This window comes from Deltaproteobacteria bacterium (genome assembly GCA_016208165.1).
Classification (GTDB): domain Bacteria; phylum Desulfobacterota; class Desulfarculia; order JACQYL01; family JACQYL01; genus JACQYL01.
On sequence record JACQYL010000123.1, the window covers coordinates 57672 to 115342 of the forward strand.

44 protein-coding genes and 1 tRNA gene (2 of these 45 cut by a window edge) are annotated in these 57671 nt (G+C 55.4%); 12 read left to right on the forward strand and 33 right to left on the reverse strand.

All coding sequences use genetic code 11. From position 1 onward, the window contains the following. Together HY788_22275 and HY788_22280 are read right to left on the reverse strand one after the other, a co-directional pair. A protein-coding gene (locus HY788_22275) for a sigma-54-dependent Fis family transcriptional regulator (protein MBI4776872.1) crosses the window boundary here: on the reverse strand, positions 1-1208 show its 5' portion. It extends 196 nt beyond the left edge of the window; the window shows 1208 of its 1404 coding nt (coding positions 1-1208); it begins with the start codon at positions 1206-1208; its stop codon lies off the left edge, out of view. Next, positions 1205-3031, reverse strand: coding sequence for a sensor histidine kinase (locus tag HY788_22280; GenBank protein ID MBI4776873.1), 1827 nt, complete (start codon positions 3029-3031; stop codon positions 1205-1207). Before HY788_22280 ends, HY788_22275 begins: the two co-directional genes overlap by 4 nt. Before the next feature lie 306 nt (positions 3032-3337). Between HY788_22280 and HY788_22285 the strand changes: the two genes are divergently transcribed. Together HY788_22285 and HY788_22290 are read left to right on the forward strand one after the other, a co-directional pair. Further along, the gene (locus HY788_22285) at positions 3338-5203 is read left to right on the forward strand and encodes a TonB-dependent receptor (protein ID MBI4776874.1); all 1866 of its coding nucleotides are present in this window, start codon (positions 3338-3340) and stop codon (positions 5201-5203) included. 167 nt (positions 5204-5370) lie between these two features. Beyond that, the gene (locus tag HY788_22290) at positions 5371-8013 is read left to right on the forward strand and encodes a hypothetical protein (GenBank protein MBI4776875.1); all 2643 of its coding nucleotides are present in this window, start codon (positions 5371-5373) and stop codon (positions 8011-8013) included. A gap of 362 nt (positions 8014-8375) precedes the next feature. On the opposite strand, the gene HY788_22295 is transcribed toward HY788_22290, so the two are convergent. Continuing rightward, positions 8376-9899 (reverse strand): AMP-binding protein, encoded by a 1524-nt coding sequence (locus HY788_22295; GenBank protein MBI4776876.1) that lies wholly within the window; start codon positions 9897-9899, stop codon positions 8376-8378. Positions 9900-10375: 476 nt separating this feature from the next. Between HY788_22295 and HY788_22300 the strand changes: the two genes are divergently transcribed. Next, on the forward strand, positions 10376-10996 hold the full coding sequence (locus HY788_22300; GenBank protein ID MBI4776877.1) for an HAD family phosphatase: 621 nt from the start codon (positions 10376-10378) through the stop codon (positions 10994-10996). A gap of 46 nt (positions 10997-11042) precedes the next feature. Here HY788_22300 and HY788_22305 read toward each other — a convergent pair whose 3' ends face one another. The 5 genes from HY788_22305 to HY788_22325 all read right to left on the reverse strand — a co-directional run bounded on the left by HY788_22305 (position 11043) and on the right by HY788_22325 (position 16100). Further along, the gene (locus HY788_22305; GenBank protein ID MBI4776878.1) at positions 11043-12071 is read right to left on the reverse strand and encodes an NAD-dependent epimerase; all 1029 of its coding nucleotides are present in this window, start codon (positions 12069-12071) and stop codon (positions 11043-11045) included. Between the two features lie 42 nt (positions 12072-12113). Then, positions 12114-12905 carry an EF2563 family selenium-dependent molybdenum hydroxylase system protein gene (locus HY788_22310; protein MBI4776879.1) on the reverse strand — a complete coding sequence of 264 codons (792 nt, stop codon included), beginning with the start codon at positions 12903-12905 and terminating at the stop codon, positions 12114-12116. A gap of 17 nt (positions 12906-12922) precedes the next feature. Further along, positions 12923-14116 (reverse strand): VWA domain-containing protein, encoded by a 1194-nt coding sequence (locus HY788_22315; protein ID MBI4776880.1) that lies wholly within the window; start codon positions 14114-14116, stop codon positions 12923-12925. 63 nt (positions 14117-14179) lie between these two features. After that, positions 14180-15076: a MoxR family ATPase gene (locus HY788_22320; GenBank protein ID MBI4776881.1), complete on the reverse strand. Its 897-nt coding sequence runs from the start codon at positions 15074-15076 to the stop codon at positions 14180-14182. A 4-nt stretch (positions 15077-15080) separates the two neighbouring features. Then, positions 15081-16100 carry a molybdopterin-binding protein gene (locus HY788_22325; protein ID MBI4776882.1) on the reverse strand — a complete coding sequence of 340 codons (1020 nt, stop codon included), beginning with the start codon at positions 16098-16100 and terminating at the stop codon, positions 15081-15083. Positions 16101-16494: 394 nt separating this feature from the next. Between HY788_22325 and HY788_22330 the strand changes: the two genes are divergently transcribed. Both HY788_22330 and HY788_22335 read left to right on the forward strand, forming a co-directional pair. Then, positions 16495-16571 (forward strand) — tRNA-Pro (locus HY788_22330). Positions 16572-17006: 435 nt separating this feature from the next. Then, positions 17007-17984 (forward strand): hypothetical protein, encoded by a 978-nt coding sequence (locus tag HY788_22335; protein MBI4776883.1) that lies wholly within the window; start codon positions 17007-17009, stop codon positions 17982-17984. 169 nt (positions 17985-18153) lie between these two features. Here HY788_22335 and HY788_22340 read toward each other — a convergent pair whose 3' ends face one another. Further along, entirely contained in the window at positions 18154-20751 is a 2598-nt protein-coding gene (locus HY788_22340; GenBank protein ID MBI4776884.1) for a VWA domain-containing protein, read from the reverse strand. Positions 20752-20839: 88 nt separating this feature from the next. Beyond that, on the reverse strand, positions 20840-21778 hold the full coding sequence (locus HY788_22345; GenBank protein MBI4776885.1) for a zinc ABC transporter substrate-binding protein: 939 nt from the start codon (positions 21776-21778) through the stop codon (positions 20840-20842). A 317-nt stretch (positions 21779-22095) separates the two neighbouring features. Between HY788_22345 and HY788_22350 the strand changes: the two genes are divergently transcribed. Beyond that, positions 22096-23778, forward strand: a complete 1683-nt coding sequence (locus HY788_22350; GenBank protein ID MBI4776886.1) for a radical SAM protein — start codon at positions 22096-22098, stop codon at positions 23776-23778. A gap of 145 nt (positions 23779-23923) precedes the next feature. On the opposite strand, the gene HY788_22355 is transcribed toward HY788_22350, so the two are convergent. Both HY788_22355 and HY788_22360 read right to left on the reverse strand, forming a co-directional pair. Then, positions 23924-24352, reverse strand: a complete 429-nt coding sequence (locus HY788_22355) for a hypothetical protein (protein MBI4776887.1) — start codon at positions 24350-24352, stop codon at positions 23924-23926. Between the two features lie 15 nt (positions 24353-24367). Further along, entirely contained in the window at positions 24368-25462 is a 1095-nt protein-coding gene (locus HY788_22360; GenBank protein ID MBI4776888.1) for a sulfite exporter TauE/SafE family protein, read from the reverse strand. 183 nt (positions 25463-25645) lie between these two features. On the opposite strand from HY788_22360, the gene HY788_22365 reads away from it, so the two are divergent. Then, positions 25646-27973, forward strand: a complete 2328-nt coding sequence (locus tag HY788_22365) for a PAS domain-containing protein (protein ID MBI4776889.1) — start codon at positions 25646-25648, stop codon at positions 27971-27973. On the opposite strand, the gene HY788_22370 is transcribed toward HY788_22365, so the two are convergent. Next, positions 27940-28158, reverse strand: coding sequence for a hypothetical protein (locus tag HY788_22370; protein ID MBI4776890.1), 219 nt, complete (start codon positions 28156-28158; stop codon positions 27940-27942). The two genes, HY788_22365 and HY788_22370, sit on opposite strands and share 34 nt — an antisense overlap. Before the next feature lie 575 nt (positions 28159-28733). Here HY788_22370 and HY788_22375 point away from each other — a divergent pair. Further along, entirely contained in the window at positions 28734-29549 is an 816-nt protein-coding gene (locus HY788_22375) for a response regulator (protein ID MBI4776891.1), read from the forward strand. 200 nt (positions 29550-29749) lie between these two features. On the opposite strand, the gene HY788_22380 is transcribed toward HY788_22375, so the two are convergent. From HY788_22380 to hypA, 7 genes are all read right to left on the reverse strand, one after another. Further along, positions 29750-29944, reverse strand: a complete 195-nt coding sequence (locus HY788_22380; protein ID MBI4776892.1) for a hypothetical protein — start codon at positions 29942-29944, stop codon at positions 29750-29752. Positions 29945-30042: 98 nt separating this feature from the next. After that, positions 30043-31203 (reverse strand): LPS export ABC transporter permease LptF, encoded by a 1161-nt coding sequence (lptF, locus tag HY788_22385; GenBank protein ID MBI4776893.1) that lies wholly within the window; start codon positions 31201-31203, stop codon positions 30043-30045. Between the two features lie 210 nt (positions 31204-31413). Next, complete coding sequence (gene hypE / locus HY788_22390; protein ID MBI4776894.1) at positions 31414-32418, reverse strand: hydrogenase expression/formation protein HypE; 1005 nt, start codon at positions 32416-32418, stop codon at positions 31414-31416. 43 nt (positions 32419-32461) lie between these two features. Further along, positions 32462-33544 (reverse strand): hydrogenase formation protein HypD, encoded by a 1083-nt coding sequence (gene hypD / locus HY788_22395; protein MBI4776895.1) that lies wholly within the window; start codon positions 33542-33544, stop codon positions 32462-32464. A gap of 34 nt (positions 33545-33578) precedes the next feature. Further along, complete coding sequence (gene hypF, locus HY788_22400) at positions 33579-35855, reverse strand: carbamoyltransferase HypF (protein ID MBI4776896.1); 2277 nt, start codon at positions 35853-35855, stop codon at positions 33579-33581. Positions 35856-35875: 20 nt separating this feature from the next. Beyond that, on the reverse strand, positions 35876-36538 hold the full coding sequence (gene hypB / locus HY788_22405) for a hydrogenase nickel incorporation protein HypB (protein MBI4776897.1): 663 nt from the start codon (positions 36536-36538) through the stop codon (positions 35876-35878). Between the two features lie 148 nt (positions 36539-36686). After that, positions 36687-37034 (reverse strand): hydrogenase maturation nickel metallochaperone HypA, encoded by a 348-nt coding sequence (hypA, locus tag HY788_22410; GenBank protein MBI4776898.1) that lies wholly within the window; start codon positions 37032-37034, stop codon positions 36687-36689. A gap of 461 nt (positions 37035-37495) precedes the next feature. Between hypA and HY788_22415 the strand changes: the two genes are divergently transcribed. Further along, positions 37496-39205, forward strand: a complete 1710-nt coding sequence (locus HY788_22415) for a VCBS repeat-containing protein (GenBank protein ID MBI4776899.1) — start codon at positions 37496-37498, stop codon at positions 39203-39205. A 748-nt stretch (positions 39206-39953) separates the two neighbouring features. Here HY788_22415 and HY788_22420 read toward each other — a convergent pair. The 13 genes from HY788_22420 to plsY form a co-directional block, all read right to left on the reverse strand. Then, the gene (locus HY788_22420; protein ID MBI4776900.1) at positions 39954-41102 is read right to left on the reverse strand and encodes a hypothetical protein; all 1149 of its coding nucleotides are present in this window, start codon (positions 41100-41102) and stop codon (positions 39954-39956) included. 244 nt (positions 41103-41346) lie between these two features. Further along, positions 41347-41928, reverse strand: coding sequence for a hypothetical protein (locus tag HY788_22425; GenBank protein MBI4776901.1), 582 nt, complete (start codon positions 41926-41928; stop codon positions 41347-41349). A gap of 98 nt (positions 41929-42026) precedes the next feature. After that, positions 42027-43175, reverse strand: coding sequence for a sulfite exporter TauE/SafE family protein (locus tag HY788_22430; protein ID MBI4776902.1), 1149 nt, complete (start codon positions 43173-43175; stop codon positions 42027-42029). Positions 43176-43384: 209 nt separating this feature from the next. After that, positions 43385-44266: an Mrp/NBP35 family ATP-binding protein gene (locus HY788_22435; protein ID MBI4776903.1), complete on the reverse strand. Its 882-nt coding sequence runs from the start codon at positions 44264-44266 to the stop codon at positions 43385-43387. A gap of 44 nt (positions 44267-44310) precedes the next feature. Then, complete coding sequence (locus HY788_22440; GenBank protein MBI4776904.1) at positions 44311-45456, reverse strand: radical SAM protein; 1146 nt, start codon at positions 45454-45456, stop codon at positions 44311-44313. 60 nt (positions 45457-45516) lie between these two features. After that, positions 45517-46635, reverse strand: coding sequence for a hypothetical protein (locus tag HY788_22445; GenBank protein MBI4776905.1), 1119 nt, complete (start codon positions 46633-46635; stop codon positions 45517-45519). Further along, complete coding sequence (gene gcvH, locus HY788_22450; GenBank protein ID MBI4776906.1) at positions 46632-47072, reverse strand: glycine cleavage system protein GcvH; 441 nt, start codon at positions 47070-47072, stop codon at positions 46632-46634. The genes HY788_22445 and gcvH overlap by 4 nt, the downstream gene beginning before the upstream one ends. Positions 47073-47261: 189 nt before the next feature. After that, positions 47262-47522 carry a hypothetical protein gene (locus HY788_22455; protein ID MBI4776907.1) on the reverse strand — a complete coding sequence of 87 codons (261 nt, stop codon included), beginning with the start codon at positions 47520-47522 and terminating at the stop codon, positions 47262-47264. 405 nt (positions 47523-47927) lie between these two features. Continuing rightward, positions 47928-50723 (reverse strand): CoB--CoM heterodisulfide reductase iron-sulfur subunit A family protein, encoded by a 2796-nt coding sequence (locus tag HY788_22460; GenBank protein MBI4776908.1) that lies wholly within the window; start codon positions 50721-50723, stop codon positions 47928-47930. A 77-nt stretch (positions 50724-50800) separates the two neighbouring features. After that, positions 50801-51673, reverse strand: coding sequence for a CoB--CoM heterodisulfide reductase iron-sulfur subunit B family protein (locus HY788_22465; protein MBI4776909.1), 873 nt, complete (start codon positions 51671-51673; stop codon positions 50801-50803). A gap of 51 nt (positions 51674-51724) precedes the next feature. Further along, entirely contained in the window at positions 51725-52198 is a 474-nt protein-coding gene (locus HY788_22470) for a 4Fe-4S dicluster domain-containing protein (protein MBI4776910.1), read from the reverse strand. A 114-nt stretch (positions 52199-52312) separates the two neighbouring features. Further along, positions 52313-52843: an O-acetyl-ADP-ribose deacetylase gene (locus HY788_22475; GenBank protein MBI4776911.1), complete on the reverse strand. Its 531-nt coding sequence runs from the start codon at positions 52841-52843 to the stop codon at positions 52313-52315. Positions 52844-52897: 54 nt separating this feature from the next. Further along, complete coding sequence (gene plsY / locus HY788_22480; protein ID MBI4776912.1) at positions 52898-53533, reverse strand: glycerol-3-phosphate 1-O-acyltransferase PlsY; 636 nt, start codon at positions 53531-53533, stop codon at positions 52898-52900. A gap of 464 nt (positions 53534-53997) precedes the next feature. Here plsY and HY788_22485 point away from each other — a divergent pair, with 464 nt between their 5' ends. The 3 genes from HY788_22485 to HY788_22495 all read left to right on the forward strand — a co-directional run. Next, a complete protein-coding gene (locus HY788_22485) occupies positions 53998-54144 on the forward strand; it encodes a hypothetical protein (protein ID MBI4776913.1) in 147 nt (48 codons plus the stop codon). Between the two features lie 1110 nt (positions 54145-55254). Next, positions 55255-57420, forward strand: coding sequence for an HDOD domain-containing protein (locus tag HY788_22490; GenBank protein ID MBI4776914.1), 2166 nt, complete (start codon positions 55255-55257; stop codon positions 57418-57420). Between the two features lie 23 nt (positions 57421-57443). Continuing rightward, a protein-coding gene (locus HY788_22495; protein MBI4776915.1) for a response regulator crosses the window boundary here: on the forward strand, positions 57444-57671 show its 5' end (the start). The gene runs 1740 nt beyond the window's last position; 228 of the gene's 1968 nt are visible here — the first part of the coding sequence; its start codon is at positions 57444-57446; its stop codon lies off the right edge, out of view.

Genomic DNA, 57671 nt, shown 5'->3' on the forward strand with positions numbered 1-57671 from the left:
TCCGCATCATCCAGTCCGATAGGAATGTGCCGAGCGATGTCTGGGCTTCGAAGCATTTTGCCCTGACACGAAACGCTGGCGCGGAGCACCACGTTTCTCAATTCCCGGACATTTCCGGGCCAATGGTAGGAGTGGAGAAGGTCCTCCGCTTGAGAAGTGATGCCTTCCACTTCGATTCCTGTCTCCATTCTCAACTGTCTGCAGAAGAAGCGGGCCAAAATGCTGATGTCTTCTTTTCTCTTGCGCAGCGGATCAAGGTGTATCGTATAAATATTGATCCTGTGATAGAGATCCCGCCGAAACGCACCGTTTTCGATCGCCTTCATCAAGTCCATGTTGGTGGCGGTTACGAGCCGGAAATCGGAACGAAAACGCTCGCTCCCTCCGACTCGTTGGTACGTCTTTTCTTCCAAGACCCTCAGAAGTTTCGTCTGTAAGGCGGGCGACGCATCACCGATTTCGTCGAGAAACAGCGTGCCGCCGTTCACCGTTTCAAAGTAGCCCTGACTTCTCGTGGCGGCGCCGGTATATGCACCTTTTTCATGTCCGAAAAGAGCGGTTTCCAGCAGCGTTTCGGGTAGTTCTGCGCTGTTTACGGTCAGGAAGACGCCTTCCCTGCGTGGACTGAGATCATGGATGGCGCGGGCCACCAATCCTTTACCGGTTCCGGTTTCCCCCGTAATCAGCAGGTCGATTTCATACTTGGCCACTTCTCTGATGGCCGCTTTCACCTCTTGGACATTTTCCGAGATTCCCAGAATTTCCGCGGGTACTTGCTTTTCTAATGACTTCTCTTTCCTCAGACGTTCCAGTTCCCGCTCTTGCCACATTTTGATGATGCCTTGCCTGAGCGTTTGCCAGAACAGTTCCTGATCTTTTCTGATCGGCTTTTCGAAGTAGTGGTAGGCGCCCTCTTTTAAGGCTTCAACCGCTCCTTCCGTACTGCCGTACTGGGTGATGATAATCACGGGCAGACGCGGATCGTGGTCCTGAACGATTCGAAATAGGTCCAACCCGCTCATTTCCGGCATGGTGATATCCGTTATCACGGCGTCCCATTCTTCCTGCGACAGCAGGTTGATGGCCCGGAGCGGCGAGGAGCAGGTAGTGAAAGTGAAACCGCTGGACTTGCCCAACTGCGACATAATGTCGAGGAATTCTTCGTTGTCATCAACCAGTAGGATCTTCGATGTCGAAAAATCTTTCAAGAGGTCCTCGCTTCCCGTTCGATCGTTTCTTCCCTGACTTTTGGAATCTCCGGTTCGAGTGTGCGCTTTTTCCCCTGTGAACGCCAGAGCGGAAACGTTAACACAAAGTGAGCCCCACCGCCATCTTCCACACAGTTGACTTCTCCTTCGTGGGCCTGAACGACGGATCGGACGATACTCAGTCCGAGGCCGGTCCCTTTCCCCCGTTTGGTGGTGAAAAATGGATCGAATATGGTTTGGTGCATTTCTTTCGCAATGCCCGGACCGGAGTCAAGGAAATCCACAACGAGTCTGTGGTCCCAAGCTCGAGCGGAAATATGAATGGTCCCTCCCTCCGACATGGCGTCCAACGAGTTATGGATCAAGTTGTTAAACACGTGCTCCAACAACCCGGGGTCCGCCCAAATAGCCGGAAGATCGGACTCGACCTCGAGCTCCGCAGTCACACCGTATTTTTCCAGCACAAGCCGATTCTGCTCAACAATGGAGGAGAGAAAGCTTTGAACCGGCAATATTTCAGGGTGAATGAATTTGGACCTGGAAAATCTCGAGAAGTCGCGGCAGATCTGATCGATGCGCTCCACATTCTGCTCGATAGCCTGAAAAAAGGCCTGGCCCGACCCGGAAATACCTTGGTTCCGATGAAGGTCCAGCAACATGGAGATATTGCTCAAACGATTTCCTATTTCATGGTTCACTTTGCTTGCCGCTTCTCCCATGGCGGCCAGATTTTGGAGCCTGGCCTTCTCCTCGACAGCTTTTAACTCCCGCTCAATATGATCCAGGAGATTGGATCGCATCAAGTCGAAATCCCAGGCGAGTCTCCCCACCTCGTCATGACTCGTTGCGTTGACTTTTTGTGAAAAATCTCCCCGGGAAATGGCGATCGCGGATTCGTGGAGGCTTCGGATGGGTTTCAAGAATCGGCGCGCCGCGTACATGCCCACTACGGTGCAAAGCCAGATCATGAACGCCCCGATCAGGATGCTTTCCATGTAGAGTTCGGCTTTTTGCGCGAACAACCTCGAATATACCCCGCGCACAACAAACACCCATCCCGTCTCGGGGTAGAATCGCATGTGAATGAGGTTCTCCTCGCCCTGGATTTCCTCCTCCCAGCGGTTCCTTTGTCCTTTACCGACATGGCTGAGGTAGTACGCATAAGGCACATGGGAGGCCTCGAAGGTATTTTGCACGAGATTGGTGGCAACCACCATGCCCTTGGATTCAATCAGCTCCAGAATGATTCCTGGAAGACCGACCATGGACGTGAACATTTGATAGAAATAGCGTGCGTCCAATTCGAGGAACAGGATCCGTTCCACACGCTGTCTGAAGTGTACGGGAACCGTAGCGTACATGAGGGGGAATCCTTCTTCGTCCCTCAGGATACTGGTCAGACAGGGTCCGGAGAATATTCGATCACCGAATTCCAGACGTCGATATTTATCCATAACCTCGGACTTGCGGGTGGTGCTCGAGAGGCCGACCTGTCCGTCTCTTTCGATCAATGAGGCGAATCGAACATACGGCAGGTCGTCCCTGATCCCGAGAAGAGTCACTTTCTGCTGCAGCTCTCCGGGTTTTCCCAACTCTATGGAGGTCGCAATCAATTCCAGGGTGTCTCCCAACTGGTCCAGGAAGAATTGTATCCTGCTTCCCATGTCCTCGGACAGATATTCGCAGAAGCTCCCTGCCTGCGATCGGCTGAATTGCCGGCTGATTTCCGTCAGAAACAGGGTAGTGAGGGCAACGCCGATGATGGAGGTAGGGATCAGGAAGCCAAGAAGCTTGAAGAACAATTTCTTTTGGAAAAAAAGCATATTTTCTTCTACCGCACCGGCCGGGATAATAGCTACGGTCTTTTCATGAAGCTACATTGAGTACTCGATAATGTCTTTAAATTATACTATCTTAAGAGGAAACAGTATCAAGTCAAGCGGTTTGGCCGTCAGGCGTTTGTGATGTTCGAGCGTCCGACTTCGGGCCGCCGGAAGCTGCGACGGTCCCGGCCATGACGCAACGAACGGCGCCTGCAACTTCCCTCCGGGCCTTCGTTTCCGAACGAACCGGATTGCGATTGAAAAGGATTCTCATTTCTCCATGGCTGCATCCGGAGAGAGCGTCGTATGATCCATATTCGAGGTGAACGTTTCGGCAGGGCCATGGTTGCCATTTCCCTGTTCATACTCGGTCTGGTCCCGCCACCCGCTTCCGCGCAGGAGTTCTCCGTTTTCAACTCGGAAACCGGTTACTCCCTGGAACCCATTGTTGTCACTGCAACCCGGAGCGAACTTGGGTTGGATCGGGCTGCCGCGAATATTTCCGTGGTTACCAGGGATGAGTTCGAACTGACCCCCGTGAGAGATCTGGCTGAAGCCCTGCGTCTTGTTCCGGGACTGTTCGTGGACTTCAACGGGGGCCTGGGCAGCCTTGCCACGGCGTCGATCCATGGTTCCGAAGCCCGGCAGGTTACCATCTACATCGATGGTATCAAAGTGAACCAGTTGGCAAACCCCATAGCCGATCTTTCGCAATTCCCCCTGAACATCGTCGATCATGTGGAAATATACAAGGGGGCCGCTTCCTCCGCCTGGGGCTCGGCCTTGGGAGGCGTGATCAACATTATAACGCGGCCTCCCGCGGGCGGGAAGATCCTCGAAACGGAGACTCAACTGATCGCGGGTAGTGACGAAACCGTCATTGGAGGGGTTGGTTTGAGCGGCTCTCCGGGCTCATGGGGATATCGGGTTTCGGGAAACCATGCCGAAACCGACGGATTCATAGACCACGGTGAGGCGAAGCGCAATAACGCGTATGTCAACGTCCGGAAGCGATTCTCGGATGCGGTCGAAGCGTCTCTTACAGCCAATTATCTGCAAGGAGCCTTCGATAATCCGCTGCCCCAGCTGGAGTCGTTTTATGAACGCGTCGATTCCCGTCGCTTTTACCAGACCGCGCAAGTCCGGGTTGTACCGATCGATCCTTTGGAATTGAGCCTTTCGGCATGGAATCAAAGGTACGTCAACTTTTCGAACTACCATTATATGGATGAAGGTACGACCCAGAAAGCTTACCATTACGTTGAAAACACGTATGGCAGCTCTTTCCGGTCCTCTTACCATTGGAACGACGAGCATCAGTCGACGCTTGGCTGGGACGGCGAATGGGGTGGGTACAGCTTCAGCACCATCGGCGATGACCTGGATTCGCGAAATATGGCTGCTTACGCCAACGACGTGGTGTCTTTTGGTTCCATGACCGTTAACGCCGGATTGCGGTATGACGATAACTCGGAATTCGGGTCCCAGTTGAATCCGTCGGGCGGGGTTGTATACCGTATTGCTTTTTGGCGCACGAGGTTACGCACGCAAGTAGCCAGGGGTTTCAGCGCACCTCCTCTGATCTGGCTAAACGATCCCATGCGGGGAAATCCGGATTTGAAGCCTGAAACGGGTGTGGACATCGAAGCGGGATTCGATACCTTCCCAGTGAATGGGTTGCAGGTAAAAGTGAACGGCTTTTTGGCCGAAGTGGATGACCTGATGGTGTTCAACTTCGAGCGGGATCGCTACGAGAACCTTTCCAAAGCACGCCGAAGCGGCTTTGAAACGCGGGTGGGCGCGGATTTATTCTGGAATCTGGGATTGGACGCAGGAGTTACGTTTGTGGACGTGGTGGACAAGGAAACGGATAAGGTCGTCCAGAACATCCCCAGGCGATTCTGGGATATTCAGCTCCGGCATACCTGGAAGACCGTGTCTCAATCCTTGACCGGTCGCCGCGTATACTATAATTCGTCGATACCTGAAACCAAAGACCGTCGGTTCATCGTGGATTATCAGATCCGTATAAAGTTTCTCAACCTGGGCCCCTCACAGGAACTTCACGTGTTCGGCTACGTGTTGAACGTGTTTAACACCACGCAATTTCAGAATCCGAATTTTCCTCAACCGGATCGCTCTGTTCAGGTCGGTCTGTCCTGGCGTTTCTGAAACTCGATTCCAGTGCTTGAATCGAGCAAAGCCGTCCATAAAGATCTTCGAGCCGCCTGCTGATGAAAACGGTTCCGCATCAACGGTTTGCATGGGTTATTGTTGCTCTATGGTGCGTCCTTGCACCGGGAGGGCCTCCTCTTTGCTCTGAATCGGTTTCACCACCCTTGAATGATTTAAGTTCCGGGTTCGAGCGCAATGTGGAACTGCTGAAGCACGGTGGCGAACCGCAACGGATTGAGGCTGCATCGTGGATAGCGGATCAGGGACCGGGAATCCTGTCCATTGTTCGCAACCGGCTCGCACTGGAACGGAATCCCCTGTGTCTTAAAGTCCTCATGGGATGGGTCGCCCTGCGCCAGCAAAGCGAAGCGTGCCCGGAAATCCTCTCTTTGTTGGAATCCAGCGAACCCGAAGTCGCGGTGACGGCCGCGTTGTGCGCCGGTAAACTGGCCTGTCCGGGCGCAACGGATCGCTTTCGGCGTGAGGCGGAACGCCCCGCGCTTCCCCTCGAGGTTCGCTTGGCCATGGTGCGTTCCCTTGGTTTCCAGGGAAGGGCATGGGCTGAAAGAGACCGGGATGCGGTTGAGGTGGAGGAAACGGAGCGCGCGCTGATCCGGCTGCTTCGTCTCTCCGTAGCCTCTCTGCAGGTCGAGGCCGCAGGCGCTCTGGTATTCATGAACGCCCGGAACGCGGAACGAGCCCTGGCGGAACTCGAATTCCCCTCTGACCCCTACGTTTCGTACTTCGCGCAGAGGGCTTGCAGGAAGCTCTATCCGACCGGTCTGAAACAAAACGGCGGGAAGTCCGCCGTGGTGGAAGAGGACTTCGGTTTCTCACTGCCACTGGAGGATGTGTTCGACCGAAAGGCGACGGAAACCGTTTTGCCTGAAGCAGCGGATCCGTTTCAGCGAGCATCGACCATCTGGAACGTCGACCGGTCGGAGCTGATGGGGATGTGGCGCGCTTTCTACGGAACCGTTTTCGAATGTTCGTTGCCTCGGTATTACCTAGTGCTTCCGGACCGGGATCGACTTCCAATCGTGGAAGACTGGCTGGGGGATCCGTTGGAGGCGCCCGACAAGGCCTTGGAGCTGTGTGGAAAATTCTCGGACTTCTTTTCTCCAGCGGCTTCGCGAGGTGCTGTCTTCTCGGGCGAGTTCGCGCGCTTCGCTCGGGCGATTACCTTTCCAAGGTCCAAAGGGAGCCGGACGGAGTTCCCATCCCACTATCCTTCCCGACGGGCGCCGATGCTACCGGATCTGTTGTCCGAAGTTATGGATTCTTCGGAGAAGAACGTCTCTTCGAAATCCGACTCCATAAAAGAATTAAACCGCCTGCTGCCGGAATCGCTGTCGGCGTGTCTGGGGGATTTGCTGGCTTCCGTCCTCCGGCTTCAGGAGGCCTGGCAATCCACCCTCGATGGGCTTTCGGAAGCGGATCGAATCCGGCTGAGAAGGGCGTGTCTGGATTGGGCCGGAACGCAAAAGTTGTCCGGTTCATCGTTGAACTGGGTTTCGAAGACCATCGCCGACCTCGATCTCGATGGTGTGTGGGAGGCCGAGGATCGGTTGCTGGAAGCGTTGGCTCGAACTTCGGGCGTATTAGGCAGATACAGGGAGTGGACTCCGGAAGGCCGCCCGGATTGGGTTTGGAAAGCGAATACACCCTATGGCACGGTGGCCCTCTACGGAAATCGCGATCACCGGATCCGGCATGCCGGTTGCCTCATCGTGGATTTTGGAGGAAACGATGAGTGGGTTCGCGAGGAGCCGGACGACGGCGATCAGCCCATGGTGCAGGTTTATCTCGATCTTTCCGGGAACGATTCATATCGCTCGACGGCGCCGGCCGGCTTTGGCGGAGCCGTCATGGGAACGGGACTGCTGCTGGATCTGGACGGTGATGACCAATACAGGTGCGAAGGGGTGGGTCTGGGCGCCGCGATCCTCGGAACCGGCTTTCTGCTGGACGCTTCGGGCGACGACTCCTATTCGGGCGGGCGTTTCTGCCAGGGGGCTGCGGCATATGGAATTGGGATATTGGCGGATTTGGCCGGTAGGGATAGGTACAAAGCCGTTGCAGGCTCTCATGGGTATGGAGAAACCAGGGGGCTCGGAGGTTTGTTGGAATTCTCGGGAAATGATGTGTTCTCACTCGATCCGGATGCTTCGGGAGATGCAAAGGACGCTGCTCGGGATGGTTCCCTTGGCCAGGGATGCGGCAAGGGCTTTCGGTCCGACCCCGGGGAGGCTCTCTCCGGCGGGGTTGGACTGCTCTGCGACCTCGAGGGAGACGATGTATATAGGGCCGGGAGCCTGGCCCAGGGAACGGGCTATTGGTACGCCGTCGGAGCGCTGGTCGATTCCGGAGGAAACGACTCGTACACGCTCGACAATTACGGGCAGGGGGCAGGGATTCACGCCGGCATGGGGCTCCTTCTGGATGTGGCGGGATCGGACCGCTATCTCGGCCGTCACCATGCGGCGGGCTGCGGACTGGACCGTGGGGGAGGAATTCTGTTCGACGTTGCGGGAAACGACGAATACCTGAACGAATCCGACGTCCAGGGGGCCGGAGTCAAACCCCTCGGATTCGGCGTTTTGGTGGATCATGAAGGAAACGACCGATACCGCGCCCGGGTCGGAAGGGGTTATTGCAGGCTGCCCGATTTCTGGCCCAGCCTGTGGGCGACGGGCCTGTTCTATGATCGAAGCGGGACGGATTCGTACGAGGGAGGCGTGGACATGGGCGGAAATCGCAGGATCCGGACACAAAACCGATACGGATTCGGGGTGGATGCGGAATGATCTAAGAAGCCGTTCGAGAAGTTGCACGATCGGGGGCATAAATCCGAATAGGCCCCATCACCCTCGTGGGGGGGGAGCCGCCAGTATGGATTGGCTTTCGCTCCATAACCCAATCCGTACTCTCAGGGTCTTGAGGGGGTGGCCAAAGCATCATTTTGCAGGTTGGGTTGAGCGCAGCAAAACCCAACAATATAAGTCGGTTACGCCACAAACGCTGTCGCTGTGCGACGTGGGAAACTTGGCGGCTGATATAACTTGCAAAGCCGCTCGTACGCGAGCGGCCGCCCATGATCCTGCCCTATTTGGCTGGTTATCCCCGAAAAAAACCGATCGTCTTCGGCTTCGCATGCTGTTTAGGCGGCTCAGCATTGTCCTCCGTGATCCTTTTTCACACGTTCCCGGTCTATTTCTCCGTCGGCTTTCTTGGGGAGACGATCCGTGAACACCACGTACCTGGGTTTCTTGTATCTTGCGATTTTGGACGCCACGTACTCGATCAGCTCTTCGGGCTTCAATTGCGCCCCCGGTTCGAGGACACACACGGCCTTCACGGCTTCGCCCCAGTCTTTGTCCGGTACGCCGATGACGCACGTTTCCCTCACGGAGTCGTGGGTAAGGATCGCCTTCTCGACCTCGGATGGATAGACGTTTTCTCCTCCGGTCTTGATCAGCTCTTTCTCGGCTTTTCTCTTGACGTACCAGAGATAGCCGTCTTCGTCGAAACGTCCGATATCGCCCGTATGGTGCCAATTGTTTCGGAACGTGTGTCGGGTTTGCTCGTCGAGGCCCCAGTATCCCCGGAATACGTTGGCCGATCGGACGCAGATTTCCCCCGGCGCGCCCGTGGGCGCCTCCCTGTCGTAATCGTCGAAAAGGGCCACTCGGGCCGTGGGATAAGGGATGCCGGCGCTTCCGGGTTTTTCATTATAGGGTGCGGTGGTCACGCAAAGGGCCTCGGCCTGAGCAAACAACGACCAGAACGAGGCTCCGGGCGCCCATTTTTGAAACCGAAGAATATTTTCCGCCTGGTCGAGCCCCACCACCATCCGGATACTCGAGATATCTCGCTTTTCTTCGTCGTTGGCGTCCATCAATGACTTGAGAATCGGGGCGAAGTCGAAGAAAATGGTGCTCTTTTCGGTTTCGATTAACTTCAGAGCGGTCTTTGCATCGAAACGATCCATAATCACGTTTTTGCCCCCGGCGTGCATAACGGCCATGGCGAGGCCGAAACCCGCTATATGGAACAACGGTATCAGGCAGACGTGGGCGTCTCCCGGTCCTATGCCGTACCTCTGCATAATCATCAGATTCCCGGCGGTCACTCCTCCCTGGCTGACCAATGCGCCTCTGGGGCGTCCTTCGACCGCAGCCGTATGGATGATCGCGTATCCGGATTCCGTGGATACGTCGAAATCACGATCGGCGTCGTTTTCGGAATAGAGGGCCTCGAAGGGTTGGAACCGGTCTGAAGTCCCATGGCCCCCTATGGAATAGAAGCCCTGGATGGTATCGATCCCTCCGGCGGCCTCGACCGCAGACGCCTGATACTCCGGGCCGGCGAACAGTACCTTGGGTGCGCCGTCTTCGAGCACGTACTTCACCTCATTCGACTGAAAGCGCCAATTCACCGGCAAAACAATGGCCCCCAATTTCGACGCCGCGCCGTACAGGATCAGATATTCGTCACTGTTCTGGGCAACAACGGCAATTCGGTCGCCCTTCCCGACGCCTGCATTCGCCAGCCCGCCGGCGAGCCGGTCGCAATGATGTTTGAACTGAATGTGGGTAAGCCGCCTGTCGTTGAACACCACGGAGACGTTGTCGGCATGAGTCCGGGCATTCCGGCGGATCATGTCATAAATCGTGAAGTCATGAACTCCCATGGATAAAGCCCTCTCCTTGTGTTTTGATGTGGCTTTCGGATGGCGCCCACGGCCGGCGACCAAGGCCTCGCTTAAAGCCTGCCCGTGAAACCGTGCCTCTGCTTCTCGCCGTTTCGAGGAGGGATCTGTTCCAAGCTCCTGACGGGTCTCCAGCGCGCCGTTGGACTTCGTTATTGTCAGTTCATTCTTACTCCATGCGAAAAGACGATTCAAGCGTCGAGTCTTCGATGAAATGTTGAAATAGGGAATGAACCGGTCCAGAATATAAGAGGATTGGGGAAGAGGGTTTTGGGGCTGCCTTGAGACTGAGGGTTAGGTAAGCGATGCAGGCGCGGGTTTCAAACCCACCCCTACGCGACCGGGGATTCTTCCTACGCCGGGGAGGTCCTGGGCAAGCGGTGTTAAAATTCAGCATGGTTTCGGTAGGCTTCGACGCTTCCGCAGTCTGATGTTTCCATCCCGAGGAGGGCGCCTATATGATTCAAGCCGTATTGTTCGATTTCGGCGGAGTACTGGCGGAAGAAGGCTTTCGCCACGGAATGATGGCGATTGCAGCACAAAACCGGATCGATCCGGATGCCTTTTATGCCAGTGTAGAGCAAGTGATATACCACGGGGGGTACGTGCTTGGAAGAACCTCGGAAGCGACTTTTTGGGAGACCTTGAGAAAGAAATGGCGCCTGTCGGGTTCCGATGCGGACCTCCGGCGGGAAATTCTCAGCCGGTTCAAGGTCCGGCCGGGCATGATTGAACTCGCCCGTAAGACCAAGAACTTGGGGATGGTAACAGCCATTCTCAGCGATCAAACGAATTGGCTGGATGAACTGAATCTGCGCGACGGCATTTACGAGGCGTTCGACCGCGTGTTCAATTCCTATTACCTCCACCAAAGTAAGCGGATGAAGGAAACGTTTCTTCGAGCATGCGCGGAACTCGGCGTATCGCCCGGGGCAACGGTCTTTGTCGATGATCATGCCGAAAACTGTGAGAATGCACTTTCGGCCGGCTTGATCCCTGTCGCATTCGTCTCCGAATCCCAGATTCGTGAACAGCTCGGACGGCTCTTTCGCGATAACGGTTTGAGCGGGATCGACTGAACTCCCGGCCCCTCATGCCAACCGTCTTCCGCGGGCCGAAAGCCGATCATGATATATGGTAATACGCTCGGTACCACTCGATGAACCGGGCGACGCCTTCCTCGATACTCGTGCTGGGTCGGAACCCCACGGCGCTTTCCAGGAGAGCGATGTCCGCGTACGTGGCGGGCACGTCGCCGAGCTGCAGGGGCAAATAGTTTTTTTTGGCCCGTTTGTTTAACGCTTTCTCGATGGCTTCAATAAACTGTTCCAGCTCTACCGGTTGATTGTTTCCTATGTTGTAGATTCTGTACGGAGCGCTGCTGGTGGCGGGATCCGGCGTGGAACCGCTCCAGTTGGGGTCCGCTGCCGGCGTTTGGTGCAGCACCCGTGTCACGCCCTCCACGATATCGTCTATGTAAGTAAAATCTCTTTTCATCTTCCCATAGTTGAACACGTCGATGGGACGGTCTTCAAGAATGGCCTTTGTGAACAGGAACAAAGCCATGTCAGGACGTCCCCAGGGGCCATAGACCGTGAAAAAGCGTAGGCCCGTGACCGGGAGTCCGTAGAGATGACTGTAAGCGTGAGCCATCAATTCGTTGGACTTTTTCGTGGCCGCATATAGAGAAACCGGATGGTCCACGTTGTCATGAACCGAAAAGGGAAGCTGTGTGTTGGCTCCATACACGGAACTGGAAGAAGCGAAGACCAGATGTTGGACCCGGGAATGGCGGCAGCCTTCCAGAATATTCGAAAATCCGACCAAATTGGAATCCACATAGGCGTATGGGTTTTCTATGGAATAACGAACACCGGCCTGTGCCGCAAGGTGGATTACTCTATGGGGACGCCGCTCGTTAAACAGATCCGACATGGCCTTCCGGTCCCCCACGTCTTGTTGGACAAAATGGAAGTCGGGCTTCGACCGGAGCTGTTTCAGGCGGGCGTTTTTCAAACCCACGTCATAGTAATCGTTTAGATTGTCAATTCCCAGTACCGAAACGCCTTGCTCCAGGAGCCGTTTTGACAGGTGAAAGCCTATGAATCCGGCTGCTCCGGTAACCCAGACGAGCTTCGAGTTGTCGTTTTTCATGAATAATAGCCTCTGCGGGTGCGAGATGGAATTGGTGAAAGGTCACTGGTTGAATCGATTCAAGATGGCCTCTGTCACGGATCCGGATATATTCCTCGCCTTATCGGAAATCGTGCTAAGGTAGCCGATATCGCCTCTCGGATCAACGTCCCCAACCTTCATCCCTTTGCTTACGCGGATTCCCGGGCGGATGAGGCCTCGAAGAACGCCGCTCACAGCCGATGTGACGGGTTTTCCCGCGACCTCGGCCACTTCCTGACCCTGCTCTACACGATCCCCGAGCCGGACGTTCGACATAAATATTCCTTCCGCCGGCGACCGCAACACCCGCTCTTTGTCGTACCCGGCGATACTTCCGGGAACTCCCGTGTCCGGATCGGCGGTTCCCTCGAATATCAGTCGTCCCAGGTTGTGACCTCTGTTGGTCTCAACTACGACGTGTACATCATTGCCCGCTGTAAATCCGGGTCCCAGTGCGATGACCATTGAGGCGTCGTCCATTGTCAGGCCAAAATTATGCTTACGCAGGGTGGCGTCGATGATCACATCCGGTCTGAAAGGGGGCGGATCGTAAGGGCCTTGCACGAGAATCGGCAGGCGGCCACTGTCCCGGATCTTTTGCGCATCTTCGATACGGTCAATGCGCACCGCGGTCACGCCCTCCACTGTCTGAGAACCTTCATACACGGCCTCGCAGAAACTAACGGCTCTCCGGACAGCCAGGGGCTCCTCGATTTCCGTCAGCAGAAGTTTGAAATGGCATCTGAATAACCGGTGCGCCGTTGCCGAAGCCATTTCACCGGCTCCGAGAACCAGGATAACGAGGTCTTTCAGAGGTTTTTTCCGGGCATTCACGAATACATCCTTCGTGTTTGAGCCTCGATGGCCCGGACTTCCGTTTCGAGCAGCCTCAAAACCTTCCACAACGTGATCACATTATAGAAAGGGAGAAGCGCGTCCACGTAAGGCAGCACGGTGCGGATTCCCAGACAGGTCGGAGTATATCCGGGAAAGGCCATCAGAGGATTCAGCCAGAACAGCTTGTTGCAGCTTCGTTTCATCAGGGACATCTGGTTCTCGAGTTCCTCCGGATCCCCCCGATCCCAACCGTCCCCGGCAATGAACAGCTCGGTTCTCTCCCCACTGAAGCGGGTCGCGTAGTTCCGGTTGAAATAGCGAAAACAGTTTCCCATATCGGTGCCGCCGCCCCAGTTGAACTCGGAAGACGTCATTTTGTTGAAAATCCGAGGCCATTCCGAATCCCTGAAGAGCGAGGTCACCTCGGTCAGGCGGGTGGAAAACACAAAGACTCGAGTTCTTGGAACGGACCGAGCCAAAGCGTGACCAAACAGCAAAAAGAAGCGCCCATAGGCGTCCATCGAGCCGCTGATGTCGAGCAGCAGGTGAATGCGGGTCTTGCGACGCTTCCTGCGCTTGAACTTCAGTTCCACGGGTTCTCCCCAGGATCGGAAAGACTTGCGCATGGTGCGGGCAAAGTCGAGTTTTCCGGGCTTGGCCGAGCATCGGCTCCTTCGGCTTATTCGGGTTCCTATGACGCGGGCGAGTTGCTTCACCGCCTGCTCGACAGAAAACAGTTCCTCCGCTGAAAGATCCTGAAACGGTTTTTCCGCCGTGTTTTCTTCCAACCCGGCCCGAAAAAGAGCTAGCTGAAGCTGATCGGAGTCCTGGGGCGCCACCCCCAAAATCTCGGGGAACACGGGGGTGCGAGGCTTCGCTTCGGCGCCCTTTTCAGCATCGGATTCGTCCGAGTCGTCCGGAGGTCGACGGCGCCAGTAAGCATCGAAGAGTCTGTAAAACAGCTCCAAATCCCGGCGATTGGAGACGAGAACGCACGCCAGCAGTTCTTTGAATTGGGCCCGCCGGCCTATTTCTACATGCTCCAGTCCTTGAATGGCGTCTACAACGCGACCCGTGGTCACGGGAATGCCGTGAGAGCGCAACACCCGTCCGAATTGAATCACACGGGTCGTCAGTCCTGATTCAATCGAATGCTGTTGCGGTTCTTTCGATACCGGTGAAGCCATTAGAAAAGGAATGCTCCAACGAGTCAGGCGGGTCGCTTCCCGCTTGACGCCTGCGGCCTGAATCTAACCGGCGGAAGTCGGGCTAGGGTCCGACATGATTTCGGTGACGCACTGGTCGAAACGCTGGAGGTCTTCCCGGTATTTGAATACACAGGCCAGAGTCTCGGATACGGTTTTTGCGTCCAGGTGCTCTCGATGCAGGGTGACAAGCGCTTCCGCCCAGTCCAGCGATTCCGCCACGCCCGGACGTTTGATGAAGTCCATGGATCGGACTTTCTTCATAAATTCGGAAATCTGCCGCGCCAAATGCTCGTTCACGTGGGGTAGCCGTAACCGGATAATTTCCATTTCTTTTTCCAGCGTCGGATACTCGATCCAGTGATAGAGGCAGCGCCGTTTCAGTGCTTCGTGCACCTCGCGGGTGCGGTTCGAAGTGATAACCACCAGCGGGGAGTCCTTGGCTCGAATGGTTCCGATTTCCGGGATGGTCACCTGAAATTCCGACAGGAACTCGAGCAGAAATGCTTCGAACTCGTCGTCCGCGCGGTCGATCTCATCGATCAGAAGCACGGGAGGCTCGCCTCGGGCGCCGCTCTGAACCGCATCCAGCAAGGGACGACCGATCAGAAAGTCGGGGGTGAAAATATCGGTCCAATCGCCGGGCCCGCATCGTTTTTCCTGATCCATCCTTACCTGAAGCAACTGTTTGGGGTAGTTCCATTCGTACAGAGCGCTGCTCTGATCCAGCCCTTCATAACATTGGAGCCGAATCAGCCTTCGCTTCAAAGCCTCGGATAATACCTTACCCACTTCCGTTTTGCCGACCCCTGTTTCTCCTTCGAGAAAAAGGGGTTTCTTCAATTTCAAAGAAAGGTAGATCACTGTGGCGAGGCGTTCATCGGCCACATACAGGTGGGAACTCAACAGCGTTTGCACTTGCTCGATGGATTCCATCCGCATAGGGTTACTTTCCAAAGCCACACACCGGATAACGGCATTCTTCACAATTCCTGCAGTACCCCCCATGACCGAGCGCAGCTACCTGTTCCTTCTTTATGTTTTCTCCGGCCAGAATGCGAGGGAAAAACACATCGAAGGCCGTGGTCTTATGGAAAAAAACGCACGCCGGCAATCCCAGAATAGCCGTTTCTCCCAATCGGGCGTATAGGAACATGGCTCCGGGCAAAATGGGGGTGCCGTAAAAGACGACCTGGGCCCCAGCTTGTTTCACCCCCATAACCGTCGCATCGTCCGGGTCCACGGACAGACCGGCGGTTATCAGAATGATGTCCATGCCGTGCTCTTTCAGCCGTCGGATGTTGGAGGAGATCTCCTCCGGATCGTCTCGAGCCATACGCTTTTCCAGAACCACCTGTCCGTATCCGCCGACCTTCGCACCCACGGACTCATCGAAGCCGTCCCTGATCCGGCCTTCAACGATCTCGGTCCCCGTGACAAGCGCCCCTACGTGCTTATGCAAGTAAGGCATCACTCGGATAATCTTATCCTCCCTTGCGCAGGTTGTCTCAATCTCGGAGATGACGGTTTCAGGTATGGTCAGAGGGATAATCCGTGTGGCTCCTACTTGCTCATCGGGTTTGACCGGCGTGTAGGTGTGGAGCGTGGACAACATCACGTCTTCTGTCAGGTTGATTCTCGTCAACGCGTCAACGCGAATTTTCAGTAAGCCGTTTACACGGCTCACGAAAGTGACTTTACCCTCTTTCGGACCCACAAGATCAATGTCCTCCGCTGCAAAGGCCCGTGCAAGTCTTACCCCTGCTTCGTCTTCGTGGATATAGCCTTCGGGCATTTCCATCACATAGATGGAATATTTGCCGATGGAGAGAAGTTCCTCGACATCCTGTTCGGAAATAATGTGGCCTTTTCGGAAAGCCACACCCTTGAATGAGCCGGGAATGATCTTGGTTACATCATGCCCGAGAGGTCTTCCCACTGCGTCCTGCGTAGCTATCTTTCGCATTTCAAATGTTATCCCCCTTGATCAGAGCTGAAACGGAAAATCCGAATGAAGGATGTCGGACCGTCATGGCCGGAGCCGGAGTTTTGCTTAATGGGAGGCCTCGAAAGACTCTGACCAGGATGTCTCCGGATCCTGTCAGAATCATGCGAGGGGACCGCGCGACTCCACTCCGCGAACATCTTTCGGCCTGCCGGACGTTCGCAGACGGCGTCGTTCATGCTAAATACGTCCAAAAAGTGCGTGACTTTTTGTCCGTATCGGTTTATATCCCACCAGCTTAAAAAAGAACGATCGGACTTTCGCGCTCGAAATTTCCCGGATTTTCGCGATTGAGAAAATGCGGTACTTGGGGTAAGATCAAAAAACCTTTCGGCATAGAAGGCCGCTTTCGTTTCGGGGTGTAGCTCAGTCTGGTAGAGCACCGTCTTCGGGAGGCGGGAGTCGCTGGTTCAAGTCCAGTCACCCCGACCATATCCTTTATGGATGAGCAAAGGCCGGTATCCGCATCGGGATTTCCGGCCGTGTCGCTAATGCCCGTAGTAAAGTCCTCTCAGCCCTTTACTCCAGAGTCCGCTTTCTTTTTCCGTGTAGCACCCAATCCTATCCAAATCAAGCACCTTACACCCGGTACTCCCATTGGTCACGATTCGGGCGAAGCGGCTCTTTCAACCCTCCGCAACCGTTCACGAATCGAGCCCTGAGGAAAGAAAGCCATACCGCCGGTCATCCTCGTCCGTACGCGCCCTTCTCGCGAGAGATCTGATGTGCCGGGCGAGTCTTTTCCTGATCCAATCTTGACTGTTGCTATGATCTCATTTCATTATGTCGTTCGAGATTTGCCGCTTTCTCCATATTGGGTGACCCATCGCACAGGAAACCGTCCATCCGAACCAACCGGGAGCCACCGTGTTCAGCTCGAGAGCCTCGCGCAAAAGAGGGCCTGGTCGCACGGGTATTCACCAGTTGCCGCCATTTCTGGATTCAGAGGAGGCGCTTGAGACCCTGGGCCGCCTGCTGGTCGAGTTTGACGATTTTCGAGCCAAGTTGCCCATGGGGAATCCGGGGGGACGGGTCAGGGATCACGCGCAAGCCCGCCGCCTGCTGGACGACGTGATGAAAACGGCTCGAGATGTCCTGGACATCGATGAAACACGAATTCCACCGCCGGAGGTCGTGCTAAGCCACATCTTGCATTCCTTAAGAAATAAGACGACCGTTCTCGCGTTTATTTATGTTCCGGTGGCCGTATTGTTTCTCGCGTACACATTTGGGGTCTCCGAAAGCGGTCCGGCTCTGTGGCTCGCCCGTGGGGCGGCGTGTTTTCTTTTGGCCGCACCGTTTCTAATTGTGCGGAGAACGCGCATTTATGCGGAACACCTGGGAGGCTATGCCAGAAATCGGGGACATGGGCCCGCTATTGTCATCGAGCAACTGCCGGAGGTGCAGTTCCAGTCCTATCTGTCTTACGGCTACGCCTGCCATATTTACTACTACCTGGCGAAAGACGAAGATCGAAAAGAGCTGCGCGAGGGCTGGGCGCGGCTGGTGCAGTGGAAAATCGCCCAGGAGCTGTATCGTCGCGACGGGAAATCCGCTCACCTGGCCTATCCTCTGGATCAAATCCTAGGTGAGCTTAAGTTCGTTTATACCCTTGTGAGCAAAGGCTTGGGCCGATCGAATCCTGCTCGCATCCGATCCATCCGGACCATGTACATTCGTAATCCCGTTGTGCGGTTGCTCACCGGGTGGCCCGGGTTTATTGCCATGAGCCTGGTGGAGCATGGAATCGGCGCCGCCGTCTATTTCCTGTCCGATCGACACACTGCGGTTCTGCGACCCTTGCCGGCAGGCGTTCTTGACAAGGATGCGGGCGCTTCAACTTGAGCCTCATCGGCATGGACCAGAGGTGCATCAGGGATATGAAAGCCGGACGGGGCCGAATCGCCTTCCGCAAACGGGCAGGAGGGAGATACCTCTGCTACGGAGTTCCCCCGGCGCTTGCGAATTGCATCGTTGGGCCGCTCTTTTTGCCGGCAACACAGCCCTAAAGCCCTCATTCCATTTTGATGTGCAAGGTGACTTCCAGTGAGCCGTAGTCGGCTTCGAAAGGGCGGCTCTCGGTGACGATCCCTGGAAGTCCCTGAATGATGCAAGCGTCCGTGTCCCGTTCTCCGCTGCCTTGCGAAATCGTCGCCCCAATTACTGTGCCGTACCCGTCGACTTCGACCCTGAACGTCAGCGCTGCGGGAGAAGAGGCGCATCGTTCTGCGGCGGGCCGGACGGAGTCTCGGACGGCCTTCTCTAACGCCGTCGGATTTTCCAGGTTATTTGAGGTAAATAGAAAAAACGTTTCCACGACCTTTGGCGTTTCTCGTACGGCCTCGTCCGCAGGCGGCTCGCCGGTAAGCTCCGACGTCTCCTGAGCCTGCTGCCGGATGCTGCCGGCTATCGCCGCGACTTCAGGCGACAAAGGCTTGCGTGTCTTTGAAGATGGAAACTGATCTTTGATACCGCTTTCAGGCTCCGATTGTGACGGTCTTCGAGACGACGGGAGGGTTTGCTTCATCGGCTGGGTGCTTCCGTCTGCGTGTCCCATTTGGTAGTCAGCCGCCATCAACCGGGTAACAGTCGCAGGCAGATCATGGCAAAGGCCTAATCGGGTTACAGCCTCCTCGAGTTCCTTCACATGCGGCAACAAGAGGTACTGATCCTCGAGGAGTTCCAGCCACTTCCGGGCCCACAGTTCCACAATGGGAGCGTTTTCCGGTCCGGCAATGAACGGAGAAGCTTCGAGACTTTCCAGGTAGCGTTCTTCTCCCGTGAAACCCGAGATTCGGACACGTCCGGAGGGTGCACCGCGGTATTTTGCGATAACTACAATGGGTCTTTGGGCCATCAAATCGGGTAACTTCATCGGAATTTGATCGTGGACATCGAACCCTTCGAACGTCACGGAGGCCTGTGTGAGCACCGGGTTCTTGATGTAGGCCCTGAACTTTTCCGCTTCGGCCGCCGCCTGATCCGAACTCAATGCAACAAAAGGCTTTCCCTGCCCCGCGCGGGCCAAACTTCCTACCAGAGCGCGATTCACGCTCACTCCGATCCCGAAAACGAAAAGATTCGCCTCGTCGAGATGTTCCCGCACGAACTTGAATACCTGGGCCTCCGCGTCCACGTAACCGTCCGTAATGACCACGAGGGATCGGGAGACGTGACTCTCGGGTCGCGGGATGGAGTATGCCGCCCGGAGCGCGGTCATGAGGCCTGTTCCATCGTCTCCTGAGGGGCCATCGAGCAAGGATATGGCTTGACGAATGTTTTCTTCGGTCGCGTTGACCGATCCGCTCGAATTCAAGACCGCCGAGTTTCCCGCGAAAAGCACGACGTTAAGCAAATCTGACGCCTTAAGGTCCATAAGGAGCCGCTCCATCAGCACCTTTGCCGTCTCCAGCGGAAATCCCTTCATGGATTCGGACACGTCTATCACGAATATGAATTCGCGGGAAGGAATACGAAAGCCGGAGGGACGCTCGGGGGGTTCCATAAAAACCGCAATATAGTTCTCCTCCGCCCCTTGATACATCATGACACCGCTCTCGATTTGTACTCCCGCCAACGTATATCGAAGGACAAAGTCCTTGTTTCCTTTTCGTTCCTGGTCGAGATGAATCCGCGCGCTGTTCTGGGAACGATAGAACACGGATATTCTGTGGGAAGGAGACGAAATGGTTTTGATTGGAACCGCGGTGAGTAGTTGCACGGCGATATCGAAATCGTAGGGAACGCTTTCTCCCTTAATAGCATAGCGATTTGGAATCCCTCGCTCACGGATCGGATCCAGCCTTCCTTCGCGCTCGGATTCGGGCACGGCGGGGAGGGTGAACTCGTACACCTCATTTTGAGGAAAGACGGGTTCGGAATAGTTCAGCTCCACCTGAACCGAATCACCCGGCATGATATGAACTACGTTCATCAGGAACACGTTCGGCCATTCCTGCTCGATGAAGGAAACGGTTCTATTCTTGGATTCAGCCTGCTCGAATTGCATGCCGGCTTGATCCCGCTTCTGCATTCGCGCTTCAATGAATCGCTCACCGATGCGCACCCGAACTTCATGAACGGCGGCGCCTGCGGACGCCGGAAACAGGTAGTCCGCGTCGACGGCATTGGCGCCCGTATTCTGGAACACCTGATGCAACTTGACCTGAGCGATGGGACCCACAATCCGTACTTCAGCGTCCATTTTTTTCAGCAGGAGCGAACCTGTTCCCGGATCGCTCCCGCGAGGGAACAGGTTCGGGGCCAATGAAGGTTCGGCCTTTCTACTCTTCCGATCCACCAGAGAATAGGGGAACCGGACTAGTGATTCTCCCAGTCGAGCATCGGTTCTTTCCAATAACTCGTGTAGATCGTCCGAGTCATTGCATGCGGATGAGGATTCCGTTCGTTCCGGGATGAAAACCGAGGCGGTAGGGACAGGCATCGACGCTTCCGGGGAAGTCGTTACTTCAAGGCACAGGCCGCGAACCACCCAGCCTGTCGATGCCAGAAAGGCCATAAGAAGCCAGACGGCCCAAAGAACGCGTCCGGACATCCACGAACTTGGGCCGGAGCCTCGGTCCGTGTGTTTCCCGCGGGACACATCACACATATCCGGCCTCCGGTGGATGCAACAGGACGCGGGGCCAGTCGGAAGGGGCTTTTGTGTCGTCAAGCCGCCCCGAGGTTCCAACATAACGCTATCGAAGTTCGGACTCAAATTTTACCGCCAGATCCCTAAGATTTTTCGCCCAGTCGGAGGCAAGAGGATCCGCAAACGCCACGTGTCCTCCCAGGGCGTTGGCAATCGTATCCGCGCTTCGGGTCGAAAACTGCGGCTGGACGAATACGACCTTGATGTTCTTTGCTTTTGCGCGTTCAATTAATTCCTTGAGCTGCAACGGCTTAGGTTCTTTGCCTTCAACTTCGACGGGAATCTGCTCCAAGCCGTAGGCCCGGGCGAAATATCCCCAGGCCGGATGGAACACCATAAACTCTATTTTTCTCTGTTTTCCAACAAATATGTTTCTGATTTCAGCGTCCAGATCGAGGATTTCAACGGACAGACGCCGGTAGTTGGCCTCGTATGTGTCTCTATGAGCAGGATCTTCAGCAACCAGCGCGCAAACGATGGCCCGGGACTGGAGAAGGGCCAAAGGGGGGGAGAGCCATGTATGCGGATCGCTGACGCCATGAGTATGCTGTTGGTCATGGGTCGTTTTCGGAGCTTCCATTGAAGGCCCGCCGGTGCGGTCCTCTTTTTCATCATGCGGGTGGTGTTCCTCTTCCATGGGGAACTTGCGGATGTCGGCGTCCGTGTGAACGATCTTCATGTCCGGGTTGACGGCCTGGAACCGATCGAGCCAAACGGTTTCAAATTCGATGCCCACAGCGAAATAGATCTTGGCCCTGGAAAGAGCGATCATCTGTTTCGGCTTGGGCTCGTAAGTATGGGGTTGGGCGCCGGGCTCGACCATCACCCAGGTTTCAACGAGCCCTTCGCCTATCTTGTTCACAAAATAGGCCTGGGGAGCAATGCTGACAAATACGGGCATCCGTTGAGCCGCCCCCGTTATTGTGGGAGACGCTAAAATAAGTAATAACGCAGCTGTGTTCATCGCCAAGCGAATCCGTCTCATCGTTGTTCCCTCCTCATTGTTTCCGAATTCCCATTTTGAACTATTCCGGTCATACCGGCAATACCTGAATCCACTGAAATGCATTTTCAGGCTGGAAGGCCGGCGCCCTGGAAGCCGGCCGATAGAATCGCCTCGCCCGGTCGACTTGAAAGAGGAGGTTCTCAAGGTGGATTCGAGTCGTCGGTTTTGATATGTTGGTTTCAGTGAGCTAGGCGCTCAAACGGTTGCGATGTCAACGTCCCGATCAACCCGGGCCCGAGACGCTTTTAAGCGGTCTGACCCAGCCTCCCGGAAAGCAAAGGACACTCGATAGCGTCGTGAACATTCTCCTCATCTATCCTTATCCTCTCGAAGACCGGCTCCAGGCCGACGATGTCAATGTCGTTCCCATCGGCCTCTGGTACATTGCCGCCGTTTTGAAGGAAAGAGGGCACCAGATCGAAGTGCTGAATTGGTTTGACATGAAAAACCGGGCATCCGACATCGAGCGGGAGTTGATCCGCAGAAAGCCGGACATCATCGGATGCTCGATATTGAACGCCAACCGCTGGGGCGGTATTGAAATCGCGCGCATAGCCAAGAAGATCGATCCCAACGTCAAGGTTGTTTTCGGTGGACCAACGCCCACCTGCCTGTGGGAGCATTTTCTCACTCATTTTTCTGAAATCGATCTGGTCGTAATAGGCGAAGGCGAGCGATCGTTTCTGAACCTGATCGAGCACCTTTCCGCCGGTGACTCTGAAGGAATGGAAAGCGTCAGCGGTATCGCCTTCAGAAAGGAAGGAAGATGCGTTCGCACGAAGGATGCCGACCGCATCGAGCTTTTGGACGAGCTGCCTATTCCGTCCCGGTATTTTCGCTACCAACATGTGGCATCTTCTCGCGGCTGTGTGAACAAGTGCACTTTTTGCGCGTCGCCTTCCTCCTGGGACAGGAGAATCCGGACTCATTCGCCGGACTATTTTGTCGATCAGATCGAACTCCTCGTACAAAAGGGCGTTTCGTTTTTCTATGTATCGGATGATACGTTTACCATCCATCGAGACCGTGTTATCGCCATCTGCAAGATGATCCTCGAACGAAACCTGAAGATCTCCTGGTACGCCATATCCCATGTCGGATACGTGGACGTAGAAATTCTGTACTGGATGCGAAAAGCGGGTTGCATACAGATCAGCTATGGTGTTGAAAGCGGATCCGAAAAGATCCGGAAACAGCTTCAAAAGCATATCACCAACGATCAGATCCGGAGAGCTTTCAAGCTCACCACCCAATACGGCATCCTTGCCCGCGCCTACCTGATTTATGGGTGTCCGGGCGAGACATGGGAGACCATACAGGAAACCATCGATCTGATTCACGACATCAAGCCACTCAGCGTTGTTTTTTATATTCTGGATATCTTCCCGGGAACGGCTCTCTACAACGATATGATCCGACGGCTAGACCTCAGCGACGATATCTGGCTGGAGGAGATCGAGGATATCATGTACTGGGAAACCGATCCCGCTCTGTCGAAGGACCTGGTGCTGTCTTTCGGACAGAAACTGCGATCGGATTACCATCGCCACCTCTCGGATTTTGCGGACGCGGTCGAACTCGTAGACGATCCGGAGCTGTATACCACGCATGCCGAGTTTCTCTCGAGGCTGGGTTTGACGTTCACCCACGGGGATTATGCCGGAATCGAGGCGATTCCCGAGAAAGAAGCCACGGCCGCGAGGCTGTTCGAACGCTCTCTGGCTTACCGTCCCAACGCAAGAGCCTATCTTGGGTTGGGAACGATCCTACAGAAACGCGGTGAACACAGGGAATCGATTCGCCTGCTGGCGGAGGGCGCGGCAAGGCTCCCGGACATCGCCGAACTCAATATCTGTCTTGGGGTCAGCTATATGAATCTGGGTCGTTTCAAAGAAGGACTCGAGTGCTTCTCGAAATTTCCGAACGATCCCCAGGCTCGACGCCACATGGAAACATGCCTTCGGGCGCTCGGGAAGTGATGGAGGAATACGATAGTTCGACGCAGGCTTGGCTTAAGGCATACGGGAGGTTTGAACCGCTATGCGGGGAAGCCCGTCAGGATGGACTTCCCCGGAGGTACTTTTGAAACATGAATCGCGTGCGGCAGGAAAAAAATGACCCGGGCTAGTGCAAGCCGACAATACCCACCATGGCCAGGGCGACGAGGGCCCCGACCCAGAGCGACAGCACCACGTAGAGATAGACTCTTTCCCTGAAGTACGCGATGGCGGTGCCGATCAAGCCCCATAAGGCGACGCTGCACCCCAAGGCCAGTCCGAATTGCGTAAACCCGTCGCCCTTGGTCAGATGGTCAAAATAGAAATGCCCTCCCGGGAATGCGCCGCCGACCTCCTTCCAGACGACATCTGAGCTATTGCCCTTCCAAATAGAGGCAAAGAGATAGTGAGGATTCATAACGTTGTTGTCAGGGAACGCTATGGATAGCAACGGTCCGACCGTACAGATGAGGCAGGACAGGACGGTTATCCAGTATACGATCTCTCCAAAGACAATCTGTGCAACCGGCATTTTCGGTCTTGCTTCAATGCTCATTTCCCACTTCTCCTTTTACGCTTCGGACTTGGTGTATCGGATGATGGATCGGGTGATGATCCCAAAAATAATGACGAAGGCTACACCGGTGGCCCAGAGCGGAACCGGTCCGATGACTCCCAGCATGTACAGTCCTTTGCTCAGCAGCCCAAAGCACCCGAAAAACATGAAGCCGATCAGGAGGTACCTGACAAATCCGGCTCTGACTTTGATGAGTATCAGCGCCCCCAGCAACCCTCCCAACACCTGACCGACGAGCCAGGGAGCCGCGAACATGGGGATAATGGCTCCCATTAGAAGGTAGGGCCACACGGCTATGCAGTCCCCCATGCCGAGGAGAACGCCGCTATTGGCCGCCGCCACTTTGAGGGGAACAGCCATGATCAGGTTCTGCGCGGGAACGATGGCCCAACCGGCGCCCAAACCGAAAAAACCGGAGAGCAAACCGACCCCCAGGATGGCTGCGAGAACGCCCCCGGCTCTTGTAAGGGGGTAATCGATCACTTTACCTAGAGAAAATTCATAATAGGGCTGGGACAGCTTCAGCCATTTAGTGAAGCCGTCCACTTTCTTCACTTGGGGCCATTCTATTTTTTTCCCCCCTACCACAAAGTATACGGCAAGGGACAGGAGGATAATGCCGAGAGCAAGCCTGATAGCACCCTCGCCGGCCTCCCCCAAATTCTTGGCCACATAGATGGCTCCTTGGGCCCCCGTAAAGGCGCCGACCCCATAGGCGGCCGCGCAAAAGATGCAGACTCTGAGGCTGGCCAAACCTCCCCGCATGAAGGGGCCTGTGGATATCAGACCGCTGAACATGGCTACGATGAGTCCTGTAGCTCTCACGATCAGGCTGTCAACGGGCGTGAACGCCAACATGAAGGGCGTAAACAGGACCCCTCCTCCAATGCCTCCGATCACGGCGACCAGCGCGATGCCGAAGCTTAGGAGAAAGAACCCGAACAGCCATAGCCATATGGTTCCTCCGGACATACCGCCGGCAGGGGTTTCCGCCCCCCAGGATATGATCGCCATCGCTCCGTAGCAGATAATGAGCACCGCCAACATGACGTTCACTTCCAGCCAAGGGGATTTAAGCAACCTTCTCATCTCTTTTTCCTCTCAGTGAATTTTAGCGCGCCTTTTATGTGAAACTTTGCTCAAGCTACGTAGCATAATGCAACATCGATGTCAATCCTGACTTTTTGGGGGATTTGAAAAGGCGGCTCTTGTGTGCGATAATTTATACATTAGCTATTCCAAACTTATCAATGCACATTTCAGGACCCTGTCATGGACACTCGAGACGGCGCATCCGACAACCTGGTCACAACGCCCAAGCCTGAATCCATTGCCATCCGTAGAGGGACGCAGGCCCGTGTGCCTTCGAAAGCCGCGATTATTGGGGGAGGAAAAGCCTGCGACGATCTTCTGACCTTCTTGGCGGACGGCCGATTGGCGCGATTGGGAATGGAGATTTTGGGAGTCGCCGATCCGGATACGAACGCCCCCGGTATCAGGCGCGCCCGGGCAATGGAAATATTCACAACCCAAGATTTTTCCCAGTTGTTTACCCTTCCCGGTCTCAACCTCATCATCGAACTCACAGGTTCCACCAAGGTGCGAGAACAAGTGATCCAGAGCAGGCCGCTCCATGTGAGCTGTATCGACCACCGCGGCGCCCGGCTTCTGTGGGACTTGATCCAAATTGAGACCGAAAAGCAAATCTTGCAGAGAGAGGCGGAAGAAACGATACGAAGAGAGCGAGACTGGTTTCAGAAGTTGATCGATTCTCTGCCCGACAGCATCTTGATCCTGAACGACGATCGCACCATCAAGGGCGTTAACAAGACTTTTCTGGCGGAAAGAGGACTTCCCGAGGACTACGTGATTGGCCGCCGTTGCTATGAGGTGACTCACGGGCGATCCGAGGAGTGCCGGGGACCCGGTTTGACGTGTCCCTTCGATGGAGTCATGAGAACGAAAGAAAGTTGCTCGACCATTCATCCCCACGTTACTCCGGAAGGTGAATACTGTTACCACGAGATCACGTGCGCTCCCATACTGGGGGATTCGGGGGAGATCGCGCAGGTGATCGAAGGCATTCGCAACGTGACGAGACGGATCATGCTCGAGCGGGAACTGAGGGAATCCGAACGGAAGCTGCGTCAGTTTCTGGACTCGACGCACGATATCATCTGTATCAAGGATACGCGCGGACACTATCTGTACATCAATCCCGCCGGAGCTGAGACCATGGGATTGTCTCCGGGCGAGGTGGTCGGTCGTACGGATTTCGACCTCTTCCCTCCGCACATCGCCGCTGTCATGGCCGCTCGCGATGCGGAGGTGCTCAGCCAACATACCACGCGCACTTTCCAGGGGCGGATGAGGACGGAGTCCAAAGTGCACCAGTTTCACACCGTGCGCTTTCCCATTCCGGGCGATGGGGGACAGGCCGAAGCGTTATGCGTGGTTGCCAGGGATATGACGGATGAGGTGGCCCTTCAGGAAGAAGTACGAAAAAATGAAGAATACCTCGAGAACGTCCTCAATCACTCTTCCGATATGATTATTACGACCAACTTCGACGGTTTTATCGTGACCTTTAACCCCGCGGCGGAAAAGCTTCTGGGGTACAAGAAGGAGGAAATGCTGGGCTCCCATGTCGAGGGCCTTTGGAAAAAGCCGGAAGAACGTCGAGAACTGATGGAAGAAGTCGGCCGGTTGGGAGCCGTCAACAACTATCCCGCCGTGCTCATCGCCAAAGATGGTACGGAAGTGGAGATCAGCTTGTCCCTTTCTCAATTACGGGATCGCAGGGGACGAGTGCTCGGAACCGTCGGGGTAAGCAAAGACGTCACCGAAGAGAATCGGATGCGTCGTAAACTGCTCGAACAAGAAAGGCTGGTCGCCATCGGCGAGACCATCGCCGGAATCACCCATTGCATCAAGAACCTGCTCAACGGACTGAAAGGAGGAGTGTATATCTTAAATACGGGTCTGAAGAGAGACGATCCGGCTTTGGTGAAAGAAGGCTGGAAGAGTGTGCAAAGAGGGATCGAACGTATTGGCAAGCTCAGCCTAGACATGCTCACCTACTGCCGCGACCGCACACCATCCCTGACTCCGATGGATCCGCTTGTTCTTCTGCGGGAAACCGTCGAAGTGGTATCGAAATCGGCGGTGCAGGAAGGGATCGATATCCTGGCGGCGGGAGATGAGGGGCCTCCTGTCGCTTTAGACTCGGATTCCATGTCCCGTGCGCTCCTGAATCTCCTCTCCAACGCGGTGGACGCATGCCGGGGTAAATCTTACGGAGAGAACGAAAGACCGCTCATAGAGGCTCGAGTTCAGCGGAAAGAAGGAGAAATCGCCTTTCTGGTGAAAGACAATGGGGAAGGAATGACCGAAGAGACAAAATTCAGGCTTTTCAAACGTTTTTTCAGCACAAAGGAAGCGAAAGGAACCGGATTGGGGCTGTGTGTAACTCAAAAGATCGTCGACGAACATGGAGGGAGAATCGAGGTTGAGTCACTGCCGGGACGTGGATCTACTTTCATGATCGTGCTGCCGACGGATGCGCGTCACGAACCGGCGGGAGACACTTCGAAACAGTAGCTGCTATCCATAGGCTGGATCACCAGACCTTCCACTCTGGAATTGCGGGCCACCCAAAAGAGATAGGCGCGCCCCGTCCCGTCGACGGCGCTCGCCCACGCGTTCATCTTCTTCTTCAACGCGGAACCGCACTCGGGGGCGAGGAAAAGCACGTTACCCGTATGCCAGGCCGTGTCCACGCGCAATCCGTCAACCTCCAAATTGAATACCTTGTCAACTCTAACCTTGATAATTGGGTATGCGAGAGTCATAACTCAGCAAGGCCTTGAGCGGGAGGCGACCGGTTCTTCCTCTTCTGCCGAATTCGCAGTCAAGGTTCGCTTCGCGCATGAGGAAAACGGTGTCTTTTCCGCCTGGGTCCCGGTGTCCGGGCAGTTCAGCGGCCTCACCCCCGGACGCTTCCTGGTTGAAGGCATTGTATACGATTGCAGCAAACGTAGCTTAGTTTATGGTGTGTTGTCAATGAAGCGACGAGCCCGGCGTTCCCGAACACAGGGTTCTCTTTCCCTTAAAACGCGGGAGCACGGGCGCCGGCGCTCGATCGTTTGGACGCAAGTCGGATTTTGATTTGTGCGATCAGCTATTCGCATGATATAATTAAATAAATGGTTTCTGAAAGATAAAAGCGGAGCCGTTGCTTCCGGATATCTCGAACGAAAAGCAAGGCAAGGCGCTGGTTTCAAAGAAGTCAGACGCTGCTCGTTTTCATGGTTTCGATAGGCGAATTTGCCGGCGTGAAACTTCAACGAAGGAGGAGCTTATGACCGACACCAGAGTATTAATCATCGATGACGAGAAAGAGAACGTACGTTACCTGACAACAGTCCTCGAAGAAAACGGATTCAAAGACATTCATGCGGCGTTTGACGGAGTAGAGGGAGTCGAAAAAATATGGAAATTGGATCCCGGGCTCATTCTCCTGGATCTCAGAATGCCTAGAAAGGGAGGCATCTACGTATTCAATGAAGTAAAGAAGAGCGAGAAGCACAGGAATATCCCCATCGTCATATTGACCGGCGAGGGGGGATTCCTTCGACACTTGGCCGAAATGCGCGATTTTCACGAAGATCATGACACCATAGGAGACGTGTCCACGGAAGAGGTCTTGAATCGATTCATAGATACCCGGCCGGATGCGTTCCTGGAGAAGCCTGTTGAACCCGACCAGCTTATGAGTGTGATCAGAAATGTGTTGATCACCTTGGACGGGATCAAAGAAAAACGATGCAGGGAAATCAATGCACTTCTCAACCGAAAGACGGAAGGCGGCGTGTCTTTCAAAGGAGATCTGTTCGACAGCGACCAACGAACTCGGGTCTTCCTGACCGGCTTGGCTTTGACGCTCACCTCGGGCCGTTCCGCCGGTGCGGACAAGGTGGTAATACGTTCTTCGGATGCCGGCAATGTGGCGCTGGAGACGGATGCGTTTCTCGCTTTTTATCGCGGAATGATTAATTGGCTGCACGACAACCTCAAGGCCTCGTGGCGGCACACGGACGCCGTGAACGCCCTGACCCGCATCGGGGATGTAGAGGAATACAATATTTACGAAGGTTGGCCGGATAACAGGCTGTAGACCTCGGGGCGAGTGATTTACAGGAAGGTCTTGGTCCATGCGTTGCAAGGGGAAAGGCGCTTGAGGGGGCTTTCCCCTTTTTTTCGAAAACAAAACCGCGCGTACGGTGCTTTGCCGGAGAAAGCGGGCAGAAGTCAAGTGTTTGCTGAAAATGCGCAAGGATCCCTTTTCGAGGCCGGAAAACGGCCTTGGGCGTCACCTTAGTTTCCCAAGAGCTTCTTCGAAACAGTGCTCGCGGACGAAAGACGTGCTATAAAAGCGCCTCCGTCTTCTTCGAGGGCTTTAGCCACGCGCAAAGCGAGGTGATGTCCGCCGCATGTCTGGTCTTTGCAGTCTTTGCAGGCGTGGTGATAAGGGTCGTCTACGTGGTTTTCATGCGGACATCGGTGTTCCATTCAGGAATCCCTCCAACCGCGTAATGGAAATGTCCAATATCTGCCCGATCTCTGAAAGAAAGGTTCCCGATTGCCGTTTGCTAAGCGGAACCGCGTCTCTATTTCCCAAACCAAGGCCATCCCCGGCGAGCTTTGCCGCCCAGGTTGGACAGCGAGATCAACATCCTGTTCACCCACTCGATGCGTCGTTCACGCGCCGTCTGGATCAGCATGTAGATTCCCGCGGAGCCGAAAAGCACATTAGGCATCCACGTGCCCGCCACAACAGGTACGTTGTCACCTTCTCCCAAGCTTCTTGTGGCGCTCAGTAGAATAAAGTACACAAAGAACACAGCCAAGGCGATGACCATGCCGAGGGCCTTCTTCGTACCGGAAAACTGGACGCCCAGGCTGACACCCAGCAGGGACATGACCAGGCAGGCCACGGGCAATGCAAATCGCTGGTGATACTCCATCAGAGCCATCTGGTGACGCTCGGATCCCGGCTTGCCCGTCCGGATCACGTTATTCAGCTGCGCCATGTTCATGGCCATGGGCTCCATGGAATCCGCATTTTCCTCCTGGAATCTTTTGTAAGCCTGGATGGGGAGATTGAGGTCGTAGCGAGTGAAAGACACGATCTGGCTGGACTCGAAGTTGGGGTCCACGCGAGTAATTACGCCATCATACAAACGAAAGGAGATCACATTACCATCGATGTTCGGGACCAGTCTGCCTTGCCTGGCCACAATGGTGTTCCGCATTTGGGGGTCCCTCTCGTCGGAAATCAGCACGTCCTCCATGAGCTTTTCTTTTGGCGCGTAACGTCTCATATAAATGACGGCCTTGCCCGCGACTTCGTTAAAAACACCTTCCTTCATCACGACATCGGCATTTGCGTGGAGGATTTTCCCGAGCGTTTCCTGTGTCGACCGAATTCCCCAGGGTAACAGGGATAAGGACAGGAAAAGGGTGCAAAAGTAGCTGAACAGCGATATGGCCGCCACGGGGGGCAGCATCTGGTAAAGACTAACGCCGGCGTTCTTTATGGCCGTGATTTCGTTGTCCGACGACATGCGGAGGAACGCCATAAGGACGGCCATGAGCGTGGCCATGGGTAGTATAAAGACCAGAAAATATGGAAGAATGGATCCGATCAATGTGAGTATGTCTACGAACGACACGCCCCGATTCACCATCATATCGATGAGTTGCATAATCCGTCCCAAGATAAGGACCATGGTGAATACCAGGATGCTCACCCAGAATGGGCCCTGCATTTCTTTCAATATATAAAGGAAGAGACGCTTGTGCATAGGTGAGAAACAATACACGGGTTATCGATGTTTTCGTTATTCTCTCGGCGTCGACGCAACAGCATGGATTCGAATTCCCGAGTGGGACTCACGGGGCCACTCGTTCCCTGAGTAACCGCTCTTCAGAGATTACTCCGGATGAAACAGGTTGTCGAATTCGCCAGGGGAGTCGTATCAGCAGATTCTTGGCAACTGTTCGCCGGTCAGCATTTCCACGATACGCCTGCCGCCGATTCGAGTCCGCATCACGACTCTCCCGGGATGCTCCGATACGACTTCTCCGATACGACGGGCCTCCCTTCCATCCGGATGGTTTTTCATTGCAGCCAGCACCATGTTGACTTCATCTTTGGTGACGAACACCAGCATCTTTCCCTCGTTGGCCAGGAAGAGCAGATCAAGTCCCAGGATTTCGCAAGCGCTCGACACCGCTTCCTTGAAGGGTATGGCGTCCTCCTGGATTTCGATGCCCAATTCCGACTGGAGAGCAATTTCGTTCAGGGTGGTGGCTACCCCGCCCCGTGTCGGGTCTCGCATAACCCGAATGTCGGCCCCGGTGTCCAGTATGGTTTTCGTTAAATCCCAAAGGGGTGTGGAATCGCTCAACACGGGGGTCTCGAAAGCCAAACCTTCCCTGGAGGAGAGAATCGCAACCCCATGATCTCCCACCGTACCGGAAATCAGAATCTGATCTCCCGGAAGCGCAAACTGTCCCCCGAAGGTCCGTCCCCTTTTCACGACACCGACTCCCGTGGTGTTGATGAAGAGCTTGTCCGCCTTCCCTTTGGGTACGACTTTAGTATCCCCGGCCACTAAATCGACTCCGGCTTTTCGCGCCGTTCTTGCCATGGATTCGACAATCCGACGCAAGTCCGCCATCGGAAGGCCTTCTTCCAGGATAAAGGCCGTCGTCAGCCACAGGGGTCGCGCACCGGCCATGGACAGGTCGTTCACCGTACCGCACACGGCAAGGTGTCCGATATCGCCTCCGGGAAAGAAGATCGGGTCCACAACGAACGAATCCGTGGTGATGGCCAGGCCGGTGTTATCGATTTCGACATTGGCGCTGTCGTTCAACTGATGCGGGTCCCCCTTTCCCAGGAGGGGCAGAAAACAGGTCTGTACGAGTTCATGGGAAAGTTTTCCTCCGCTTCCGTGATCCAGAAGTATGCGTTCCACTTTCAAAAGGTGTTCCCCATCGTGTTTGAATTGGACGATTGCTCTAAACCCGGTACTTGTAATAAGCGGCGCACGTGCCTTCGGTCGAGACCATACAGGGTCCAACCGGTTCTTCCGGAGTACATTTTGAGGCGAAGAAAGGGCAGTCAAGGGGTGTTTTCAGACCTCTGATCACCTCGCTGCAGGCGCAGCCTTTCGGATCCACGGGCGCGGGCACTTCCACATCGAAGGACTGCGCGGCGTCGTGGATGGAGAAGGAGTCGCGAATTTTGAGGCCGCTTTCGGGAATCACTCCAAGCCCCCGCCAAGCCGCTTGAGCGGGTTCAAAGACCGTGTGGAGTAAATGCATGGCCTTGATGTTACCTTCAGGTGTAACGGCGCGTTTGTACTGGATTTCGACTCCGGCTTCATTCTTCTCCAACAGGCGGATCAGGCGATACAACCCCTCCAGTATGTCCGTCGGCTCGAAGCCAACGACTACGCAGGGAGTTCCATGCTGCCGGACTACCGCTTCGTAGGCGCTTGTACCGATAATGACGCTGACATGGCCGGGGCAGATGAATCCGTCGATCCTGGATTCGCCTCCGGAGAGAAGGGCCTCCATGGCCGGCGGCAGCAGCTTATGCATGGAAAGCACACTGAAGTTTCTCAGGCCTTCGCGGTGGGCGGTCATGATGGCTGCGGCGATGGTCGGGGCCGTTGTTTCGAATCCGATGCCCAGAAACACCACCTTGCGATCAGGGTGATTGCGGGCGACGCTAAGAGCGTCGAACGTGCTGTAGACGGTCCGCACATCCGCTCCTTCCGCCTTTTCCCTCGCCAGGGACGATCCGCTTCCCGGAACGCGCACCAGATCGCCGAATGTCGTCACGATGACATCGGGGATCCGGGCCAGTTTTATGGATCGGTCGATGTCGACCTGGGCTGTCACACACACAGGGCAACCGGGTCCTGAAACCAGAACGAGGTTTTCCGGCAAGACGGAACGGATACCGTGTCGAAAAATGGCGACCGTATGTGTTCCGCAGATCTCCATCAATCGTACCGGTTTCCGGCTGAGGCTCTTTATCCGCTGGATCAAACCAGCGGCGAGCTCGGGATCTCTATATTCATCTAGATATTTCATACTCGTCTGCTTTAACTGTCCGGAATCCGGACGATTAGCTCGGTTTGTCCGATGCTCGAAGCTTGGCGTCGGCTACCACGGCCTGGCCGAAACTGATACAGGCATCGTTGGTTGGAAGCTTCTCGTGCACATAGACTTCGAATTCCCAGTCCGCCAATCTCTGCACAGCCGTCTCGAACAGAAATCGGTTCTGGAACACGCCGCCGCTCAATACCACCTGGTTGACGCCGCTTTCCTCTCTTGCCCGGTTGCATAACTCGGCCCAGGCCGAAATGAGGGTATGATGGAAACGGGATCCAATCGTCCCCCTATGAACTCCGTTCAGCACGTCCATAACCAGGGGCCCGAACAAGGATTCCGACTTGAGGACAACGGTTCCGTTCTCCCGGACAATGTCGAAAGGATACTCGTCGGATTCCCTAAAATCGGAAAGCGCCTCGAGTTCGATCGCTGCTTGTCCCTCATACGTTACCAAATCCCGAATTCCGACAAGACTAGAGACCGCGTCGAACAGGCGCCCGCAACTGGAGGTCCGGGGCGTATGTATTCCCTTGTCCATCATTTGAACAAGAACATCGATTTTGCCCTCGTCGATCCTTTGCCATAAATCCAGATTCAACGACCTCATCCCTTCGCCGAAGGTACGGTACAAAAGACTTACCGCCATGCGCCAGGGTTCTTTAATTGCCTTTTCTCCGCCCGGCATGAGTTGATTGGCAAAATGCCCCCACCGCTCGTAGCGGTCCATATGGGACAGCAGGACCTCCCCTCCCCAGACGGTTCCGTCCTCACCGTATCCCGTCCCGTCCATGGCCAGTCCTATCACAGGTCCTTGAAGCCCATGCTCTCCCATGCAGCTCGCAATATGCGCGTGATGATGTTGCACGGCGATTCTTCTTTCAAACCGATGTTCCTCTTCTTTAGCGAAGACGGTGGTCATGTAATCGGGATGCAGATCGTGAGCCAGGATACGGGGACTGATCTCCAGAATACCCTCCAGATGGTCAATCGTGGCTTTGAAGAATTCGAACGTTTCCAGATTCTCCATATCCCCGATGTGTTGGCTGACGAAGGCCCGGTTCTCTTTTGTGAGACACACGGTGTTTTTCAACTCGCCCCCCGTAGCCAACGTTTCCACCGTGCTCTCTCCCAGGAAGATCGGCATGGGGACGTATCCGCGAGATCGTCGAAGGATACGTGGCTTTCCGCCTAGCACGCGCGTAACCGAGTCGTCGCATCGCTGATGGATCTTCCGGTTGTGCATCAAAAAAGCGTCCACAAACACGCCGAGTCTTTGAAACGCCTCCTCATTCCCCGAGACGATGGGTTCCTCGCTCAAGTTGCCGCTGGTCATTACCAACGGTTTTCCGACGGCGTCCAGTAGCAGGTAATGCAGCGGAGTATATGGGAGCAGGACGCCGAAGTTGGGATTCAATGGAGCCACCTGCTCCGCTATATATCGAGTGTTCTTCTTCGACAAGAGCACGATTGGACGCTGAGGGGATTCCAGAAGTGAAGCTTCTTCCGGATCCACCTTGGCAAACGCCCGAGCGTCCTCCACGTCCTTTACCATAATTGCCAGAGGTTTCTCGAACCGTTGCTTCCTGGTGCGCAGAAGCGTCACGGAATCGTTGCGTGTGGCGTCGACCGCCAGATGGAAGCCACCCAAACCCTTTACAGCGAGAATGCGACCTTCGAGCAGGAGGTCGGCCGCCTTACGGATCGGATCCCCTGTCGGAATGGGATTGCCTTCCGCATCCCAGAGGGACAGTGAGGGTCCGCAGGACCAGCATGCGTCGGGCTGAGCGTGGAATCGCCGGTCTTCCGGGTCCGTGTATTCTTCCAGACACTGCGGACACATGTCGAACTCGGACATGGTGGTCTTCGGGCGGTCGTAGGGAATGTCGCGGATAATCGTGTACCGGGGACCACAGTTTGTGCAATTGATAAAAGGATATCTGAACCGCCGATCGCCGGGATCGTAGAGTTCTGAAAGGCAGTCCTTACACACGCAGACGTCCGGTGATACAAGGGCTGAACGCTGCTCGCCGCCACGGCTGTGCTCTATTGAAAACCCGTCAATCGAGGCGAAAGGAAGCTCTTCCACTCGAACGTCGGTAATGTAAGCCAGTCTGGGAGGGTTCTTCTTTACGAGCGAAACAAACTCATCGATGTCACCGCTGGTCCCTGAAACCTCTATCTCGACGCCGCCGGCCGTATTGATCACAAAGCCGCCCAGGTTGAGTCTTCTTGCCAGGTTGTAGATAAACGGCCGGAATCCGACTCCTTGCACGATTCCAGAAACCAGCATTCGGATTCGACGATTGAGCGTCAATCCGTTCCCCGGATTTGTCGGATCTGTTCCTCCAACCAATTCGTCCACAGAGGAAGGCCTTCTCCCGTCGTAGCGGAGATTTCCAGCACCTTCAGATTGGGGTTAATCTCCGCGGATGCCCGGCGTATCACCTCGATTCGGCAGTTGATATAGGGCAGAAGGTCAATCTTGTTGACCAGCAGCACACTGGACTCCTGAAACATCAAAGGGTATTTCTTGGGTTTGTCATCCCCTTCCGTTGTGCTCAGGATCATCACTTTGTGGTGTTCGCCAACATCGAACTCCGCCGGGCAGACCAGATTACCTACATTCTCCACCACGAGCAGGTCCAAGGCGTCGAGATCCAACTGGGTCAGGGCTTCCCGAATCATGTTTCCATCCAAATGGCAAGCCCCGTCCGTATTGATTTGAACGACCTGGACGCCGTGCCCGGCAATGCGCTCCGCGTCCGTAGAGGTCTGAATGTCCCCTTCAATGACACCGATGCGGAACCGATCCTTCAACAAGTCGATGGTCTTTTCCAGAAGTGTGGTTTTGCCGGCGCCCGGGGAACTCATCAGGTTCAGGACCAGGATCCTCTTCGAACCAAAGAGCGTACGGTTCTCGTCGGCGATTCTCTTGTTGGCCTCTAAAATGTTTCTGACGACAGGTACTTTCAGGGTCCGGCCCTCCTATGAATAGGGGTGATTCCCAGCTTGCCGGGTACTCCCGGGATAGAGCAGGATGCGTTAGAAGAACAAGCAGTTCGGACAAGTGCACGGCGCTTATTGAGGTCCTTCCCCAACGCCGCCGACATTTTGGTAATCTTCAAAAATCCGGCGTCTCGAAATCCTGGATCTGCAACTCCTTCCCGGAAAGAATGGCCAGATCTCCGCTCCCGCATTTCGGGCAGACATATACGTAGTTCTGAACGAAAAAGACGGAGTCGCAAGCGAGGCATCTGGCCTCTATGGGAAGGGAGACGATGTCCAGGCGTGACCCCTCCGCCGGTGTGTCTTTGGTGACGATGCTCCAGCAAAAGGTCAGGGATTCGGGGACTACAGCGCTCATTTCCCCGATCTTCAGACGAACGGAGACGATCCGTTCCACATGATGCCTCCGCATCTCCTCGGTTATGATATCCAGAATGCTTTGGGCGATGGAAAGCTCGTGCATCCCTTGAAACTCGGCTATGGCAAGCGGTTGTTCGAAAAACGCGGTGGCATGTTCCTTTTGTGAACTCCGGGCCATTATAACCGACTTCTTGTACTTTGCAAGCTCTATGCAATCTGCATCCGATCGGCGTTCCGCTTGGCGGGGACTTCGGGGTCACGGGTACGCGACGGTCGTCTGCCGTGTTTCCGGATCCCGGGTGGGCCTCCGTTGGGCGCCGATATCGCTGAGATTCGGAAGTGGGCATCCGTCTTTGGGTGATGCCACCAATGTTCGGTCTTCTCCCGATTCGGTCGGTTACTTCTCATTGTTGGCAGCTTGGACGCCATACGGGTTTAAAGAGAATGAGCGTTTTTGCGTTTTGCAGGCCGCGCGGTGACTCTTCGGCCTGAACCGCTTGACTGGCGGTATTACCGGTGATAAGCAGGACCAAACCGACTTTCGGAACATGGAGGGAACCGACGTTGAAGCGAAATTACGTGAGTCTGCTCGCCGTCCTGTTGCTACTCGTGAGTCTGAACGGGCATGCAGCGGCGCCAAAGAGCATCCTGATTCTTCCTTTCAATATTCATTCGGAGAAAGACCTGTCTTTCTTGCAGGCGGGCATACAAGACATGCTTTCGACTCGGCTGGCCGAAAAGGGCCAGGTTACGGTGATAGACAAGGTGAAAGCAGCGGAGGCATATCGGGAGTTGCAGGGAGAGTTTACCTCGGATCGCCTCCAGGAGACCGGGAAGAAGTACGCTGCAGACTATGTGCTCTATGGCAGCCTAACGGTATTGGGTGAGAGCGTCAGTCTGGACGCCCAGGTGCTGGACGTAACCGCGGGCGCCCTGCCGGAAACGTTGAGCCGGCAGATCGCCGGCATGGACGGACTTATTCCGGAGATCAACGATTTTGCCCGCAGTGTGAAAGAGAAAGTGTTCAACCTCGGCGAACCGATCTCGAGTTCGGGGGAATCGGAAGCTTCCTCCGCTTCCGGGCCTCAGGAAGGCGTTCCTCAGGCCAAATCAAACCTTTCGCCCGGCTATTTCATGACGCCCCAGGATCGAATCCAGGTTTCGTCCTTGGGCCCCAACATTATCGAACGCGGTCAATATGGAAAACCGCTGTTGTGGAAAAGTCATGCCTTCCCCATTCACATCAAAGGGTTCGACATCGGTGACATCGATGGAAACGGGAAGAATGAGCTGGTGCTCATCACGGAAAGAGAAGTGCGGGCCTACAAATGGACGGATCCCGGGGGGCTCGGGGAAATCGCCAAGTTCGACATAGGCGCGTTCAACATGCTGGTGACCGTGGACGTCGCCGATCTGAACAATGACGGGGTCGCGGAAATTTATGTGGTCAACGAAGTCGGGACCATGGGCGAAACGAGTTCGTTTGTCTTGGAAATGCGTTCCGGCCGCCTAATTCCCGTGATTCAGAACATACCCTGGAATTTCAGGGTGATTCTTGATCCGGAAACGTCCGAGCCCATGCTCGTAGGCCAACGGAAAACGGCGGAAGGCCTGCAGGCGGGGATCTACGTGTTGAAGCGTTCGGCCGCCCAAATCACCGAAGGAAAGCAGCTGACGGTCCCGGTGGGAGCGACCGCCTTTAACTTCTCGCTGGCGGATCTGAACAACGACGGCAAAATACTGGTTGTTCTCATCAACGGCGACGATTATCTGGAGGTGGAGACGCGCTCGGGTGACTCTCTCTGGGAGAGTGAATACTATTTTGGCGGCACGATGAATTATCTGACGGTTAAACAAGATAACGCTTTTACTTCTGAAGCCTCGGAGAGGTTATACGTTCCGGCCCGAATCGTCATTGCAGATATGAACGAAGACGGCGTACCGGAGGTCCTGGTGAATCGGAATAAGTCGGCCACCTTTCGTCTTACCAGCAGGTACCGGTTTTTCTCCGGGTGCCACATCGTCTCTCTCACCTGGAAAGGAATCGGCTTGATGGAGGATTGGACCACTACACGTATTCCCGGATATGTATCCGATTTTCAACTCAAGGATTTGGATGGAGACGGGAAGAAGGATCTTGTGGCGGCCATGGTCAAGCTGGATCCCTCGGGCATAAAAGAGCCAAGAAGCATCTTTGTTTCCTTTCAACTGGCCCAAGCATCAAATAGCGGTCAACCCAACAGCGGTCAACCGTCGGAATGGAGCAGTGAATGAAACGATGTTCCAATCGGCGGATGAATCTTAAGCCCCCTCCCTCCCGGTGGAGTAAAACGCCATCGCCGCACGGAGGAGCCGTCTTTTCGCAGCCCGGTTTGGGGTTGGGGCTGTCACCGAAGGCGCGTTGGAAAGTCTGCAATCGGCGTCTTTGGCCGGCAGACGACTCCCGAGTCCGGCCCCTCCCGCTGTCGGCGTCCGTTAGGCTCGGAGAAACCTCGGATACCGCCTGTGTCGTCTAACGTTTGAACCCACCGGAACCATGACACGGGACCCATGCCCCTGAACACACCTGTATTGCGTGGCGCCGTCCGTCCGGTACGAGTCATCGCGGGCGGGGTGTTGATAAACTCGTAAGAAGTCGAAAACGGCCATCTTCCGTCGCTCCGGCGAAAGCCGGAAGCGGGCAATTTGAGCTACTTCGAGATGCCGGATCAGGTCCGGCATGACGACCTGGGAACTTTTTACGAAGGCTTCAATCCTCTATGTTGTTTTCCGTCACGGTTTCCTGATGGGCTGAAGTCGGGGCGGGTGTTCGCTCGTCGGTTCGAAGTCACGCTTCAGGGTTCTTCTCTTTCTTTTTTCACCTGGGTTTCCGGATAATCGTTTGAAATGGACAAGCCGTGGGGCAATCGCTTGCTGCTCCCTGTTCAGTAGTTCCTGCTGAAGGCTCCGATGCGTTTGAGCCGGAATAAGAAAGCCCCGTCACTTGCGAGACGGGGCTTTCGTCTATCCGAAGCAAATCAGACTAAAAAACGAACTGGAACTGCACACCGGCGAGCCACTCGGCGCCGAGGTCTTTGGTTCCGCCTGCGGCGACATTGATGTCATCGCCGTATTCATAGTAGCCGACTTCCGGGCTGAGGGTAAAGCTTCCGGTGATCGAGTAGGGAATTCGGACGACGGCGGCATAGCGCGTATTGGAGTCGTCGTTCTCCCAGAGGTCGTTTTCTACGTGCTGTACGCCACCGATGAGGTGAACGGCCAGAGGCTTGCCACCGAAAGAAACGTCGAAGTAACCGCCCCAGCAGAGCGTGTCTTCAACTTCGCCATCGGCTGTGACCTGCACATTACCATTGGCATTCTGTCCGATGTAGCTCAGGTTGTAGAAACGGGAGTACACGGTACCGACGTTGTATCCCCAGTGACCGGACAGGTTCACGCCGAACATGCCGGCTTTGATGGAAACGGGCACTTCGATGACCCACGCATAAGCGGAGCTGTCCTTGTTCGTGGTGTCTTCGCCTTCAGCATGCTCGAAGGTGACGTTGGGCAGAATGGAGAAGGAAGCCGTGTTGACACCGGCCTGGAGATGAATGCGCGGTACGTAGTTGTACTCTTCGCCATCGCCGTCGAAGATGCCGAAGCGGTTGTTGGTGGAAAGACCGGCGGCGGCATAGAAAGCACCACCCTGGAAAATCAGGTTCGCCTGAGCGGCGCGGTCATAGATGTTGCCCCAGCCGGCCAAGATGATGTGAAGCGCACGACCCAAGCCGAACAACTGGGTGGGGTTGTAACGGGAGGCGCCGATCGGTTCCGTGTGACCGGCCTCAAAGCGGAAGTTGCCGAAATCGTACCAGCCGTACAGTTTACGGAAGTTGGCGTTTGCGAAGCCAACGCTGGTTTCGGTATCACTGCCGACACCAAGCTCGAAGTAGCCACCGCAGTCCTCGGTGGTGCACTTGGAGTACAAACGGGAATGATGTGGCTGGTCGATGAACACATCGCCCACGCCGCCGTCCACCGTCGGATTTTGGGTCTTCATACGCTCGGTATCGCGGTAGTAGTAACCCAAGTCCGTATACGCCATCATACCAACGACAAAGTCCGCCTTCGCCGGCATCGCAATGCATAACGCAACGGTAAGCGCGGCGGCAAAAATAAACAACCTTTTCATTTTCTCTCCTCCTAAAAGATCCTTACAAAGGTAACTACAAAACAAACCCTCTCAAATAACCCTTTCAATTCCTACTTCCGACTCACCTCCTTTGGCTTGAAATGTCGAACAACCTCTCCGTCTAGAAGCCGGAAACCTGCATTCCAGACGCAGTCTCTGGAACGCTATCATCAGGCCATAACGGTGTCAAGGATTTTTTGCAAAAAATAAGCATAATATCTAGACGTTAGCTCTTCCAACGAGGTCACCCGTCGCCCCGGCCAAATCCCGGAAAAGACCTATAGGCGGGGATTTTCGCCTTCTCCTCTAAAAGACTTCGGTGAAACCGGCCAAAATAAGGCATTTTGTGCCGAATGCTTTTGAAACCGATTCGCGCCAAAACATAGAAAAGAAGGAACATGAAGGCGTATGACACATGGTCGCCAACAGCCGGTACCGACAGAGGCATCGGAAACTCCACCGCGCCGAATCGCTTTCCCATCCAGTGCAAAGCCCACGGCACAGGCCACAATGTGGCGGCCGCCAACGCTATCTGCATGAAGAAGGCCCGGCCAAAGGCTTCGTTCGCCACTTTGTTGCAGGCCTTGTAACCGGGCTCGTCGCCAACCTCAAGTGCACGAACCGAAAGGTTATGCATGGCGACCATGTCCCTGCTGTCGCCCGTAATCTTCCGCCGGTTGACGAGGTACCCGAGGGAAAGAGTGAATTCTCCGGCCAGCACGCAAAGAAGCGCCAGGACCGAGGTGCCCAAGCAGAATCCGGCCCAGGGGTTTTGGGGAATCCGGTACCAGAAAATCAAGAATGCATCGATGAATGCGGGCCACATGACCGGAGCCTTTCAAGGCTTCCCTGTGGAATAATGCATGGTGAAGCGGGTCACGCCGCACCTTTTCATTCTCCAGGTACGGAATGCCCGGCCGCTGATCAGAACGGCGGCAACCAACTCCGTCCGAAGAAACCTTTTGTCGTATAGAGAATGCCCACGTACAAGGCCAGCAAAACGAAAATACGCTTGAGCCAGATGTCGGGGATGTACTTGGACGTTCGCGGTCCGATCATGGAACCGACGAAGATGCCGATGAGTTCAATGCCGATCAGCCCCCAGTCAACGATCACTTCCTGGGTAACCATATAGGTAAAGATGGACACGATCATGCCGATCAGCACCGTCAGCGCCGATGTGCCGGCCACGAGGAACATCGGGAGCCCGGCAATGGAGGTCAGGAACGGAACAAACAGAAAGCCGCCGCCCACACCGATAAACGAGGCCACCGCCGCAATGGCAAAACCTCCGATGACCGGAACGATGGGACTGAAACTGAATTCGACCCCGTAAAAGCTGAATCGAATCCTGGAAACGCCCCAATTACTGACTTTCACGCCCGCCGGAACCTGTCGCCCTTCGCCCTTGTCTTTGATGGATTTCTCGAAGGCCGTCGCCGCGGCTTTGGCTTCCTTTTTCCGCGCCTGCCCTCTGGGAGTGGTCTCGTAGAACAGAAAACCGCCGATGATGAAAACGACAACTCCGAAATAACCTAAGTAAGCGCTGAGGTTGATCTTACCGGCAGTGAGATACGGCACCAGATAGGAGCCGAGGATCGAACCTATGGCCAGGCACACGCCGAGGGGAAGCACCAGGCGGCCCATGCGATAGTAATTCAGAGAACTGATGAATGCGCTCAGCCCCACCAGCCACTGGTTGGATACGCGAATGGAGTCGGTGATCGCCTTATTGAGAAGGTCCCCCTTGCCGAAGGATTTGGCGTAGTCTCCGAGCCCGAACACGGTAATGTGGCCCACGCCCGCCATAATGCCGCCAAAGGCGCCGACGCTGGAGAATATCCAGCCCACCCAAATGGCCCATAGGAAACCGATGATGTAGCTCACATCGGACCCGCCGGGAATCCCTAAATAACCGGGTTTCGCCCCGGCATCGATTTTGCCCTCGGTAATCGCTTTTTGAATGGCGTCGCTCAGGGCGTCCGCCAGCGCGTTTCCGGAGAGCAAAAACAATATCAACGGCACGAATACAAGAATGAAACAAACGGCAAACACAGGTGTTCGAGACTTCATAGGGCACCTCCCAAAATTGGGGTGAAGCAAATATGCAAAAGCCGATCCCTCCACTGATCCAGGGCGGCGATATTTACAGCGTCCGGATACGCGTTCGCGTCCCGATGATCCACGCGATTCGACTGAATGCTGTCCATAATACTTCTAAGACGGACTCGATGCAACGGTTCTTTGGGAGTGAACGACCGTGTCCGAAGCAATGCCGGATGTCACTTCCCCGGATCGGGTCCGGGTTTCTTCCGGCCTTCTTCCGCAAACTCGAGAATTCGGCTCAGCATGACTTCATACGCTTGAACCGTCGGCGAATCCGGATTGCGTTCGACGAGCGGCACGCCTTCGTCTCCCGAAAGCACCAACTCCGGGTCCAGGGGAATACGTCCCAAAAAAGGTACGCCGGCCATAGCGGCCAGGCGTTCGCCTCCACCGCTCTTGAAAAGATCTATAACCCCCCCGCAGTGCGGACAGTTCAAGCCGCTCATGTTCTCGACAATTCCCGCAACCTGCATATTCAACTGTCGGCAGAAACGAACGGATTTACGAACGTCCGCGAGGGAGATTTCCTGCGGCGTGGTTACGATCACAGCGGCGGCATCCGGGACGGTCTGAGCCACGGTCAGCGGCTCGTCACCGGTTCCGGGCGGAGCGTCCATTACCAGAGCATCCAGGTTCCCCCAAGGCACGTCCGAAATAAACTGGCGAATCATATTCGCTTTCAGCGGCCCTCTCCAAATGACGGATGCGTCCTTGTCTCGCAGGAGGGATTCGAGAGAAACCACTTCAAATCCCTCTCGGTACATGATGGGTTCGATGGTCTGGTCCTTGTGAATCTCCGCGATCCGGTCTTTGATGCCCAACAGTCCCGGTATGCTGGGGCCATGGAGATCGACGTCGAGAAGGCCGACCGAAAAGCCTCTTTTGTAAAAGGCCATAGCCAGGTTCACGGCCACCGTGCTCTTACCCACTCCGCCTTTGCCACTCGTAACGAGTAATTTGAGTCGAATGCGTTCCAGGGCGCGCCTGATTATTTCGTCCTGAACCGCCTTGATCGCTCCGCGGCAAGATTTCTTTTTTGTATCGGATTCTTTTTCCAATTTTTCCCCCCGCAAATTCGCGGTGGAGACGACGCCCCGAGCCGCTACACGTCGCCTCCCGCTCTCAGGCGCGATCCGAGGGACGATGATGAAGTGCTTTCGTCCCACCTGCGGTCTTTCTCGGATGGGCGTTGAGGTTCTCGACAGCCGGCACTCTCCAAAACGGCGGATCTGACTTTCGCCATTTCCTCATCGTTCGGGAGATACGGGTAGTTCCACTGACGTACGCCCGGCAGGCAGTTGCCGAACGGACGGTTGCACGCCGGAGCGCCTTCCGGTCCCGGGCAGCCGGACGTCATAAACGGAACGCGTTCATCGACCAGGTCTGAAAGCTGTTCCTTCCCGAGCCCGAATCCGATGATGCGGCCTTCATCGTCGAATTCGAACTCCCCTGCGCTGCGGATCTCCTTTTCCACGAGCCAGCGAGCCAGTTGAAGACGTAAATAGGTGCTCCATGGAGGTTGCGGCAGATGAGCGAGCGCGGATGCGGATTCAGCGAAAAAACTGAAAAGATGGATCAGAGCGCCTTCATCGTGCACGCGCTGGAATACGTATGCGAGATCGCGTTCACTTTCTCCCAATCCCACCATCAAGTGCACGCTGACGCTTCCTTTTCCGAAAAGAGAAACCGCTGTTCGGACCGTGTCCCAGTAATGGTCCCATTTGTGAGGTCCCCGAACTCCTGATCCCCGGTACCGGCTGAAGAGATCCGGGTGGGCCGTATCTACGGCCACGCCGAGCATTTGAATGCCCGCGTCCCGATAGTTCTCCAGTTGACTTCCGGACAGGATCGTGGGAGCGCACAAGACGGAAATCGGGAGGGACACACGGCTCCGAAACTGAGCGGCCACGAGAAGAGTATCGGCAACGGCCCTCGGATTGGTTACCATCGAGATGCAGACCCTTCCCAGGTGTTTCTGCTTCTCCCGGACGCGGTCCGCAATGTCGCTCACTTTCCCGGCCGGCCATTCCACCTTGATAAAACTCTTGTCAGCGAAATTTCCGGGTCGTTTACGAGCCAGACCGCAATAAGCGCAATTGGCGAAACACCCTTCCCGATAGTTCAGCAACAGATTGACGCACAAGTTGCGGGCCTGCCGGTAAAATCTTCCCCGGACGAACCCCAGTTCCATGGCCGTAGCCGTGCTCATTCTGACGTATTCAGGACTTTCACAGGATTCTTGAGGCATCGTTGCTCACCATGCGTGAAATGAGACCGGGAGCCGGTGCAGGAGCATCCGGGGATGGGATTATGCCCTTCCATGAGGCGCCCGATCGGAGTATGGAGGACCCTGGGCTTTGTCGCAAACGGTCTTGGCGGCCACGATCGCATCTCGAAGGGCCTCGGGGGAGACACCGTATATCAGATCCGGCTCCCAGACTTCCCTGATGGCCTGCAGAATCCGATCCGGCTCCGCAAGGGTCCATTTCAGCGCCGACTCGAGCCGGTTGAGTTGCTCGGTTGTCGAAAAGAAATCTCCCGTGATGATAACCTGGTCGATGGCATGACCTGCGGTGGACAGGTAGACCTGGAGCAGTCCGCCCGGCGTCTTCACCAGGGCTTCTCCCATGTTCGACGGGGGATGTCTGTGGGAAAAAATCCAATGTTCGTCGCAATAGCGTCCCTTCTCAAGATCAGCCGCCTTTTCCCGCTCGGGCGGTGTCAACTCGCTCTGAACGAAGCGGATGCCGAACGACTCTTCAAACGAAGATCGGATTGCATGAATGGCTTCATCCATGGTGACATCGCGGTGCGTTTCCTTGCGTATCGTAGTCAGCCGTTCACTGAAGCAGCTGTACCCTTTGTCGTAGATCTTTTGCGCCGGTGTGTTCATAATGTCCAGCATCAAGTTCACATCGAAATCCACTAGAATGCTGGCGTGGAAAAGGACGCAATCTCCGACTTCCGCGGACGCCGACAAGCCGGCAAGCTTTTTCCCCGCAACTTCGAGATCGTTCTTTGGCCTGAAACTCGCCGACACGCCCAAGCGTTCCAATGCACGAACCAAAACACCGCTCATGACGCGAAACACTCCGCCGACGCCACTTCCGATCCGTTTATCCCGAAGGGAAATGCCAAAGCCCAGCGCCACCACGTCCGGCCCCATAATAACGGTTCCGCCGCCGGTACTGCGCCGGTTGAAAGCAACTCCGCGCTCGCGGCATCGGTCCAGCTTCAGAGCCGCGTGGATATCCTGGTATTTCCCCACGATGGCTGCCGGCTCGAACGTATACAGATGGAGGATCGGCGGCGATCCGAAGTCCGATATGGAATAGGCTAAAAGGTCGTCTACAGCCAATCCACCGGCCGCCGGCACCAGTCGCCGCCAATCTTCCAGCAATCTCCATTTCTCGGCCTTCTCTGTCACGACGATTTTGCCTTTTCCTCCTCGGCTTTGGCGATTTCCTCGGAAATCCATGGGCCCACGCTTTCCCCGTGGTACAGATTGGCCTTTTCCTCCTCCAGGTTAGCCGCTTTCATCTTGAATATCCAACCCGCTCCATAGGGGTCCGTGTTAACGAGAGTAACTTCGTCTTCCAGCTCTTCGTTGATCTCGAAAATCTCACCTGAAAGAGGGGTGCAGAGCTTTCCAATCCATTTTCTGCTCTGAATCTTGCCGCACACTTCGCCCTGTTCGACTTCCTCGTCCACTTCAGGCATATCGACAAATACAATGTCGCCCGCTTCCTTTTGAAAGAAGTCGTTCATGCCTACTGTGACCGTTCCGTCTTTCTCTATACGGGCCCAGCTATGTTCCTCGTGATAGTACAGTTCGTCCGGCAGTACATACCCTTCAAGCTCCATGAGACCCTCTCCTCTCCGATTCAGACGGTTAGATTCGCTTGTCCTCTCGTCGGGCATCCCCTGCAACGGCGGCGCGGCTGAGAGAAAGACGCCGGAAGGGCGTCACCTTGATGTTGTCGCGGCCCAAAAAGTACACTCCAACGATCGGTTGACGACGTCTTCCGGGGTCGGCGGATTGTCTGTCGCATGTTATTTCCTCGAGCGATCCAAGAGTTCTTGTGCTTCGTTGACAAACAGCCGAATCTCGTACACGTTTTCACATCCCTGCAACTGTCCTTCCACACTCCGGGTTCGGAGTTGCCCCACGTCGGGATGGGCGTACTCCAGACTTCCTACACAGATACTGCCTCCACGGTTATGGCAAACCCGTCGGCCCGGATACAGCGGCTCGCCGGGGGTGAGTGTTTCACGACAGCCCCGGTGCTCCCAATACTTCCTTTTTGAAGTCATCGTTCTGATCCAATTTCGAAGAGTTACAGCGAAATCACGTTGAATGGCCCCCGATTGACGCAGTTGGTCCGCATACGCGTCTCAACCTGGTTTTTTCCCCATTGAACAGGAGAAAACGCCGGATCCGCAGGAACGGCTTTGAAACCCCCTTCTGCGCATTTTCGTGTCGTTTTGCAGGGGCGGTTCGCGACCAGGCTTCGTCACGCCCAGGGCGTGACTATGCCGTGGCGCGACCGACCCTACATACAATCACGCTTCCGCTCCTGTCGCTCCCCTGGGAACGCCGAGCCCCCGCTCGGCAAAAACCGCCCTACGTCTCATCCTCGGCCCCGTTCATTCGTACACCACAAAGGGGCACGGCACGGGGATGTGCATCCAGTCTTCGTCCGACATGGCCCTACGGTCTCACGAGGCCAGAAGAGCGGATATCTGTGCTGAAAGGTCTTTGTTCGAAGTGGAATCCATGGAGATCGCTTCCGCAGGGCACTCGCTTACGCAGACACCGCACGCGCGACAGAGGACCGGGTCGATATGACTTTTTCCCCGTTCTTTCGCCGCGGGAGCGCCGTAAGGACATACCCGAACGCACGCCAGACAAACCCTGCACAGGTCTTCATTCACCACCGCACTATAACGCGTCCGCTGGAAATTTCGAAGCCAGGCGACGGCTCTCCCCGCAGCCGCCTGCGCCTGAACGATCGCTTCGTCAACGGATTTGGGAGACTGGGCCATTCCTGCAACATACACGCCTCCGACGCCTAAATCGACACTACTCATGGGCATTGAGGCCTCTTTCAGAAATCCGTACTCATCCGGCTCACATCCTTCGACGCCTTCCCAGAACCTGGATACGACCGGTTGGATGGCCGAAGCCAGGACCAGTCGATCCGCACGGATTTGAAGCTCGGCTTTCAGCAGCTCGTCCCTGACGGTCACCTGTATACGGCCGTCCCGAATTTCGACGGCGGGTTTGCGTTCAGGGTGGAACCGCACAAAGAAAACGCCCTTTTCGCGAGCTTCCCTGTAAAGATCCTCCCGCAAACCATAGGTCCGTATGTCCCTATATAAAATGAAGATGCGGGATTCGGGATTCACGCGCTTGACGGCCAGGGCGCTCTTGATGGAATGCGTGCAACAAACGCGGCTGCAATAGGGGCGTCCGGGTTCTCTCGAACCCACGCATTGTATGAATATCAGGGTGTTCGGGTCCCGCAGTTCCACGTTCTCGTTCCGGACAAGATCGTCGAACTCCAGGTGCGTCATAATAGAAGGATGTTCGCCGAACTTGTATTCCTCAGGAATCGTCTCCTCGGCCCCGGTCGTAATGAGCAGGACACCATGTTCCATGGTCCTGCTCCGGCCGGAACCGTCTTTGAGCACAGAGGTGAAGTCGCCGCGCCGGCCCCGGACCTCCTCGACGGTGGTGTTCCGGACCAGCTCCAGAAGTTCCTCGCGCCCGGCCTGTGCGACCAGATCTTTTATGAAAGAGCCGACGGGCTGACCCGACCAACTCGAGACCAGGCGGCGCGCATTCCCGCCCCACTCACCGGACTGCTCCACCAGAGTGGTGCGAACCCCCAGGCGGCACAATTCCAAGGAGGCGTATAAACCGGTCACACCGCCCCCCACGACCAGGGCGTTGTCCCGGCAGGCGACAGCCGTACCTTCTGAAACGGTTCTGTGAGCCACGGACGTTACCGCGCCTATGATCTGTCTGACGGCCTTCTCCCGAGCCGAGTTCCCGGCGCCCTGGTGCACCCAGGCGCACTGCTCCCGCAGGTTGGCCATTTCAACAAAGCGGGCCGGAAGTCCGGCGTCGATACAACTGTTCTCGAAGAGTCGGCCAAGGACCCGGCTCGAACAGGCCGCTACGACGATGCGATTCAATCGTTCCGATTCGATACGGGAGCGGATCTGCGATCGAGATGCATCGGAGCATGCAAACATCATTTCTTCGGCGTGCACGACTCCGGGTAGTTTCCCCGCCGCCTCTGCGATCTCTCGAAGGTCCAGTACTTTCCCCATGTTGAGCCCGCAGTGGCAAACAAACACTCCGATCCGGGCTACGCCGGGATCCTCCCTGGAAATCGTGGAGACATCGAACTTCGTCGCAGCCGGCGTACCCAGGTCACGAACACAGGCCGCCGCCGCCGCGGATGCCTGGACGAGACTTTCGGCCACGTCTTTGGGGCCTTGAAACGAGCCGCAAACGTAAATCCCCCGCCTTGAAGTCTCGACCGGAGAGAAATCGTACGTGCGGCAAAAACCATAGCGATCGAGTCCCACGTCCAACAGGCGGGCCGTGCGTTGCGCCTCCTCGGAAGGTCCCAGACCTACGCTGAGCACCACCAGGTCGAACTCCTCGTCCCTGTAGATTCCGCCTTCGGACTCGCAGACCAGGCGGAGGTTCCCGGATCCCCCCACTTCTTCGACGGCGGCGACCCTGGCGTACTCGAAGGCCAAATTGTGCCGCTCCCGCGCGTGCTCGAAATAGTCGTCCAACCCTTTATCATGAGCCCGAACGTCCATGAAAAACAGGGTTGATTTGACGTCCGGAGCAAGTTCATGCGCCGATATGGCTTCCTTGACGGCGAAGGCGCAGCAGACGGACGAGCAATATCCGCGCCCGCAGGTCTCGTCCCGGGATCCTACGCACTGCAGGAACGCTATGTTCCGAGGCGCCTTTTCATCGGAAGGGCGGAGCAACCCTCGGGTACGCGTTCTGCCCGGACGCATCCATTGCTCGAATTCCAAGCCGGTTACGACGTTGGGAAAGCGTCCGTAGCCCCACTCGGGTTTAAGGGACGCATCGAAGGCCTCGCAACCCGTCGCCAATATGACGGCGCCGACGCGCACCGTTTCTTCAACGGTTGCGCCATCGGGGGGTGCAACCGCAAAGGTCGCTTGAAATGCTCCCGCCTCGCCGGAAACCGATAAAAGGCGTGCATTAGGCACAATTCGTATTCGCGGCCGAAGCGCAACATCTTCCAAACGTCCTGAAAGCACGCAATCCGCACAGTCGTTGGTGGGGAAGAGTTTATCCAGTCTATTCAATAGGCCGCCTGCCTCGGCTTCATGCTCCAGAATGATGGACGCCACGCCGAATTCGTCCAGATCCAGCGCTGCCTGGAGTCCGGCGATACCGCTTCCCAGAATCAGGACCGCAGGTTGTAAAGTGTTGAAAGCGTTCATGTCCGTCATTTGAACCTGCGCGACTCTGAATGTGCAATAACAAAGAAAGATTTCAAAACGGCTCCCGGAACTTCGCCGTTCCGACCCTATAATCCCAGCTTGGCGAGCAGGGCCTTTGGCTTAATCACGTTCTGTTTGAATCCCAGGTCTTTGGGACTCAATCCCATTCCCAGCCCGAGCACTTGCGTGATGAACAGGACCGGAAGCTCGACGCGATGACCCGACTCGCTGTCCGCTCCGATCTGATTCGATTCGTACATGACCGAACAGAAGGGACACGCCAGGGTCAACGCATCCACTTGCACGTCCGCGAGGGCGTTCAGCTTGCCGTGGGCCACAGCCACGGCTGTGTCCGGGTCGGACGCCATGACCGGTCCGCCGCAACACTTGGTCTTTCCGGGGTAGTTCACCGGCTCGGCCGAGGTGAGCGCCGTCAACCGATCCAGGGAACGCGGCGCCTCGACTTCGTCGAAGTGATGTATCTCCGAGGGCTTCAGAAAATGACATCCGTGATGCGAAGCGATGCGCAGCGCCGAAAGATCCGTAACCATCTTCTTACCGATGGTTTCCAGACCCACTTCTTCGTGAAGCACGTGAACGATGTGACGTACCTTCACGCCTCCTCCGTAGCTCAGTCCGATACGCGCCAGCTTGATATTGACGCGCTCTCTGAGAGGGACGTTTTCCTGCAAAAGCTTGGCGGCTTCCGCCAGCGAGGATCCGCAGGAACTGCACAGCGTAAGAACATCAAGCCCTTCGCGCAGCGCCAACGCCAGATTGAAGGCGGAAAGTGTGAGCGCCTCTTCCGAATCCATGGACTTGATCGGAAATCCGCAGCAGGCAAACTGGGGAATGTCCACTAGCCGGAGGCCAAGCGCCCCACACACTTGTCGTGCCGAGGCCTCGTAGTTCCGGCTTCGAGCCGGGATGGTGCAACCCAGAAAAAGAGCATAAGCCATCACACTACCTGTACCATAGGATTGACTACACGTTGCCGCCCCATCGGTGGGCTAATCTTCCGCCAGCAGCACACCCACGTTTTCGATACAGGTAGGCAGTTCCGGCAAGTCCAGTTTTTGGCGTTTCTTATTGTCGAATTCGCTGATTTCGTAAATGCGCCCCATTTGGAGGATTCGTTCTTTCTGCGTCCGGACGCCTTGCGGAACGTTACCGTACCGATAGGCCATGTTCTTCAGCACGCGCATAAGCTCGGCAATGTGAATTCCCTGGGGGCATCTTTCCTGGCAGGCGTAACAGTTCGAACACAACCAGACGAAATCGCTTTGCAGCACCTCCTGCTTCATACCCAGAAGGCACATGCGTATCAAACGACGGGGATTAAAGGCTTCGTTTACTTCTCGGACGGGGCAACTCATGGTGCACGTTCCGCAGGCAAAACAGCGACGGATCCCCTCGCCGCCGGGCTGCGCAATGATCTCTTCAGCAAAATCCGGATGAAGTTCGTCTACGGAGATGATCCGCACGATTTCCTCCCTGCAAACAGCAGAAATCAGCTTTCTCCTGCGGAAAGCCCGAAGGCTATTCTTAACCGGGGCTCGAGAGATGTGTCAAGATCAAAGGAAGGCGCAGTCCGTACGTCAAACGATGCGTTTCAGCACTTCCGCATACCTGTCGTACGTGGACTCACCAAAGAGAACGAAGCGAACGAGGGCAATCTCCGGATGCTCCTTCAGGTATTCGATCACAGTGGAGAGAGCCACCTCGGCCGCCTCTTCCAGGGGATATCCGTAAGCGCCCGTGCTGATGGACGGAAATGACACGCTCTCCAACCGGTGTTCGGAAGCCAGTTTCAGACTTTCGCGATATGCCCCGGCCAGAAGACGGGCTTCATTCCGGCTCCCGCCCGACCAAATGGGGCCCACGGCATGGATGACCCGCTTTGCTTTCAGCTTCCCTGCTCGAGTAATGACGGCGCTGCCGGTAGGGCATCCCCCGATCCGACGGCATTCCTCCATAATGGAAGGACCTCCTTTTCGGTGGATGGCTCCGTCCACGCCCCCCCCTCCGCGGAGGCCTGAATTGGCCGCATTGACGATGGCGTCGGTTTCCTCCTCGGTGATGTCCCCGTTGATCAGGGATAGTTTGGATTGATGAATGGTCACTTCCATGGTCTCCCTCCTTTAAATGGCCCTTTCCGCGGCCGAAGCGGCGATACTCGGAAGTCAGCTTCCTCCGCCGATGTGGGTTTCGTTTCGAGGTTCATTCCACCTGGACTCTTCCCCCTTCAAGATGCGGCGGATGTTTTCATGGTGTTTTAGAATGATCGATAGGCAGATGAAACAGCTCATCCAGAAAAAAGGCCCGGCGCCGTATTTCCAGAGCGCGAGTATCGGCAAGCTCACGGCGCCGAGAATCGAGCCCATGGATACGTATCGCGTGGTGACGGCTCCGGCCAGAAATACGGCCAGGCACCCCGCCAAGACAAAAGGCGCCGCGGCCAGGTACACTCCCAAAGCCGTGGCGACTCCTTTTCCGCCTCGGCCCAGAAGATACAAAGGGAAGAGATGTCCTGTGAAAGCCGCTGCGCCGACGGCCGCAATCCACCATTGGGAGGCGGCTTGGTCGGCGCCGACCACGGCGGTCATTGCCCAGACAGGCAAGGCTCCCTTGGCTACGTCTCCCAGAAGTGTGAGTAGACCCGCCTTTTTTCCGACCACGCGCGTAACGTTCGTGGCCCCGATATTCCTGCTTCCCTGGGTTTGGATGTCCACTCTCGCGAACAATCGAGCGATGATTACACCCGTTGGTATGGATCCTATCAGATAGGACCCCACAATCATGCCTATTTCAAGAATCATAACGTCCATCCGAGTCCAAATTCAGTTGCGAGCGATCGACATCCTGTGCGAGCTTCGACCGGTTCAGCACATCCATACCGAGTCGGCGCGTATGCACAGGATCGAACCGGGCCTCCGACCTCCGGAGAGCGCCTCCGCTTTGCGGTATATTTTAAGGAGTAGATTGGCGTTCGAGGAGCATCAAGAGTCGTCGGCCAAAGGGTGAACTATCCCTTTCTCCCGTTAGCGTTAGAATAAGAAGAAAGATGGAAAAATCAAGAAAAACCATGGAAAGTGTTGGCGTGAAAGTCCGCCGTGCAGGCCCTCGACGATGGGGCGTGCATGATCAGTGCGTTTTTCGCTTGCCATGCAATGGGTTTTGGAATAAATAAGAGGGATATAGAAGAGGTTAGCGACCTCGCCCTGTTGTGGAATGAATGAGGGCGCAACGGGGCGTATGGACAACACGCGTAGAAGGGGGCAATATGGCTTCTGGGACCCATTCAAGGCGTGGCGGTCACCAGCCTGAACTCGATGGAAGGACCGAATTCATGGCCCGGATGTACCGGGTGCTGATCGTAGGTTTCGCACTAATGGTGGCGGCTGCAATATTGAACGCCGTGGGCGGGTAACATCAACTGGTTACATAGTATGTTATCGAAAAAGGGGGCTTATTGCCCCCTTTTTTTTGGGGCGATTGCCCCTCTGGAACGCCTCCATAAACCGCCCCGCCTGATGGCTCCGAGTCTGATTCAGGGACCCGGCTTGATTCCAACGGCCGCGATTGCCGGATTTGATTAGATGGAATCGACAATTCCGGCCGAAAGGAGGAGATACCATGGCGGAGGACAAACTTGAACGAAGATGATTATTTGCGGGAGAAGACTCCGGAAGACGTGTTTTCCGCATACCCTTTCAAAACCATACACGCGGACGTGCGAAGGGCGTAGCTGCGGAGAGGAGGTCTGTCGGCTCGATGCGGGGGTGGGAAGAACGGGAATTATGAACGCGACGGGATCGGGAACGGCTCTGCCGACAAGTATAGGGTGGCCGTCCCTTGTCCGAGGCGAACCACCACATACGGTAGTGTATTGATAGATTTCATGCTACATATAGTGTCATTGCTTTGTTGTTTTATGTTATACTCTCTTACTTCCGGTGTGCTTCCTTATTGTATGATGAAAAGGGGAACGTGGTTCGAGCGGGAAGGATATCCGTGGCGCAAAGCCTATTCAAGTTACCAAAGGATCAGTTCTTCACTTTAGGGAAGGGCTGAATCTTCTCTTCTGAAGTTTCTCTAGTTTTACTCCAAAGACAAAAATACTACTCACGTAAGAACTGAAGTGTAGATTGAAAGAGCACCCATTCAGATAAGGTGTTTCTCGAAACGTTAGTCTAAGAATGAACAAAGTGCCTATTTTATCCATTAATATGCCTTCGAAACAGACATTTAACTTGAAAACGCCTTAGATTGTATTCTAAACTACACCCGAGAAATATAGTACGCCGCAAAGATGCATAAGCCGGTCCGCGTTTGCTCAATCTTACTATAGGTCACCGAAGGGGGCGGGCGAATGTCTCGCGAGGTGGAACGATCATGGCGGCCCTTACGATTGAGATTCGATCCGGGGGCATGCCCGAGGCCCGAAGGATTCGCTTCAGAGCCGTCGGCGGCAAGTGATTCGATGAATCCGGGCTCTGTAACCGGCGGTTGAATGCCCAACGGGGAATAGATCAGATTCATGTTTGCCGAGAGGTCGCAGCCAGACATCCCACTCATCGATAGAATCGTTTCATCCAAAGACCTTCCGACGCTGCCGGGTCTTTTGATCAAACTGATAGAAATCTGCAATCTGGAAGATACCAGCTTCCGTGATGTGGCGGAGATCATTGAAAAAGACCCATCCCTGTGTTCGAAAGTCCTAAAGCTGGTGAATTCGGCTTACACGGGTCTCTATCGAAATGTGGAGTCCATAGAGAGCGGGATTCTCGTGCTTGGGATGGACGCCATAAAGAACATCGCTGTTTCCACCGGGGTCTACCAGGCGTTCAAGCGACTCGACGGCAATGCGACGTTCAATCTGAAAGCCTTTTGGTGGCATTCGCTCATGTGCGCCGTCACGGCTCGGCTCATCGCCAATCGAGTACGTTACGGGGCTCCGGAGGATGCGTTCCTGTCCGGACTGGTCCACGATTTGGGTAAGTTGGCTATTTGGGCCAATTGCCCGCAGGAGTACAGCAGCATCCTCGAGACGGCGGGAGGCGATCCCGAAGCGCTTCTCTCTGAAGAGGAGGCACTGGGTGGAGCCCATACCGTGGTGGGATCGTGGCTGCTTCATCAGTGGAAGCTCCCCACGTTCATGGCGGACGCCGTACTGTATCACCACGAACTTCCCAAACGCATTTTGCATTCCCTTCCGCTGGTGAGGATCATCTTTCTCGCCAATTTGATATCCACTCCCGCAACGAGCCTCGAGAAGAAGTTGAAGGTTGCCAAAGAACTCTTCGGTTTCTCGAGTTCCGACGTAGAAGCATTGTTTTCCAAGGCTGAAAAAGAAGTGGTCGACGTAGCCGGTTCCATGGAAATCGAGATCGAGGCGGACAAAGGACTGGCCGATCGGGACTCGAAGCAGGACCTGGACCAGGCCAAGACCATGGCCCGGAAAATCCGCGATATTTCGCTGTTATACGGCACGGCCCGCCATTTTCTCGAAGCGCACAGCGAAACTGAAATCCTGAGAGTCGCTCGACAGGGTTTGCAGATCCTGTTCGACGTGCACGACCTTTTCCTGTTTATCTATGACGAGAGTACAAATCTGCTGGTGGGAGCGGATGGACGTGAAGGGCGGGAGAACTTGAAGTTCGATCTGGTCGTTCCTTTCGAGGAACAGACGAGCCTTCCGGCGAAGTGTCTGGCATCCCGAAGGCCCACGGACTCTTTCAGCCCGGAAAACGAAACGTCGGCGACGATTGCGGACGAGCAGCTGATTCGCGCCACCGGCAGGGAAGGTATTCTATGCCTTCCGATGACCGCGCACAAAAAGCCCGTGGGAGCCATCGTCCTCGGCGTGAACAGAAGCGAGTTCGGGCGCCTTTCGGAAAGAACCAACCTGCTGAACATGTTCGCATGCCAGGCGGCCGCTGCCGTCTATGCATATCAACTGAGGGAGGCTCAATCTCAGTTGGTGCAAACGGAGCGCCTCGCCGCCGCAACGGCGGTCGCCAGAAGGGTGGTCCATGAGGCGAACAATCCGTTGGGCATCATAAAAAACTACTTACAGATCTTGAGAACGAAATTCGACGAGGAACATCCGGCCCATGAAGATCTGAGGATCATCAAAGACGAGATCGATCGCGTTGTCCAGATAATAGGCCAGCTATCCGACTTTTCCGCCGTTCGACGTCCACACAAAGATCAGGTGGATCTGAATTCGCTCCTGGCCGACCTCGCGAGGCTGACGGGGGAATCGCTCAAGCAGCTTAGAAATATCGGCCTGGAGCTGGACCTGGACCCGTCCCTGCCGGTGATGCGCAGTGACAAAGCGGCTTTGAAGCAGGTATTCATCAATTTGATGAAGAACGCCGTGGAAGCCGTTTCAGCCGGAGGAAACATCAGTATCAGGACCCGCTGTGTCCCTCCGCGCTCAGAAATAATTGCCGACAGACTCGAGGACTCTTATCCGATCTACGCGGAAATTACGTTCGCTGACAACGGCCCCGGTGTTCCGGATGAACTCAAGGCGCGAATTTTCGAGCCTTACGTCACCACCAAGAGCAAGGGGCATGGTGGTTTGGGTTTGTCCATTGTCCACAATCTGGTCAGCGAACTCAAAGGCGCCATTCGCTTCGAAAGCGACAAAGAGACGGGTACGACCTTCAAGATCCTACTGCCGATTCCTAAGGGGTAGTTTAGACTCGATAGGAGTATCGAATGGCTTCGCCGCCAAGAATTCTCATTGTCGATGACGAGAAAATGATGTGCGACAGCCTGCACTACCTGTTGAACAGGGAGCCGTACGAAGTATTCAAGGCGTATGACGGAGAGCAGGCCATCAGGATGTTTTCGGAGGACATCTATGATCTGGTTCTCCTGGATGTCGTCCTGCCGGACATGGATGGCTATGCAGTGATGGATGCCCTCTCACGTCGCAGCTCAGAG

Coding starts and splice junctions, on each gene's coding strand:
- HY788_22280 (MBI4776873.1), bottom strand. CDS start 3,031: ATGCTTTTTTTCCAAAAGAAATTGTTCTTCAAGCTTCTTGGCTTCCTG.
- HY788_22285 (MBI4776874.1), top strand. CDS start 3,338: ATGATCCATATTCGAGGTGAACGTTTCGGCAGGGCCATGGTTGCCATT.
- HY788_22295 (MBI4776876.1), bottom strand. CDS start 9,899: ATGGGAGTTCATGACTTCACGATTTATGACATGATCCGCCGGAATGCC.
- HY788_22300 (MBI4776877.1), top strand. CDS start 10,376: ATGATTCAAGCCGTATTGTTCGATTTCGGCGGAGTACTGGCGGAAGAA.
- HY788_22305 (MBI4776878.1), bottom strand. CDS start 12,071: ATGAAAAACGACAACTCGAAGCTCGTCTGGGTTACCGGAGCAGCCGGA.
- HY788_22315 (MBI4776880.1), bottom strand. CDS start 14,116: ATGGCTTCACCGGTATCGAAAGAACCGCAACAGCATTCGATTGAATCA.
- HY788_22320 (MBI4776881.1), bottom strand. CDS start 15,076: ATGCGGATGGAATCCATCGAGCAAGTGCAAACGCTGTTGAGTTCCCAC.
- HY788_22325 (MBI4776882.1), bottom strand. CDS start 16,100: ATGCGAAAGATAGCTACGCAGGACGCAGTGGGAAGACCTCTCGGGCAT.
- HY788_22340 (MBI4776884.1), bottom strand. CDS start 20,751: ATGTGTGATGTGTCCCGCGGGAAACACACGGACCGAGGCTCCGGCCCA.
- HY788_22345 (MBI4776885.1), bottom strand. CDS start 21,778: ATGAGACGGATTCGCTTGGCGATGAACACAGCTGCGTTATTACTTATT.
- HY788_22355 (MBI4776887.1), bottom strand. CDS start 24,352: ATGAGCATTGAAGCAAGACCGAAAATGCCGGTTGCACAGATTGTCTTT.
- HY788_22360 (MBI4776888.1), bottom strand. CDS start 25,462: ATGAGAAGGTTGCTTAAATCCCCTTGGCTGGAAGTGAACGTCATGTTG.
- HY788_22365 (MBI4776889.1), top strand. CDS start 25,646: ATGGACACTCGAGACGGCGCATCCGACAACCTGGTCACAACGCCCAAG.
- HY788_22375 (MBI4776891.1), top strand. CDS start 28,734: ATGACCGACACCAGAGTATTAATCATCGATGACGAGAAAGAGAACGTA.
- HY788_22380 (MBI4776892.1), bottom strand. CDS start 29,944: ATGGAACACCGATGTCCGCATGAAAACCACGTAGACGACCCTTATCAC.
- lptF (MBI4776893.1), bottom strand. CDS start 31,203: ATGCAGGGCCCATTCTGGGTGAGCATCCTGGTATTCACCATGGTCCTT.
- hypD (MBI4776895.1), bottom strand. CDS start 33,544: ATGAAATATCTAGATGAATATAGAGATCCCGAGCTCGCCGCTGGTTTG.
- hypF (MBI4776896.1), bottom strand. CDS start 35,855: ATGCTGGTTTCTGGAATCGTGCAAGGAGTCGGATTCCGGCCGTTTATC.
- hypA (MBI4776898.1), bottom strand. CDS start 37,034: ATGCACGAGCTTTCCATCGCCCAAAGCATTCTGGATATCATAACCGAG.
- HY788_22420 (MBI4776900.1), bottom strand. CDS start 41,102: ATGAAAAGGTTGTTTATTTTTGCCGCCGCGCTTACCGTTGCGTTATGC.
- HY788_22425 (MBI4776901.1), bottom strand. CDS start 41,928: ATGTGGCCCGCATTCATCGATGCATTCTTGATTTTCTGGTACCGGATT.
- HY788_22430 (MBI4776902.1), bottom strand. CDS start 43,175: ATGAAGTCTCGAACACCTGTGTTTGCCGTTTGTTTCATTCTTGTATTC.
- HY788_22440 (MBI4776904.1), bottom strand. CDS start 45,456: ATGCCTCAAGAATCCTGTGAAAGTCCTGAATACGTCAGAATGAGCACG.
- gcvH (MBI4776906.1), bottom strand. CDS start 47,072: ATGGAGCTTGAAGGGTATGTACTGCCGGACGAACTGTACTATCACGAG.
- HY788_22455 (MBI4776907.1), bottom strand. CDS start 47,522: ATGACTTCAAAAAGGAAGTATTGGGAGCACCGGGGCTGTCGTGAAACA.
- HY788_22460 (MBI4776908.1), bottom strand. CDS start 50,723: ATGACGGACATGAACGCTTTCAACACTTTACAACCTGCGGTCCTGATT.
- HY788_22465 (MBI4776909.1), bottom strand. CDS start 51,673: ATGGCTTATGCTCTTTTTCTGGGTTGCACCATCCCGGCTCGAAGCCGG.
- HY788_22475 (MBI4776911.1), bottom strand. CDS start 52,843: ATGGAAGTGACCATTCATCAATCCAAACTATCCCTGATCAACGGGGAC.
- plsY (MBI4776912.1), bottom strand. CDS start 53,533: ATGATTCTTGAAATAGGCATGATTGTGGGGTCCTATCTGATAGGATCC.
- HY788_22485 (MBI4776913.1), top strand. CDS start 53,998: ATGGCTTCTGGGACCCATTCAAGGCGTGGCGGTCACCAGCCTGAACTC.
- HY788_22490 (MBI4776914.1), top strand. CDS start 55,255: ATGTTTGCCGAGAGGTCGCAGCCAGACATCCCACTCATCGATAGAATC.